This window comes from Natrinema salinisoli (genome assembly GCF_020405205.1).
GTDB classification, from domain to species: domain Archaea; phylum Halobacteriota; class Halobacteria; order Halobacteriales; family Natrialbaceae; genus Natrinema; species Natrinema salinisoli.
Genome location: NZ_CP084469.1, coordinates 283,313 through 340,328, shown reverse-complemented (window position 1 = coordinate 340,328; position 57,016 = coordinate 283,313). Strand labels below are relative to the sequence as shown.

Annotated in this window: 51 protein-coding genes and 1 tRNA gene (2 of these 52 cut by a window edge); 33 read left to right on the top strand and 19 right to left on the bottom strand. The window is 61.0% G+C overall.

All coding sequences use genetic code 11. The annotated features are described in order from the left end of the window. Nucleotides 1-577, top strand: partial view of an enoyl-CoA hydratase/isomerase family protein gene (locus LDB05_RS01735; RefSeq protein ID WP_226006208.1) — the 3' portion only. Its footprint begins 224 nt before the window's first position; only the last 577 of its 801 coding nucleotides appear in the window; its start codon lies off the left edge, out of view; it ends in the stop codon at nucleotides 575-577. Nucleotides 578-669: 92 nt separating this feature from the next. Continuing rightward, the gene (locus LDB05_RS01730) at nucleotides 670-882 is read left to right on the top strand and encodes a hypothetical protein (RefSeq protein ID WP_226006207.1); all 213 of its coding nucleotides are present in this window, start codon (nucleotides 670-672) and stop codon (nucleotides 880-882) included. A 21-nt stretch (nucleotides 883-903) separates the two neighbouring features. On the opposite strand, the gene LDB05_RS01725 is transcribed toward LDB05_RS01730, so the two are convergent. After that, nucleotides 904-1,359 (bottom strand): dCTP deaminase/dUTPase family protein, encoded by a 456-nt coding sequence (locus LDB05_RS01725; RefSeq protein ID WP_226006206.1) that lies wholly within the window; start codon nucleotides 1,357-1,359, stop codon nucleotides 904-906. 123 nt (nucleotides 1,360-1,482) lie between these two features. Here LDB05_RS01725 and LDB05_RS01720 point away from each other — a divergent pair, with 123 nt between their 5' ends. Together LDB05_RS01720 and LDB05_RS01715 are read left to right on the top strand one after the other, a co-directional pair. Continuing rightward, nucleotides 1,483-2,436 (top strand): mechanosensitive ion channel family protein, encoded by a 954-nt coding sequence (locus tag LDB05_RS01720; RefSeq protein ID WP_226006205.1) that lies wholly within the window; start codon nucleotides 1,483-1,485, stop codon nucleotides 2,434-2,436. A 70-nt stretch (nucleotides 2,437-2,506) separates the two neighbouring features. Next, a complete protein-coding gene (locus tag LDB05_RS01715) occupies nucleotides 2,507-3,175 on the top strand; it encodes an O-methyltransferase (RefSeq protein WP_226006204.1) in 669 nt (222 codons plus the stop codon). Here LDB05_RS01715 and LDB05_RS01710 read toward each other — a convergent pair. The 3 genes from LDB05_RS01710 to LDB05_RS01700 all read right to left on the bottom strand — a co-directional run bounded on the left by LDB05_RS01710 (nucleotide 3,160) and on the right by LDB05_RS01700 (nucleotide 7,819). Continuing rightward, the gene (locus LDB05_RS01710; protein ID WP_226006203.1) at nucleotides 3,160-3,615 is read right to left on the bottom strand and encodes a hypothetical protein; all 456 of its coding nucleotides are present in this window, start codon (nucleotides 3,613-3,615) and stop codon (nucleotides 3,160-3,162) included. The genes LDB05_RS01715 and LDB05_RS01710 overlap by 16 nt on opposite strands. Before the next feature lie 110 nt (nucleotides 3,616-3,725). Further along, nucleotides 3,726-7,229: a PAS domain S-box protein gene (locus LDB05_RS01705; RefSeq protein ID WP_226006202.1), complete on the bottom strand. Its 3,504-nt coding sequence runs from the start codon at nucleotides 7,227-7,229 to the stop codon at nucleotides 3,726-3,728. Nucleotides 7,230-7,366: 137 nt separating this feature from the next. Then, nucleotides 7,367-7,819, bottom strand: coding sequence for a hypothetical protein (locus LDB05_RS01700; protein ID WP_226006201.1), 453 nt, complete (start codon nucleotides 7,817-7,819; stop codon nucleotides 7,367-7,369). Nucleotides 7,820-7,957: 138 nt separating this feature from the next. Between LDB05_RS01700 and LDB05_RS01695 the strand changes: the two genes are divergently transcribed. Beyond that, nucleotides 7,958-8,491, top strand: a complete 534-nt coding sequence (locus tag LDB05_RS01695; RefSeq protein WP_226006200.1) for a hypothetical protein — start codon at nucleotides 7,958-7,960, stop codon at nucleotides 8,489-8,491. A gap of 49 nt (nucleotides 8,492-8,540) precedes the next feature. Here LDB05_RS01695 and LDB05_RS01690 read toward each other — a convergent pair whose 3' ends face one another. After that, on the bottom strand, nucleotides 8,541-9,353 hold the full coding sequence (locus LDB05_RS01690; protein WP_226006199.1) for a mechanosensitive ion channel family protein: 813 nt from the start codon (nucleotides 9,351-9,353) through the stop codon (nucleotides 8,541-8,543). A 741-nt stretch (nucleotides 9,354-10,094) separates the two neighbouring features. On the opposite strand from LDB05_RS01690, the gene LDB05_RS01685 reads away from it, so the two are divergent. The 6 genes from LDB05_RS01685 to LDB05_RS01660 all read left to right on the top strand — a co-directional run bounded on the left by LDB05_RS01685 (nucleotide 10,095) and on the right by LDB05_RS01660 (nucleotide 15,846). Continuing rightward, nucleotides 10,095-10,865, top strand: a complete 771-nt coding sequence (locus LDB05_RS01685; protein WP_226006198.1) for a creatininase family protein — start codon at nucleotides 10,095-10,097, stop codon at nucleotides 10,863-10,865. A 119-nt stretch (nucleotides 10,866-10,984) separates the two neighbouring features. Next, the gene (nikR, locus tag LDB05_RS01680) at nucleotides 10,985-11,410 is read left to right on the top strand and encodes a nickel-responsive transcriptional regulator NikR (RefSeq protein ID WP_226006197.1); all 426 of its coding nucleotides are present in this window, start codon (nucleotides 10,985-10,987) and stop codon (nucleotides 11,408-11,410) included. 67 nt (nucleotides 11,411-11,477) lie between these two features. After that, a complete protein-coding gene (locus LDB05_RS01675; RefSeq protein WP_226006196.1) occupies nucleotides 11,478-11,855 on the top strand; it encodes a cupin domain-containing protein in 378 nt (125 codons plus the stop codon). Between the two features lie 119 nt (nucleotides 11,856-11,974). Continuing rightward, the gene (locus LDB05_RS01670) at nucleotides 11,975-12,421 is read left to right on the top strand and encodes a hypothetical protein (RefSeq protein ID WP_425498587.1); all 447 of its coding nucleotides are present in this window, start codon (nucleotides 11,975-11,977) and stop codon (nucleotides 12,419-12,421) included. Between the two features lie 96 nt (nucleotides 12,422-12,517). Beyond that, a complete protein-coding gene (locus tag LDB05_RS01665) occupies nucleotides 12,518-13,669 on the top strand; it encodes an acyl-CoA dehydrogenase family protein (protein ID WP_226006195.1) in 1,152 nt (383 codons plus the stop codon). Nucleotides 13,670-13,869: 200 nt separating this feature from the next. Next, nucleotides 13,870-15,846 (top strand): sensor histidine kinase, encoded by a 1,977-nt coding sequence (locus tag LDB05_RS01660; RefSeq protein WP_226006194.1) that lies wholly within the window; start codon nucleotides 13,870-13,872, stop codon nucleotides 15,844-15,846. On the opposite strand, the gene LDB05_RS01655 is transcribed toward LDB05_RS01660, so the two are convergent. Together LDB05_RS01655 and LDB05_RS01650 are read right to left on the bottom strand one after the other, a co-directional pair. Next, nucleotides 15,843-16,415 carry a HalX domain-containing protein gene (locus tag LDB05_RS01655; RefSeq protein WP_226006193.1) on the bottom strand — a complete coding sequence of 191 codons (573 nt, stop codon included), beginning with the start codon at nucleotides 16,413-16,415 and terminating at the stop codon, nucleotides 15,843-15,845. The genes LDB05_RS01660 and LDB05_RS01655 overlap by 4 nt on opposite strands. 298 nt (nucleotides 16,416-16,713) lie before the next feature. After that, on the bottom strand, nucleotides 16,714-18,687 hold the full coding sequence (locus LDB05_RS01650) for a 3-hydroxyacyl-CoA dehydrogenase/enoyl-CoA hydratase family protein (protein WP_226006192.1): 1,974 nt from the start codon (nucleotides 18,685-18,687) through the stop codon (nucleotides 16,714-16,716). A gap of 115 nt (nucleotides 18,688-18,802) precedes the next feature. Here LDB05_RS01650 and LDB05_RS01645 point away from each other — a divergent pair, with 115 nt between their 5' ends. Continuing rightward, nucleotides 18,803-19,948, top strand: coding sequence for an acyl-CoA dehydrogenase family protein (locus tag LDB05_RS01645; RefSeq protein ID WP_226006191.1), 1,146 nt, complete (start codon nucleotides 18,803-18,805; stop codon nucleotides 19,946-19,948). A gap of 335 nt (nucleotides 19,949-20,283) precedes the next feature. Here the strand turns inward: LDB05_RS01645 and LDB05_RS01640 are convergent, their stop codons facing one another. Next, complete coding sequence (locus LDB05_RS01640) at nucleotides 20,284-20,448, bottom strand: hypothetical protein (RefSeq protein WP_226006190.1); 165 nt, start codon at nucleotides 20,446-20,448, stop codon at nucleotides 20,284-20,286. 334 nt (nucleotides 20,449-20,782) lie between these two features. Between LDB05_RS01640 and LDB05_RS01635 the strand changes: the two genes are divergently transcribed. The 5 genes from LDB05_RS01635 (at nucleotide 20,783) to LDB05_RS01615 (ending at nucleotide 28,573) form a co-directional block, all read left to right on the top strand. After that, nucleotides 20,783-21,529 (top strand): helix-turn-helix domain-containing protein, encoded by a 747-nt coding sequence (locus LDB05_RS01635; RefSeq protein WP_226006189.1) that lies wholly within the window; start codon nucleotides 20,783-20,785, stop codon nucleotides 21,527-21,529. 90 nt (nucleotides 21,530-21,619) lie between these two features. Next, a complete protein-coding gene (locus LDB05_RS01630; RefSeq protein WP_226006188.1) occupies nucleotides 21,620-24,187 on the top strand; it encodes a heavy metal translocating P-type ATPase in 2,568 nt (855 codons plus the stop codon). Nucleotides 24,188-24,488: 301 nt separating this feature from the next. Next, on the top strand, nucleotides 24,489-26,369 hold the full coding sequence (locus LDB05_RS01625; protein ID WP_226006187.1) for an L-aspartate oxidase: 1,881 nt from the start codon (nucleotides 24,489-24,491) through the stop codon (nucleotides 26,367-26,369). A gap of 79 nt (nucleotides 26,370-26,448) precedes the next feature. Next, on the top strand, nucleotides 26,449-27,039 hold the full coding sequence (locus LDB05_RS01620; RefSeq protein ID WP_226006186.1) for a DNA-3-methyladenine glycosylase family protein: 591 nt from the start codon (nucleotides 26,449-26,451) through the stop codon (nucleotides 27,037-27,039). Between the two features lie 259 nt (nucleotides 27,040-27,298). Continuing rightward, on the top strand, nucleotides 27,299-28,573 hold the full coding sequence (locus LDB05_RS01615; protein WP_226006185.1) for a hypothetical protein: 1,275 nt from the start codon (nucleotides 27,299-27,301) through the stop codon (nucleotides 28,571-28,573). 89 nt (nucleotides 28,574-28,662) lie between these two features. Here the strand turns inward: LDB05_RS01615 and katG are convergent, their stop codons facing one another. The 5 genes from katG to LDB05_RS01590 form a co-directional block, all read right to left on the bottom strand. Continuing rightward, nucleotides 28,663-30,810 (bottom strand): catalase/peroxidase HPI, encoded by a 2,148-nt coding sequence (gene katG / locus LDB05_RS01610; RefSeq protein ID WP_226006184.1) that lies wholly within the window; start codon nucleotides 30,808-30,810, stop codon nucleotides 28,663-28,665. A gap of 301 nt (nucleotides 30,811-31,111) precedes the next feature. Then, a complete protein-coding gene (locus LDB05_RS01605) occupies nucleotides 31,112-31,366 on the bottom strand; it encodes a PRC-barrel domain-containing protein (protein ID WP_226006183.1) in 255 nt (84 codons plus the stop codon). A 100-nt stretch (nucleotides 31,367-31,466) separates the two neighbouring features. Further along, complete coding sequence (locus tag LDB05_RS01600; RefSeq protein ID WP_226006182.1) at nucleotides 31,467-32,810, bottom strand: RimK family alpha-L-glutamate ligase; 1,344 nt, start codon at nucleotides 32,808-32,810, stop codon at nucleotides 31,467-31,469. Nucleotides 32,811-32,901: 91 nt separating this feature from the next. After that, a complete protein-coding gene (locus LDB05_RS01595; RefSeq protein ID WP_226006181.1) occupies nucleotides 32,902-34,371 on the bottom strand; it encodes a flippase in 1,470 nt (489 codons plus the stop codon). A 409-nt stretch (nucleotides 34,372-34,780) separates the two neighbouring features. Further along, complete coding sequence (locus LDB05_RS01590; protein WP_226006180.1) at nucleotides 34,781-35,533, bottom strand: GNAT family N-acetyltransferase; 753 nt, start codon at nucleotides 35,531-35,533, stop codon at nucleotides 34,781-34,783. A gap of 184 nt (nucleotides 35,534-35,717) precedes the next feature. On the opposite strand from LDB05_RS01590, the gene LDB05_RS01585 reads away from it, so the two are divergent. The 6 genes from LDB05_RS01585 to LDB05_RS01560 all read left to right on the top strand — a co-directional run bounded on the left by LDB05_RS01585 (nucleotide 35,718) and on the right by LDB05_RS01560 (nucleotide 40,721). Further along, nucleotides 35,718-36,800: a succinylglutamate desuccinylase/aspartoacylase family protein gene (locus LDB05_RS01585; protein WP_226006179.1), complete on the top strand. Its 1,083-nt coding sequence runs from the start codon at nucleotides 35,718-35,720 to the stop codon at nucleotides 36,798-36,800. Between the two features lie 163 nt (nucleotides 36,801-36,963). Beyond that, nucleotides 36,964-37,389 (top strand): succinate dehydrogenase, cytochrome b556 subunit, encoded by a 426-nt coding sequence (gene sdhC, locus LDB05_RS01580; protein ID WP_226006178.1) that lies wholly within the window; start codon nucleotides 36,964-36,966, stop codon nucleotides 37,387-37,389. Further along, entirely contained in the window at nucleotides 37,389-37,754 is a 366-nt protein-coding gene (locus LDB05_RS01575; RefSeq protein WP_226006177.1) for a succinate dehydrogenase hydrophobic membrane anchor subunit, read from the top strand. The genes sdhC and LDB05_RS01575 overlap by 1 nt, the downstream gene beginning before the upstream one ends. A 1-nt stretch (nucleotide 37,755) precedes the next feature. Further along, entirely contained in the window at nucleotides 37,756-38,628 is an 873-nt protein-coding gene (locus LDB05_RS01570; RefSeq protein ID WP_226006176.1) for a succinate dehydrogenase/fumarate reductase iron-sulfur subunit, read from the top strand. Nucleotides 38,629-38,631: 3 nt separating this feature from the next. Further along, nucleotides 38,632-40,470: an FAD-binding protein gene (locus tag LDB05_RS01565; protein ID WP_226006175.1), complete on the top strand. Its 1,839-nt coding sequence runs from the start codon at nucleotides 38,632-38,634 to the stop codon at nucleotides 40,468-40,470. A 92-nt stretch (nucleotides 40,471-40,562) separates the two neighbouring features. Continuing rightward, on the top strand, nucleotides 40,563-40,721 hold the full coding sequence (locus LDB05_RS01560) for a hypothetical protein (RefSeq protein WP_226006174.1): 159 nt from the start codon (nucleotides 40,563-40,565) through the stop codon (nucleotides 40,719-40,721). Between the two features lie 29 nt (nucleotides 40,722-40,750). On the opposite strand, the gene LDB05_RS01555 is transcribed toward LDB05_RS01560, so the two are convergent. Next, the gene (locus LDB05_RS01555) at nucleotides 40,751-40,945 is read right to left on the bottom strand and encodes a XapX domain-containing protein (protein WP_226006173.1); all 195 of its coding nucleotides are present in this window, start codon (nucleotides 40,943-40,945) and stop codon (nucleotides 40,751-40,753) included. A gap of 268 nt (nucleotides 40,946-41,213) precedes the next feature. On the opposite strand from LDB05_RS01555, the gene LDB05_RS01550 reads away from it, so the two are divergent. Continuing rightward, a complete protein-coding gene (locus tag LDB05_RS01550) occupies nucleotides 41,214-41,438 on the top strand; it encodes a helix-turn-helix domain-containing protein (protein WP_226006172.1) in 225 nt (74 codons plus the stop codon). 338 nt (nucleotides 41,439-41,776) lie between these two features. Here LDB05_RS01550 and LDB05_RS01545 read toward each other — a convergent pair whose 3' ends face one another. Both LDB05_RS01545 and LDB05_RS01540 read right to left on the bottom strand, forming a co-directional pair. Beyond that, the gene (locus tag LDB05_RS01545; RefSeq protein ID WP_226006171.1) at nucleotides 41,777-42,592 is read right to left on the bottom strand and encodes an HD domain-containing protein; all 816 of its coding nucleotides are present in this window, start codon (nucleotides 42,590-42,592) and stop codon (nucleotides 41,777-41,779) included. A gap of 67 nt (nucleotides 42,593-42,659) precedes the next feature. Continuing rightward, the gene (locus tag LDB05_RS01540; RefSeq protein ID WP_226006170.1) at nucleotides 42,660-43,139 is read right to left on the bottom strand and encodes a redoxin domain-containing protein; all 480 of its coding nucleotides are present in this window, start codon (nucleotides 43,137-43,139) and stop codon (nucleotides 42,660-42,662) included. Nucleotides 43,140-43,347: 208 nt separating this feature from the next. On the opposite strand from LDB05_RS01540, the gene LDB05_RS01535 reads away from it, so the two are divergent. Both LDB05_RS01535 and LDB05_RS01530 read left to right on the top strand, forming a co-directional pair. After that, nucleotides 43,348-43,662 (top strand): Sec-independent protein translocase subunit TatA/TatB, encoded by a 315-nt coding sequence (locus LDB05_RS01535; protein ID WP_226006169.1) that lies wholly within the window; start codon nucleotides 43,348-43,350, stop codon nucleotides 43,660-43,662. A 15-nt stretch (nucleotides 43,663-43,677) separates the two neighbouring features. Beyond that, nucleotides 43,678-43,750, top strand: a tRNA-Arg gene (locus LDB05_RS01530). A gap of 655 nt (nucleotides 43,751-44,405) precedes the next feature. Here LDB05_RS01530 and aglF read toward each other — a convergent pair. Then, complete coding sequence (gene aglF / locus LDB05_RS01525) at nucleotides 44,406-45,140, bottom strand: UTP--glucose-1-phosphate uridylyltransferase AglF (RefSeq protein WP_226006168.1); 735 nt, start codon at nucleotides 45,138-45,140, stop codon at nucleotides 44,406-44,408. A gap of 495 nt (nucleotides 45,141-45,635) precedes the next feature. Next, nucleotides 45,636-46,166, bottom strand: coding sequence for a hypothetical protein (locus LDB05_RS01520; protein WP_226006167.1), 531 nt, complete (start codon nucleotides 46,164-46,166; stop codon nucleotides 45,636-45,638). Between the two features lie 434 nt (nucleotides 46,167-46,600). Here LDB05_RS01520 and LDB05_RS01515 point away from each other — a divergent pair, with 434 nt between their 5' ends. The 7 genes from LDB05_RS01515 (at nucleotide 46,601) to LDB05_RS01485 (ending at nucleotide 55,896) form a co-directional block, all read left to right on the top strand. Then, nucleotides 46,601-47,635, top strand: coding sequence for a glycosyltransferase family 2 protein (locus LDB05_RS01515; protein ID WP_226006166.1), 1,035 nt, complete (start codon nucleotides 46,601-46,603; stop codon nucleotides 47,633-47,635). Continuing rightward, a complete protein-coding gene (locus tag LDB05_RS01510; protein WP_226006165.1) occupies nucleotides 47,616-48,743 on the top strand; it encodes a glycosyltransferase family 4 protein in 1,128 nt (375 codons plus the stop codon). The genes LDB05_RS01515 and LDB05_RS01510 overlap by 20 nt, the downstream gene beginning before the upstream one ends. Before the next feature lie 168 nt (nucleotides 48,744-48,911). Next, nucleotides 48,912-50,453, top strand: coding sequence for a flippase (locus tag LDB05_RS01505; protein WP_226006164.1), 1,542 nt, complete (start codon nucleotides 48,912-48,914; stop codon nucleotides 50,451-50,453). Nucleotides 50,454-50,611: 158 nt separating this feature from the next. Then, the gene (locus tag LDB05_RS01500; protein WP_226006163.1) at nucleotides 50,612-51,541 is read left to right on the top strand and encodes a glycosyltransferase family 2 protein; all 930 of its coding nucleotides are present in this window, start codon (nucleotides 50,612-50,614) and stop codon (nucleotides 51,539-51,541) included. Between the two features lie 238 nt (nucleotides 51,542-51,779). Further along, complete coding sequence (locus LDB05_RS01495) at nucleotides 51,780-52,430, top strand: FkbM family methyltransferase (RefSeq protein WP_226006162.1); 651 nt, start codon at nucleotides 51,780-51,782, stop codon at nucleotides 52,428-52,430. A 386-nt stretch (nucleotides 52,431-52,816) separates the two neighbouring features. Next, nucleotides 52,817-53,599 carry a LamG domain-containing protein gene (locus LDB05_RS01490; RefSeq protein ID WP_226006161.1) on the top strand — a complete coding sequence of 261 codons (783 nt, stop codon included), beginning with the start codon at nucleotides 52,817-52,819 and terminating at the stop codon, nucleotides 53,597-53,599. Next, on the top strand, nucleotides 53,596-55,896 hold the full coding sequence (locus LDB05_RS01485) for a glycosyltransferase family 39 protein (RefSeq protein ID WP_226006160.1): 2,301 nt from the start codon (nucleotides 53,596-53,598) through the stop codon (nucleotides 55,894-55,896). Before LDB05_RS01490 ends, LDB05_RS01485 begins: the two co-directional genes overlap by 4 nt. A 237-nt stretch (nucleotides 55,897-56,133) precedes the next feature. Here LDB05_RS01485 and LDB05_RS01480 read toward each other — a convergent pair whose 3' ends face one another. Further along, nucleotides 56,134-57,016: the final stretch of a glycosyltransferase family 39 protein gene (locus LDB05_RS01480; RefSeq protein ID WP_226006159.1), read on the bottom strand. Its footprint extends 905 nt past the window's final position; only the last 883 of its 1,788 coding nucleotides appear in the window; the start codon falls outside the window, past its right edge — the gene reads right to left on this strand; it ends in the stop codon at nucleotides 56,134-56,136.

Here is a 57,016-nt window from a genome sequence, read left to right as displayed (position 1 = left end):
CGAAAACGAGGTTCCCGCCGACGAACGGGTCCGCACGCTCGAGCGGTCGACCAACGAACTGATGCGGCGGCTCGTCGAGTTCCCGGTGCCGACGGTCGCGGCCATCGACGGCCCCGCCGTCGGTGCCGGCGCGAACCTGGCGCTGGCCTGTGACATGCAACTCGCCACCGAAGACGCCGTCTTCGGCTTCGTCTTCCGGCAGGTCGGGCTGAGCGTCGACGCGGGCACCTCCTATCTGCTCCCCCGCGTCGTCGGCGAGAACGTCGCGAAGGAACTCGTCCTCACGGGCGACATCATCGGCGCGGATCGAGCCCTCGGCCTCGGACTGGTCAACCACGTCTACGGGGCCGACGAGTTCGACGAGCAGCTCGACGAGTTCGTCGCGAAGATCGTCTCCGGCCCGCCGATCGCGCTGCGCCACGCCAACCGCCTCCTCGGCGAGGGCCTCGAGAAGTCGCTCGGACAGGCCCTGACCGACGAGGCGACGGCACAGGGAATCGTCTTCGAGACCGAGGATCACGAGGAGGGGGTCAACGCCTTCTTCGAGGACCGCGATCCCGAGTACGAAGGCCGATAGGCCGGCCACCGCCGGTTCCGATGTGGATCCAATTCGTTTTGTAACGTACTCTATCCGAAATTATTTTGAGTTTTCTGTTAGAAGGCTTTCCTATGTCGGCCTTCTCACTCCACGACCTGATTCGGTCGCCTGTCGGAATCGTACTCGTTCTTTGCTGGCTTGTGACAATCGGATATGGTTTCGTTAGCCCCAGTTCCGTCTTCGTCTTTTTCATCCTCCCGCTCGTCGTCGTTGGCATAGTCGTTCTCCTATTCCTGTTTTATCGGCTGGTGGTCGCCATCGAACACATCGCCTACGAATCGTAGTGGAATCCACTCGAGGCGAAGTTACTCGCTCGATGCTGACCCGTTCCCGATCGGTACGAGCGTCGATACCCGCGCGTTCTCCTTGATTTTGAGCCCGCCGTCGGCGACCGTCAGCGGAATCAGGGGCAGGTGATTCCGGACTTGCATCGAGGGATGCGAGCCGCCGCGAGCGAGCAGTTCGTTGCGCGGCTGGAGCTGTGCCGGCTCCGCGAGGTCGGTGAGGAACTCGTTGTGCTGGAGCACGTACTGGTCGCCCTCGAGGTGCCACCAGCCGAACTCGTCGTGGGGGTGTTCCATCTCCGTCGGGACGGGCTCGAGGTCGGCGTCCTCGAGTTCGTCGCCGCCGAAGTCGAGGCGGCCGGCGGCGGCGACCTCGTAGACGGCGCTGACCGTCAGGTCGACTCCGTGGTCGGTGACCTGTACCGGTTCGTACACCAGGTTGTCGACGGCCTCGGAGAGGGGGTGATCGGGGGACATGTCGAGTGGAATAACGATTCCGAGGGCAAAAAGGATACTGTCACCGATCGGGAACGGTCGCTGCGACGCCACGGAGACGTGTGCAACACAATCGTTTTCACTCGCGCATCGAAACCCGCTCGAGTGAACAGGCTCCTCGGGATTTCCTCGCTGATCGTTTCGGTCGTCGCCACGGTCGCTGCGAACGCAGCGCCGACGGTGGATCTGACGTGGCTGTCGACCGGAGGCGTCGCCGGCGGTGTCATCGCTCGGAAGACCCTGCTGGCAGTCGCCGTCGTCGCCGGAACGTACGGGGTCTATCAGCTGGTTCGACATCTGCTGATCCAGCGGATCGCGAGCAAGCGCCGCGCTCACGACGCGCGAAACGTGCTCCGCTTTGGCCTCGGTGCGGTCACCGTCATCGGCTTGCTCGGCGTCCTGACGGAGCAGTGGGTCGGCGTGCTCTTCTCGCTTGGCGTCGTCGGGTTCGCGATCACCTTCGCGCTGCAGCAACCGCTGTTCTCGCTGATGGGCTGGGTCTACATCATGGTCAAACGTCCCTATCAGGTCGGTGATCGCGTCCGGATCGGGGACGCCAAGGGCGACGTGATCGAGGTCGACTTCCTCGTGACCACCCTGTGGGAGATCAATGGCGAACTCGTCTCCTCGAATCAACCCTCGGGCCGGGTCGTAACCCTGCCGAACAGCACCGTTCTCTCGTCGGAAGTCTACAACTTTTCGTGGGAGCAGTTTCCGTACGTCTGGAACGAGATTTCGATTCAGCTCTCCTACGAGACCGACCTCGAGTTCGCCCGCCGGGAACTGACCGACGTTGCAGACGAGTACCTCGGCGAACGGATGGCCCAGAACATCGCCCGCTACCGCGAACTCCTGGCCGAGACGCCGGTCGAACTCGAGGTTCGGGACGGCCCGTCGGTCAACGTCGTCCAGCAGGAGTCGTGGGTCGAGCTCCGACTCCGATACCTCGTCCATCCGCGACGCGGCCAGCAGACGAAAAACGACCTCTACGAGCGGGTCCTCGAGCGGTTCAAGCAAAACCCGGACCGGATCTCGTTCCCGGTCAGTCGGAATCGGTAACGGACCCTTCGAGGCGAACGCCCCGACTGGACTCCCCGAACTCTATGGGCTGGCACCCGTAAGATGGCGTATGACTGACGTCCTCTCCGACGAGATCGCCCGCTTCGTACGCGCGGTCGGCCCGGATCCCGACGAGACCCTGATCGAGATGGACGAGTACGCCGCGGCCGAGGGCTTCCCCCACGTCGGCCCCGAGGTCGGCGCGTTCCTCCGGTTCGTCGCCCGGCTGAACGAGGCCGAGCGCATCTTCGAGTTCGGCTCGGGCTACGGCTACTCGGCCTACTGGTTCGCCGACGCGCTCCCCGACGACGGCGAGCTCGTCCTCACCGAGGTCGACGAGGCCGAACTCGAGCTCGCCCGGGAGTACATGGCCGCGGGCGGGTACGACGGACTCGCGACGTACGAACTCGGCGACGCGATGGAGACCGTCGACCGCTACGAGGGTCCGTTCGACGTCGTCCTGATCGACCACCAGAAGGATCGCTACGCGGACGCGTTCGAAGCCGTTCGATCGAAAATTCCCGCGGGCGGCGTCGTCGTCGCCGACAACGCGATCACGGCGAGCGTCGTCGACTTCGACGCGCTCCTCGAGTGGGCCGAGGGCGGTTCGCCGACGGCCGTCGACGAACACACGCGGGGAGTGATCGACTACCTCGAGACGGTCGGCGCCGATCCGGCCTTCGAGACGATCGTCGTTCCGCTCGGCGAAGGGATCGCGGTGAGTTATCGAGTCGAATAGTCGGACGTCTCGCCGTCGAACACCGCGTCGTCGGGGTCGTCGACGGGGACCGAGGAGCCGTACTCCCGAAAGCCGAGGAAGATCGTCGATCCGGCGGCGCCGAGCAACGTCGCCCACGTGGCCGCCGATACGGCGACGAACGTCACCGCTGTGGGCCCCGGCACGACCGCGCCGACCGTCTCGAAACCGATAGCGTGGATTCCGGCGACTCCCAGGAACGCGACCCACAGTCCCAGCGCCGTCTGGGCCAGCGCCCGTCGGGTCACGGAACCGGCATCGCGTGCGAGACAGTAAACGCCGCCGATGGCGACCCCGGTCGCACCGAGCGTGAGCCCGACCCCGTCGACGACGGTCGCAACGCCGGCGACGGCGAAACAGGTGAGTGCCGCGGCGAGCGGGAATCGGTCCGAACCGTCTCTCGTCGGAATCACGTCGGACACGGCTTTAGCGGGTTGAGTAGGTGGCCGGATATATAGCTGTTGGCTGGCCTCCTCGAGCTGCTCGCTCGAGTCGCGGTCGTGGCGTCGCCGGTCTCGGTACCCTGGGGTACTCAGTTCGCGGCCTCGTCGACAGCTGACAGGGTGATCGAGAACGTCGCCCCGTCCCCGGGTTCGGAGTCGACCCGAATCTCGCCGCCGTGGCGCTCGACGATCCGGTGACAGAGCGCGAGTCCGATCCCCGTTCCGTCGTGTGTTTCGTGACTGTGGAGGCGCTGGAAGACGCGGAAGATCCGGTCCTGATCCGACGGGTCGATGCCGATCCCCTCGTCGCGGACCGAGATTACCCAGTCGCTGCCGTCGCGGTCGGCGCTGACGTGGATCCGCGGCGGTTCGTCCCCGCTGTACTCGATCGCGTTCGAGAGCAGGTTTTGGAACACCTGTCGAAGCTGGCTCGCGTCGCCAGCGACGCGAGGGAGTGACTCCGCCGTGATTTCGGCGTCCGCTTCGTCAATACGGACCTGGAGGTCCTCGCGGACATCCGCGAAGACCGCATCGAGATCGACCGGCTCGAGAGGATCGCCCTGTGTTTCGACCCGGGAGTACGCCAGCAGGCCGTCGATCATCTCGCGCATCCGCTCGGCACCGTCGACGGCGTAGTCGATGAACTCCCGGCCGTCCTCGTCGAGTTCGTCCGCGTACCGCCCCTCGATCAACTGGAGATAGCTCGTGACCATCCGCAGGGGCTCCTGGAGGTCGTGCGAGGCGGCGTAGGCGAACTGTTCGAGTCGCTCGTTCGACTCCTCGAGCTTGCGCTGGTACTCGGTCCGCTCGGTGATGTCCTGAACGACGAGCATTCCACCGGTGACCTCGCCGCCGGTCCGGACGGGGAGGGTCGTGGCCCGGAGTTGGCGGTCGCGGTAGGCCAACTCGAAGGATCGCTCGTCGCCCTCGAGTGCGGCCCGAAAGTGCGGTTCGATCTCCGCGACCAGTTCGTCGGGGTAGCGTTCGTAGATCGACTGGCCGATTGCGGTTTCCCGATCGATGCCGATCTCACCGAGGAGCTGCCCGCCAGCGGCCGTGTACCGCAGTTCGTCGTCGAACAGGGCGACGATCCCGTTCGGGAAGTTTTCGGCGAGGGTTCGGTACCGCTGTTCGCTCGCCTCGAGTCGACGCTGTCGTTCCTTCCGTTCGGTGACGTTCCGAACGACGCCGATCCGTTCGCCGTCAGTACCGGTGGACGCGATCGACGTCACCGTCGCCTCTATCGGAACCCGATCGTCGGATTTCGTCTCGAGTTCCGTCTCTATCGTCGGCACACTGCTCGCATCGGCGGCGACCTCTCGGGCGAGTTCGATCACTCGCTCGTCGACGACGAGTGAGGCGTGGCGACCGATCAACTCCGCGCGATCGTACCCGGTGAGGGACTCGTAGGCCTCGTTGACCATCGTGAACCGACCGCCGTCGTCGAGGACGTAGATACCATCTTCGACGGTTTCGAAGATCCGTTCGTACTGTTCCAGTCGTCGCTCGCGTACCTTCCGATCGGTAATGTCCCGGAAGTAGACCGACAGCCCCGTTTCCGAGGGGTACGCCTGAATTTCCATCCAGATCTCGAGCGTCTCGGAGTAGCGCTCCCACGACACGGGGCGTTGGGTCTCCATCGCCTCCCGATAGCGGTCGGCGAGATCGGATCTCGTGCCGTTCGGGAACGTCTCCCAGATATTCCGGCCGACGAGTTCCGACTCCGAATAGCCGAGCAGCGTCGCCGCGCGATCGTTGACGTGCGTGAACCGCCACTCGTCGTCGAGCGCGTAGAACGCGTCCGAGACGCGCCCGAGGATCTCGCCCAGTTCGGTCTCGAGTTCTCGCTTGCGGCGCTCGAGGCGTCGCTCCTGTTCCTTGAGCGCGGTGATGTCTTCGCCGGCGGAAATGACTCGCTCGAGCGAACCGTCGGAGTCGAAATCGGGAACAGCGGTGATCGAGAACCACAGCTTCTCTCCCGACGCCCCTTCGATAACCAGCTCCTCGTCGCGGACCGGATCGCCGGTCTCCCTGACGCGTGCCGAGGGCCCCTGCTCGGAATCGATCCGCTTCCCATCGGCGTCGACGACGGTCCGCCGAGCGAGGAGTTCGGTCTCGCCGAGCGCCTCGCCGTCCTCGATCCCGAGCGCCATCTGTGCGTGTCGGTTCGCCAGCACCGTCTCGCCGTCGGCGTCTTCGACCGATATCGCGACCGGAGCGGTCCGGAGGAGTGCTTCGGTCTGCGAGCGCTCGCGCTCCAGCGTCCGTTCGTGACTGATCCGATCGAAGGTCATTTCCAGACTCGAGGCGACGATCTTCGCGAGCGAGAGATCAGCGTCGTCGAACGCGGTTCGCTCTTCGGAACCGATGATGACGACGCCGTGATCGCCGATCGGGAGACAGATTTCGCTCCGAATCGGCGTCTCCGGGTTGTAAACCTCCGAATCGGCTCTCACGTCGTCGTAGATAGCCGGCTCGCCCGACTCGAAGACGCGCCAGGCGATTCCTTCGCCTTCCGCGAACGTCGGGTGCTCGTCGATCAGCTCGCTGGCCGCGTCGGACCAGGCGACCGGCTCGAGTACCGCCGTTTCCGGGTCGTGGAGGAAGATGCCGTTGATGTCGAGGTCGAGAACGTCGACGAGGTGACGACAGGCTCGATCTGCGACCCCTTCGCGCGTGTCGGCCTCGAACCAGTCGCGAACGGTTTCGTTCAACCGGCGGAGCTGAGAGGCACGCTGGTGTCGGTCGGTGATATCGTAGTAGAGCTCGACTCGACCGCCCGCGTACGGTCCGGATTCGATCGGCTTGCTCCGGTGCTCGAGCCAGCGCTCCTCGCGGGTATCGCCTCCCGTGACGTGACATTCGAACCGCTCCGTATCGCTGTTGTCGTCGTAGGTCGACTCGAGAATCTCGACGAACCGATCCGAGTCGTCGATTCGCGTGCGGATCGTCTCGTCGACCAACTGCCGTTTGTTTCGGCCGACCACCGGCGTCGAGTCGAGACCGAAGTATCGTTCGGTCGCTTCGTTGATCCACGCGACGTCGAACTCCGGGTCGAGTACGAATACGCCGACGTCGGCCCCTTCGAATACTGTCGTAATCGCGTCGAACGACGGGGCTCCGTTCGCTCCGGCTTCTGAATCGGAGCCCGCCGCTCGAGGCTCGAGTTCTCGGACGAGGCCGACCGTTCCCCGGCGATCCTCGCCGGCCGGAACCGTTCCGAGTCGGAGTTCACAGCGAATCCGAGTCTCGGTCGCAGTTCGAATTCGACTCTCGACGACGGTCGAGGTGGGTTCGAGAGGATCGTCGCCATCGGCCGCCGCTTCGCCGGACCCTGCCGACGAGTCCTGCTCGAGGGCCTCGATTCCGGACTCGCCCAGCAGCAGCGAGACGTGCTCGCCGCGGATCGCCTCGCGGGTCCAGCCCGTCATCTCGAGGAGGGTGTCGTCGATCGCGACGATTCGATCCCCGTCGTCCAGCTGAAACACGCCGTCCGGAACGGTGTCGACGAGCGTCCGGTACCACTCGAACGCCGCCCGATCGCCGTCGTCGCTCCAGGGAACTGGATCCGTCTGTTCCACCCGTTCGGTCATTGGCCCACAGAGGCCGCTCGAACGGATAAGCTCAACGCCGAATACGCCACTATTCGAGTGTTTCAATACTTCTTACCACCGAATTCGACAGTTATACTCTCGGTGGAACGATCGACAGATCGGCCCGGCGAATCGTACTACTCGTCGCCGCCGTCCGTGAGGACCCGTTCCTCGGGCGTCGGTCGTCCGGGATGGATCCCGTACCAGGCGAAGGCGTATAGGACCGTCATCGCCACCGCACAGCAGACCATCGCGCCCGCGATGGACTCGAGGGCCAGGCCGACGATCGGGCCGGCGAACGCGTCACCGACGGCCGCTGCCGACTCGCTGTCGGGCGCCGTCGCGAGTGCGTAGGGGAGAAACGTCGCGAACGCGAGCAGCCACCATCGTTTCGCCCCGCGGCGGAGTTGTACCGTACTGGACTCTCGTGCTGTACTCGTGACGCCGGCGACGCCGAGCGCGATCAACAGAAGGGCTGGAACGGTTCGAGCCGAGGTGTCTAAGCCGGTATTAACCGCGACGCCGGTCGCGACGATCGCCACCGACCCGGCGAGGACCGGAATCGAAGGGTTTGGGCCTGAACGAGGCATTCTGAGGTCCGGTAGTAACCTATTGTACAAAACTCCCGCGGACCGGCGATCGTCCGGATCAAATGACTTTCAGTCGATCGACGACGTCGCGACAACAAAGGACGTATTACCGGTGCCCGCAACTCGAACGTGAGACCAATGAGGGAACGCGATGGAGCCGACCCCGCGACGGCTCTTCGACGGCGCGTGGCGGCTGCGACCGACCGGCTAACAAGCGTAGTGTCGCGAGTCCCGGGATCCGCGACTGCGCGGTCCGTGGGACGACTCTGGCAGCGACACGCTCGGGAGCGTCCTGATCAGTACCAGGCGTCGATCACCTTTCCGACCGCCCCGGACCAGCCGACGGTCGGCGAAATACACGACTGGATCGAGGCCCTCGAGCACGCGTTCGAGGGGCGCCTCGACGTCTACGCCCGACGGGGAAGCGTCGCGGTCGAGACGGATCGCGTCTCCGCCGAACTGTTCGACGAGGACCAGTTCGACGCGCTCTGTGAACGGATCGAAGACGGCTACGACGGCTCACACTCGGTAGCGCACCTGAAAAAGTGGCGACGGAACGGGGACCGGCTCGTGCGAGCACACGTGATCGTCCCGGTCAAACCGCTCTTTCCGCGCGAGGAGGGTGACGCTCCGGAACCGGATCGGCCAGCGACCGGGATCGAAGCCGACTGATCGTCGCGCAGTCGATATCGCCTGCGATGGGTCGGCGAACGGAGGCCGATCAGTCGTCGTCGCTCGGTCCGGGACCGGGCTCGGAGCCGCGCTCCCGATCGGCGCTCCGACTGCTGTCGGTTCGGTCACCGGTTCGGGACTGGCCCCCTGACGATCCGCCCTCGCTCGGTGCCATTTCGCTCGTCCGTCCCATCCAGCTGTCGATGTTCTGGGAGACGTAGTCCTTGCCGCCCCAGCCGAAGGCGATGCCCGCGCCGATGGCGACGGCCGCGCCGAGTCCCCACGCGAGCGCTCGTGCGAACACGTAGAGGATGCCGACGTCGATCCCCATCGTGTCGAGACCGATCACGATCGCCGTGAAGTAGAGGAACAGTCGAGCCCCGTTTGCGAACAAGCTGGTATAGGCCGTCTCCGTCGCTGCCTGGGTCCGCTCGATGGCGTCACCGATGAAATCGGCGATGACGAACCCGAAGGTGATGACGAGCAGGCCCGCGATGAACGCCGGGAAGTACGAGACCGCCGTCGAGATCCACTCCGACAGCGTCGCGATCGCAAGCGCGTTCGCGGCCGCGAGGATCGCGAGGCCGTAGACGAACCACTTCGCCAGCGATCCGAACGCACTCGAGACCGCCTGTTCAGTGCCGCCCAGTATCCGTCCGAGCGGCGTCTCGAGGACCATCCGATCGAGTTCGACGCCGTCGGCGATCCGTCGCACGGCGGCGGCGGCCAGTCGGCCGATGATCCAGCCGATGAAGAGGATCACCAGCGCGCCGATTATCCGCGGGAGGAACGTTACCAACTGTGCGATCGGGTCCTGTAACCAGTCCGGCACCTGTGCTTGTGCGGGGTACGGTGGAAACATGTACGACTCGCGAGTGGTCGCGTTCGTCCTTTGTAATTGAGTGCCTATCAATCAGTCATGAAACCAACCAATCACGGCCGATGTCGGTACCGCGATTGAAGTGTCCGTTACGGCGAATTGCGCGGCAATCGTACCGTGACGGATCGATAGGGATTCCCACCGAGGCGAGAAAGAGGGTCGCACTCGATTACGGAACGGACCTCGAGCAGTCGTGCGATAAACGCGTTTTGTGATCTCATTCGAAATCGGGGTCGCCACGGCGGGACGTGGGTCACGATCCACGCTCGTCCCCGGACGACCGAACCTGTCTAGTTTCACTCATGGAGAGCGTCCGGTGTTCCGTCGCGGATCGACTGCTGTTCGGTGAGTAGACGCCGATGCTGCCGGCACGGAACACGGCCGTCAAAGTCGCAGTTGCAAAATCCGGATTATGGCCTTTTCGAACGAAATAGTGGCCATAGACCTGATTCTGGGACTCTCCGTTCGAATATAGTTCCTGGTTTCGAACCAGAACAGAGATTCGTCGGAAAGGAAACGACAGCAATTCGTCGTCCACTCGGTGAGCGACCGAATTCTGGTAATACGAAATTACCCGTCCGCCCCGTCGTCGGCAATTTTCGCCGGAGAGATCCGAACCCCGATCGTCTCCGGGCGCGCTGCCGAGTCCGTGCATCGGAATCGGGGGAACTCGATCGCGCCTCGGACACTACGCTATTGGTGATCCGCGCACGAGGGACTACCATGTATCTCGCAGACGAAGCCTGGCCGGATCTGGAGACGTACTTCGAATCGGAGTCGCTCGCGCTCGTCCCGCTGGGGTCGACGGAACAGCACGGGCCGCATCTCCCGGAGGCGACCGACCACCTGATCGGTGAAGCGTTCGCGCGGGAGGTCGCCGACCGGACCGGCTACCTGTGTACCCCGACGATCAACGTCGGCGTGAGCGGTCACCACCGCCAGTTCCACGGGACGATGTGGGTCGAGCCGCCGGCGTTCAGACAGTACATGGAATCGCTGACGCGGAATCTCACCTCTCACGGCATCGATCGGGTGATCTACGTGAACGCCCACGGCGGGAACGTTCCGCACCTCCGGGAGGTCGGCGGCCGACTCCGCCAGGACGGGGTCGCCTACGCGATCGAGTGGATGTGGGACGAGTCGATCCCAGACCTCGTCGACGATCTGTTCGAACAGAACGGCCCCCACGGCGGGCCGAAGGAGACCTCGATGATCCAGTATCTCGAGCCCGACCTGGTCCACGACGAGCGCCTCGAGGAGGCCAGGGACACCGGCATTCCGAGCGTCGAGGCGGCCGGGACGGTCAAACACGGGTCGCGAACGTTCTACGACGCGGCGGACAACACCGAAAACGGCGTGCTGGGGGATCAGACTGATGCGTCGGCCGAAAAGGGACGGCAGCTCTTCGAGGCGGCGAGCGACCAGCTCGTCCAGCTCTGTGAGTGGCTCGCCGCCCAGCGGTTCGATGATTTGCTTCCGAAAGACCACGTCTAGTTCCGTCGTCCCCGACCGACATCTCGGGCGTCGTTTCGACGATCGATCGGAGGGCCGATCCATTATCCGCGACCGCATAATACGATAAGCCTTAATAGATGACCCGGCCGGGTTATTACATGGCAGTCGTCAGCGTCTCGATGCCCGACGAACTCCTGGAGCGGCTCGACCAGTTCGCCGAGGAGCACGGGTACACCGGTCGAAGCGAAGTCGTCAGAGAAGCCTCGCGGAACCTGCTCGGCGAGTTCGAAGACACCCGACTCGAGGAGCGAGACCTGATGGGGATCGTCACCGTCCTCTTCGATTACGAAACGACGAGCGTCGAGGAACGAATGATGCACCTCCGCCACGAACACGAGGACCTCGTCGCGTCGAACTTCCACAGCCACGTGGGCGATCACTACTGCATGGAACTGTTCGTCCTCGAGGGCGAACTCGAGGACATCTCGACGTTCGTCGGCAAGATTCGAGCGACCAAGGACGCGCTGACAGTCGACTACTCCGTCATCCCGGTCGACAGCTTCGATCCGCTCGCGCAGGGGTAGCTCCCGTCTTGCCCGATCGAGGACAGTAGACAGTATAGTTTTACTACCGTCTCTCGAAGAGGTCCGTATGACATACCGGAAGGTCAACTACGAGGAGGTCGAGCAGGTCTCGAGCGCGATGCACTTTCTCAGCGACCCGCTCGAGACCGAGCAGGTAGGGGTGACGGTGGCTCGCTGTGATCCCGGCTGGAACAGCAAGCCCCACGATCACACCGACAACGAACACGAGGAGATCTACGTCCTCATCGAGGGCGATGCGACGGTGGTCGTCGACGACGAACCGGTGACGATGGAGGCCGGTGACGCACTGTGGATTCCCCCATCGTCGACGCGTCAGATTCGGAACGGGGACGCAGAGAGCGCGTTCGTCCTCGTGAGCGCGCCGAGTATCGCGGACGACGACGGCGACGGCGACGAGTGGCTCCTTTCGGGGTTCGCCGGGTAGTCACAGATCGAGACGAACCCCCTCGATCTAGCGTCCCGAAGATCTGCGGGACGATTTAGTGACCTCGCGTGGGCGTCTTCGCCAGGTGAGTCCCGATTTACTCGAAACACCACGCAGTCGTGTCGGTTGTCATCGCCGCGATACTGGCCGTCCTGCTTCCCCCGATCTCCCTCTTCGGTGTTCCCGTTCCGGCCGTGATCATCGTCGCATACGGTACCGCCGTCGGCGTCTTCATCGATCTCGATCACTTCCTCATCGCCCGATTCAAGACCGGCTCCTGGGACGCCGTTCGCTTCTGCCTGTCGAACCCGCGTGCGGCGGTCGCCGACCAGTCGACGATCTTCGAACCCGGCGACGTCGGCGTCCTCTCGCGACTGCTGAGCCACGTGGTGATCGGCGGCATTACGGTCCCGTTGCTCGCACTCATCAACGTCCCGCTCGCGATCGTGACCGGCGTCGTCCTCTACGCGCACCTGCTGGCCGATCTCGTCTGGGACATCCGGCTGCTCGAGCGACACGCGGAGACGGCCGCCTCGACGGACGACCTCGTGAATATCATCGGCTGACGGTCTCCAGTCGCGGAAGAAGGGCGACTGCGGTGTGCAGTCGGGGATTGCAATATTCGACGCCGGGTATTTCCACCATGCGACCGTGTAAACGGTATGGAACTACTCGACGACAGCATCGTCCCGGAGCACGCACGCGACGTCAAAGCCGAGGCCCGCGAGTTCGCACGCGAACACATCCAACCGAACGCTCAGGAGTACTTCCAGTCGGGCGAGTATCCGGAGGAGATCCTCGAGGCGGGTCGGGACGCTAACCTCGTGGCGCAGGACATCCCGGAAGAGTGGGGCGGCCGGGGGCTCGATCTCGCGCAGTTGCTCGCGATGACGGAAGAGTTCTACCGGGCCGACGCGGGGATCGCGCTGACGCTCCAGCTGGCGAGTTTCGGCTGCGAGATCACGTACGAACACGGCACCGACGAGCAGTGTGAGGAGTATATCCGACCCGTGGCGGAGGGTAAGCAGCGGTCGGGACTCGCGGTGTCGGAACCGGACACGGGGAGCGACCTCGCGGGGATGCAGACCACGGCCGAGAAGGACGGCGACGAGTACGTCATCAACGGCGAGAAGTACTGGATCGGCAACGGCGTCGAGGCCGACTGGATAACGCTCTACGCTCGCACGGGCGACGACGATGACAACCGCTACGGGAATCACTCGATGTTCATCGTCCCGACCGATACCGACGGCTACGACGCCGAACACATCCCTGAAAAGATGGCGATGCGCGCCTCGAAGCAGGCACACATCGAGTTCGACGACTGCCGGATCCCCGAGGAGAACCTGATCGGCTCGGAGGGGGACGGCTTCATGCTGCTCGCGGACTTCTTCAATCACGGCCGTGTCGCCGTCGCCGGCCACGGACTGGGGATCGCCGCGGCCGCCATCGAAGAAGCCTGGGAGTTCACGCACGACCGCGAGGAGTTCGGGCGGACGATCAGCGACTTCCAGGCCGTCCAGCACGGCCTCGCGGACATGCTCGTCGAGTTCGAAAGTGCCCGAACGCTCGTCTGGCGCGCCCGCGAGAAAGTCGAAACCCAGGACAACGCCGGCTACTGGGCCGCGATGGCGAAGACCAAAGCGACGGAGACGGCCGTCGACGTCGCGGAGCAGGGCATGCAGTTCCACGGCGGGCGCTCGATCCTGGACGAGCGCCGAATCGCTCGCGTCTACCGCGACGCCCGAATCCCGGTCATCTACGAGGGAGCGAACGAGATCCAGCGCAACCTCATCTACGGACAGGCTCCCTGAGTGGCCACGCGAACCCGGCGCTAGCACGGTTTTTCCTCCGGCTTCGTCGCGCTGAATTGCCGTCGACGTCACCACCCGGTCCAGTCCGAACTGCCCGCCGAGACGACGTAGTCGAAAGAACAATCTCCCCCCACCGTCATCTATGTTGACAGGACTGGTACCGTCGTGATGGAGATGCACGCAGTCAGACTACAGTCGTCATGAGCCGGCCACGCGTGCTCTGCGTGAGCAGCAACCGCTCGACGCGAGCATCGATCACGCTGTCGCTCACCGACGCACCCGTCGACGTCGTCATCGCCCAGCGATCCGCCGAGGCGATCGACCGGCTCGAGCGGGAGCTGATCGACGCGGTCGTCATCGACGCGGGAACCGTCGCGAACGTGCCGGCGCTCGTCGACGCCGTCGACTCCCAGGCTCCCGGCACGCCGACGTTCGTCCACTGGGACGAAACCGCCGACGACGGTGCCGTACTGGGCGACATCATCGACCGGGCGGACGACACGACGTCGGCAACCCGGCTGGCGAACACGATCACCGACCGCATCGACGTCAGAGCCGGTGCCGAGAGACGGGCGGACATCAGCCCCGATGCCACCGCGGGCGATTCCGACACGGCCGGCGGGACCCCGTCGTCGATTCCTGATCTTCCCGACGACCTCGAGGCGCTCGTCAGTCGCGTTCGGTGCCGACTGGTCGACGCCACGTCGACGCTCACCGTCGAACGAGTGCTGCGCGAGGAGTTGACCGAGGGCGACCGGTTCACCTTCGCCTGGGTGGGCGAGTACGATCGCGGCGAACGCGCGATCATCCCGTGGCTCTCCGACCCTGACGCCATGGAGTGGCCGCTGCAACGAACGTTCAGCATCGGACCCGGCGACCACCCGCTGCTCGAGCGAGTGGTGCGGACCCGCAACCTCGAGTACCGACAGTGCGACGACGACAGTCGCGACGCGGTCCCGTTCGGCGACCGCGCATACGATCACGGGGTGCGGTCGGTCGCCGTCGCACCGCTCGCCGCGAACGGCGAGCTTTACGGCGTCACCGTCGTCTACGCGACCGAGCCGATTTCCACCCACGAACGGGCCGCGATCCGTTCGAGCGTTGCAGCCGCGTCGCACGTCCTCGAGACGATCGCCGTCCGCGGTCGACTCCAACAGCAAGAGCGGACCCTCCATCGCTACGAGCGACTCGTCGAAACGGCGGGTGACGGCATGTACGTCCTCGACGACGCGGGCCATTTCATGACGGTCAACGATGCGCTCGTCGAGATGACCGGCTACAGCCGCGAGGGACTACTGGGCGAACACGCGTCGATCCTGTTCGATCCCGACGACGTCGCGGCCGGCGAGGAAATCATTCGATCGCTGCTCGATACCGGGGCCAACACCGATACGCTCGAACTCGACCTCGAAACGAAAGCCGCAGAGACGATCCCCTGCGAAGCACAGATCGCCGTCCTCGTTCCCGGCGGTGACTTCCTCGGTTCGGTCGGCGTGCTCCGCGACGTAACCGAGCGGAAGCGAAGCGAACGAAAACTCCGGGAACGCAACGAGCGACTCGACGCCTTCGCGCGGATCGTCAGTCACGACCTCCGCAATCCCCTCGGCGTCGCCCAGGGCTACCTCGAACTGCTCGAGGACACGGGCGATTCCGAGTACGCCGACAAGATCCACGACGGACTCGACCGGATGGAGTCGATCATCGAGGACGTCCTCGCGATCGCGCGCGAGGGCGAGTGGGCGACGGACACCGACCCCGTCGACCTCGAGTCGATCGCCCGCGAGGCGTGGGATCACGTTTCGACCGAGGGGGTGACGCTGTCGGTACCGGCCACGATGACGCTCGAGGCCGATCGGTCGCGACTGTTGCGACTCCTCGAGAACTGTTTCCGCAACAGTATCGAACACGGCGAAACGACCGAAACCGTTCGCGTCGGTCTACTCGAGAGCGGTCAGGGAGACGAACGCGAGCGTGGATTCTACATCGAAGACGACGGCGAGGGGCTGCCCGACGAACTCCGGGAACGGATCTTCGATCCGTCCGTGTCGTCGTCGACGGAGGGGCTCGGCATCGGCCTCTGGATCGCCAGAGAGGTCGCTGCCGGACACGGATGGTCGGTCATCGCGACGGAAAGCGACGGGGGAGGGGCTCGATTCGAGTTCGAAACCACGGGCTAGTTTTCGGACTGCAGGTCCTGGAACGCACCGACGAAATCGTCGTGGGAAGACATACCGGACACCGTCTCGTCGACTCGATCCGCGAGCGTGTCGACGCGGTCACAGAGGTCCTGATACTCCTCGTTGTCGGCGAGTTCGCGGTCTGCTTTCTCGGACTCGAGCAGCGCTTTCTTCGAGACGAGCGCGTAATATTCCTGAATGTCGGACTCGTAATCCGAGCGGCCGGCGACGTCGTCGACCATATCGACGAGTTCGTCCTTCGAGACCGGCTTGACGAGGTAGTCGTCGAAGCCCATTTCGATGATGTCGAAGTCCGGATCCACCGCCGTCACCATGACGACGCGGGAATCGTATCCCCGATCGCGGATCTGCTCGAGGACCTCGTCACCGGAGAGTCCCGGCATCCGCCGGTCCAGCAGGACGACCTCGACGGAGTCGGCCATCTTCTCGAGCGCTTCCTCCCCGTCGTACGCCGTCTCGACGGCCCACTCGCCCTGCAGCCACGCGGCGAACAGATCCGCGAGACGAGCTTCGTCGTCGACGACGAGCACCTCGGGCCCGTCACTCATTGGGTAACCCCTCCGTTCTCTTCATCGATTACAGCCACGCGTCACCAATGGTACCTCTCTGTGATAAATCTCGCGACCAAATGTAAGTTTTCATAATTATATCTCCCTCAAATACACGCTACTATTCAGTGATTTATCCTATTCGGCGAGGAGGAGTGTCAGTCTATCGGTACGGCTCCGCGACGATCATGAGAGCGGTCCGCAAGAAAGACGGTAGAGTCGGAACGATCGGATCGGATCGAGACGCGATACGTCGACCGAACCTGCCCTTACCTCGCAGCGTCGATAGTCGCGGGAGTCACTTCCCTTCGAACTCCGGCTCGCCGTCCCCCATGAAGGCCGTAATACCCTCCATCAGGTCGTCCGTTGCCATCAGGTGGCCGAACGCCGAGGCCTCGTACTCGAGCCCGGCATCGGTATCGTCGCGACCGGCGAGCATCGCTCGTTTGGTGAACTTCTGAGCGATCGGCGGGCCGCCGGCGAGGTCGGTCGCCAGCTCGAGCGCGCGGTCCTCGAGCTCGTCGTTGTCGACGAGTTCGTTGACGAAGCCGTAGTCTTCCATCGTCTCGGCGTCGAAGCGCTCTGCGGTGAGGATGATCTCCTTCGCGCGGCCCTCGCCGACGATGTGTTTGAGACGCTGCGTGCCGCCCCAGCCGGGGATCAGTCCGAGATCGATCTCGGGCTGGCCGAACTCCGAGCGGTCGCTCGCGACGCGCAGGTCGGCACAGGTCGCTAGCTCCATCCCGCCGCCGAGACAGAATCCGTCGATTCCCGCGACGACAGGCATGTCACAGGCCTCGAGCTCGCCGAACGTCGACTGACCCAGCCGCGAGAGTTCCTGTCCCTCGAGCGGGTCGGCACCGTTGCCGGCCATGCTCTGGACGTCCGCACCCGCGGAGAACGCTTTCTCGCCCTCGCCGGTGACGAGGAGCGCGCGAACGTCGTCGTCCGCTTCCAATCGCTCGATCGCCGCCGACAGCTCCTCGAGCAGGTCGTCGCTGATCGTGTTCATCCGGTGGGGCCGGTCGATGACGATGTGGCCGACCATGTCGCCGGGGTACTCGACGCGGATCGTCTCGAACTCGAGCTCGTCCGAGTCCTCGTCGGCATCGTAGAACCCGCCTTCCGCGGCTCGCTCCGCGAGGTACTCCGCGGGCGCGTACCGCTCGTGTCCGGTCTCTTCGTAGGCCTCCTCGAGCGTCTCGTGGAGGGTCGTGAGACCGTATTCGTCGACGAGCTTGACCGGGCCGTCGGGGAAGCCGGCCCCGAGCTGGACGGCCTCGTCGATCGACTCCGGCGGGGCGACGTCGCCGCCGATCAGCTTGGCGGCCTCGTTGGCCATCGTCGCGAGGAGTCGCTCCTCGACGAATTCGGACTGCTGATCGGACGGGATCTGCACGCCCTCGCCGTTTTCGTAGTCGTAGAAGCCCTTGCCCGTCTTCTTTCCGAGCTCCTCGTTCTCGACTTTCTCCACCAGCAGCGGGGCCGGTTCGTAGGCCTCGCCCAGCACCTCGTTCATGTACTCGAGGACGTGGTAGCTGACGTCGTTGCCGACCTGATCGCCGAGTTCGAAGCTGCCCATCGGCAGGCCCATGCCGTACTTGGTCGTCGAGTCGACCTCGGCGACGGTCGACTCGTCGTTGCTGACGAGCCAGGACGCCTCGTTCATCAGCGGCACGAGGATCCGGTTCACGATGAAGCCGGGCGAGTCCTTGTGGACTCTGACCGGTGCCTTGTCGAGGTCCTCGGCGAGTTCCTCGGTGACGTCGAGCGTTTCGTCGGCGCTTTCGGCACCCGAAATCACTTCGACGAGGGGCATCCGAACCGGCGGGTTGAAGAAGTGCATCCCACAGAACTGTTCGGGACGCTCGGTGAACTCCGCGAGATCCGTAATCGAGAGGCTCGAGGTGTTTGTCGCGAAGATGGCGCGATCCGGCGCGGCGTCCTCGAGTTCGGTGTAGACGTCCTCCTTGATCTCCATCTGCTCGGGGACCGCCTCGATGACGAAGTCAGCGTCGCTGACCGCTTCTTCCATGTCGACCAGCGGGGTCACGCGGTCGAGGGCGGCGTCGGCCTCCTCCTGCGTGAGCTGGTCGTTTTCGGCGAGCTTGTTCAGCGACCACTCGATCTGGTCGTAGCCGTTCTGAACGAACTCGTCTTTGATGTCGCGCATGTTCACGTCGTAGCCCGCCATCGCGGCGACCTCCGCGATACCGTGACCCATGTTTCCCGCACCCAGAACTGCGATGGTGTTGATATCCTCAAGGTCCATGGTCAAATATCCAATTCGGACCCGTTTCAACGTTTCCCTCTCACCGAATAGAAACTATACTTCTGTTTACTACTGGTTACAAAGGTCTTTATCGTTCGGATAATAACGACTATTCATGGAATTCGGACTCAACGAAGAACAACAGCAGATTCGCGAAGAGGTCCGCCGATTCGCGGAGAACGAGATCGAGCCCCACGCCGAAGAGTACGACACCGAAGAGAAGTTCCCCCACGAAGTCGTCGACAAGGCCGCCGAGATGGGGCTGGTCGGTTCCTCGATCCCCATCGAGTACGGCGGTGCCGGCTACTCGACGCTCGAGTCGGTCATCATCGCCGAGGAACTGTTCTCGGTCGATCCCGGCATCGCGCTCTCGATCATGGCCTGTTCGTTCGGGACCGAGGCCATCCGCGAATTCGGGACCGAAGACCAGAAGGAACGCTTCCTCGAGCCCGTCGCGAAAGGCGAGAAGATCTCCGGCGCGGCGATCTCCGAGCCCGACACCGGTTCGGACGTCTCCTCCGTCTCGACACGTGCCGAGAAGGACGGCGACGAGTGGGTGATCAACGGCAACAAGATGTGGATCACCAACGGCAGCGTCGGTGACTTCTTCGTCGCGCTCTGTAAGACCGACCCCGACGCCGAGAGCCGCTACGACGGCTTCAGCCAGATCGTCATCGAATCCGACCGCGACGGTTTCAGCGCGGACAAGATCACGGGCAAACTCGGCATCCGCGCCTCCGACACCGCCGAACTCATCTTCGACGACGTCCGCGTCCCCGAGGAGAACCTCATCGGCGACCGCGACGCCGCGTTCCTCCAGCAGATGCAGTTCTTCGACGCCACCCGTACCGGCGTCGCCGCACAGGGACTGGGCATCGCCAAGGGCGCCCTCGAGGCCGCCCTCGAGTACGCCGAGGACCGCGAGCAGTTCGGCCAGTCCATCTCGGAGTTCCAGGCCATCCAGCACAAGCTCGCGGAGATGGCCACCGAAACCGAGGCCGCGCGCAACCTGACCTACAAGGCCGCCTGGAACGTCGATCAGGGCAACGACATCACCAAACTCGCATCGATGGCCAAGGAGTACGCCTCCCGCGTCGCCGTCGAAGTCTCCAACGAGGCCGTCCAGATCCACGGCGGTGCCGGCTACGTCAACGACTTCCCCGTCGAGCGCTTCTACCGCGACTCGAAGATCACCCAGATCTACGAGGGGACCACCGAGATCCAGAAGAACGTCATCGCGCGGGAACTGCTGGACGACTAACGAACGAAATTTTGCTCTGCGGGCCGCCTTCGGCGGCCCTCGGCAAAATTTCGATTAAAAGCACTCCTCCTTCCGTTCCGTGACGCTTCGCGTCACTCCACGTCGGTCGTCGGCCCGCTCGCTCGTTTCACTCGCTCGCGGTGGGTATCGGGTGAGTGCCTGCCCTCCCCCGAGTCGCGCGCTCCTCGCGTTGCTCGGAGCCCGCTCCCGGCCATTTTCGCTACGTGATTACGATACCGAACACTCGGGACCAGCTTCGGCAGTCCGATCGACGAGCGACTCGAGGGATGGTGGTGGTCCCGACCAACCGCCGGGCTCGATACAGAGCCCCGAAACTAGTCGTTCTCGCACTCGATCAGCCCGGGCGGGACCGAACAGCCGCAGGGACTGGCGGTGCCGGTCTGGGGTCCGACGGCGGTGACGAACGTGACGGGATCGCCACAGCGCGGGCATACGGGGTTCGAGGACTCGACTTCGGACGCCGATCGATCACGCCCCATTGCGACCACGGTCCACGAGCCGTCTCGATCGGGAAATCGGTACCGAGGATGGCTGTTTCGGGCGATTCGACTGTCGTGTGGGACGTTTATGTCCCGATGGAATGTATTGCGTCATGCTTCCTGAACACTCGCGGGTTTGGAAGCCAGTCTCGGGTGTGCCATCACCCGGGGCGTTCGTTCCTCCACTGCCCCCACCTCTGGAGACGCGGCCTCCGTTTTGATTTCGTTCGGTCACAGTATTATATCTAATGGTAATGTACATTGGTTGAGTCGTGTTTGGTAGCGAGTCGGGCGAGCGGGAAACCATTTGTCACGTCGGCCCCATGTACTCACTATGAGAGAGTTCGTCTTCGCCCTCGAGTACGACCCCGGAACGAATCCGGTCGCGGACGCGCTCGAGGCCCACCCGGACACGACGGTTCGGTCGCTGTCGTGTCACGTGACGTCGGAGAGTCTCTGGCGCGTGGATCACGCGACCGGCTCCGCGGAGGGAGTCGAAGCCCTCGAGGCGGCCTATCGGGAGCCCTCCTACTGTGCGGACTGTCTGGTTCGAGACGACTGCGGCGCCGACTGCGAGACGCAGGTCCTCGATCGCTCGAGCGACGAGCTCGTCGTCTACACCTACTGGGACCGCACCGACGTCTGTACGTCGGTTCCTCACCTCGCGCTCGAGTACCTCGGCGAGGGGCTACTGTTCGAGACCTACCGGGAGGGCCGGCGGTACCGGTGGCGGATCGTCCTCGGGAGCGACGCGCCGATCCACGACTTCTTCGACGCGCTCGGCGACGAAGTCGGCGAGTGTGCGGGCATGGAGATGCTGCGGCTGACCGATCTCGATCCTGACCGGAACCGCCCCGAGTCGGAGGATTCGCTTCCGCCCGAACAACGGGATGCATTACGAGCAGCCGTCGAACACGGGTATTACGAGACGCCCCGACGGATCGATCTCTCGGAGCTCGCGGACGAACTCAACGTGCCGCGATCGACGCTCTCGTACCGCCTCCGACGGGCCGAAGCGAGCCTCGCGACGACGTTCGTGACGGAAGACGACTCGCTCGAGACGCTCGCGGCGGGTCACTGACGGGGTCCCGACCGACCCCGTCGCACGAGCGGAATCGAGTTGGCGCACGCCAAATAACCGGTATAGGTGACGAGTGTGTAGAGGCAAGTAATGAGCGACTCTCACCCACCGACGCCGCCGGATTCGGAGACGGATCCCGAGAGCTCGAGTCGGACTCTCGAGCTCCGGATACCCGACATGGACTGCCCCTCCTGTGCCGGGAAGGTGACAAAGAGCGTCGAGCGTCTCGAGGGGATCGACGACCTCGACCCGCGAGTGACGAGCGGCCGGCTCGTCGTCGAGTACGACCCGACGCGGACGAGCGAGGACGCGGTTCGCGATCGGGTCCGTGCGGCGGGGTACGCGATCGAGTCGGCGGGGACCGAGCTGTCGGTGTCCGTCCCCGACATGGACTGTGCCTCGTGTGCGAGCAAGGTCGAGAACGCGCTCGAGGGCGTCGACGGCGTTACCGAGATCGAGACCCGTCCCACGTCGGGGCGCGTGACGGTGACGGTCGATGCTGCTACCGATCCCGAGACGGTCGTCGACGCGATCGGGTCGGCGGGCTACGACGCGACACCGATTAGCGACGGGGGCGATCCGATGGACGCCGACGAGTCGGTCTGGCAAAGTCGGCGCGCAGTCGTCACGGGCGCTGGTGCCGTCGTCGTCGTCCTCGGGATGGCGCTCGAGTTCGTCGTTCCCGCTCTCGATCCGACCCTGTTTTCGGTCTTCGGTCGGAGCTACGACCTCGCGGCTTTGCTGTTCATCGCCACTGCAGCCGTCGCCGGCGCGCCGATCTTCCGGAACGGCTACTACTCCGCGCGCAATCGGAGCCTCGACATCGACTTCCTGATGAGCGTCGGCATCGTCGCCGCGGTCGCGGCCCACCACCCCTTCGAAGGGGCGATGCTCGCCGTCCTCTTCAGCATCGCCGAGCTGCTCGAGCGGTTCTCGATGGACCGGGCGCGCGATTCCCTGCGAGAGCTGATGGACCTCTCGCCGGACACGGCCACGGTCAAGCGAGCCGACGGCTCGGAGGAGACGATCCCGGCCGAGGAGCTCGCGATCGGCGACCGCGTCGTCGTTCGGCCGGGTGAGAAGATCCCCGCCGACGGTACCGTCGTCGACGGGGAGAGCGCGGTCGATCAGTCGCCGATCACGGGCGAGAGCGTGCCCGCGGACAAGACCGAGGGTGACGAAGTCTTCGCCGGGACGATCGCGGAGTCCGGCTATCTCGAGATTACGGTCGAGAGCGAGGCCGGCGACTCGACGATCGATCGGATCGTTCGACTCGTCGAGGACGCCGAGCGCGAGCAGACCAAACGCGAGCAGTTCGTCGACCGGTTCGCGAGCGTCTACACGCCGATCGTCGTCGTACTCGCGATCGCGGTCGCCGCCGGCCCGCCGCTACTGGTCGACGCGTCCTGGAACACGTGGTTCCTGCGCGGGCTGACCCTGCTGGTCATCGCCTGTCCCTGCGCGTTCGTCATCTCGACCCCGGTCAGCGTCGTCTCGGGCATCACCAGCGCCGCGCGCAACGGCGTCCTCATCAAGGGCGGTCGTCATCTCGAGGCGGTCGCCGAGAGCGACACGCTCGCGGTCGACAAGACCGGGACCCTCACGACAGGCGATCTGTCGGTGACCGACGTCGTTCCGCTCGAGGGGGCCGACGAGGACGACGTCCTCCGACGAGCGAGCGCGGCCGAGCGCCGGAGCGAACACCCGATCGGCCGAGCGATCGTCGGCTACGCAGCGGAACGGGGGCTCGACGCGGACGACGCCGACGTCTCGGGGTTCGATGCGCTCACCGGCAAGGGCGTCCGCGCCGATATCGACGGCGAGACCCACTACGTCGGGAAACCCGCCCTCTTCGAGGGGCTGGCGGACCTCGAGCACGTCCACGCAACGACCGACGGCGGGACGGTCCTCGAATCGGCGGACACCGACTCCCGGCCCGACTGCGAACGCGACGGGTGTCTCGACGTACTGAGCGAAGTCATCCCGACGCTCGAGGCCGAGGGGAAGACCGTCGTGGTCGTCGGCACCGAGGACGGTCCGCTTGGCGTCATCGGCGTCGCGGATCGCGTCCGCCCCGAAGCGAAGTGGGCAGTCTCCAGCCTCCAGGACGCGGGCGTCCGCGTCGTGATGCTCACCGGCGACAACGAGGGGACCGCCCGCGCGATCGCCGAACAGGTCGGAATCGACGAGTACCACGCCGAGTTGCTCCCCGACGAGAAACTCGAGTGGATCAAGCGACTCGAAGGAGAGGGCGACGAGGACGACAACGGCGGTCACGTCGCCATGATCGGCGACGGGATCAACGACGCCCCTGCCCTCGCGACCGCCAGCGTCGGGATCGCCATGGGCGCGGCGGGAACCGATACGGCGCTCGAGACGGCCGACGTCGCGCTGATGGGCGACGACTTGACGCGACTGCCGTACCTCTATCGGCTCTCGAACACGGCGAACGGCGTCATTCGACAGAACATCTGGGCGAGCTTGGCGGTCAAGGCGATCCTCGCGATCGGCACGCCGTTCGGTTACGTGACGATCATTCACGCAGTCGTCGTCGGCGACATGGGGATGAGTCTCGGCGTGACGGGCAACGCCATGCGTCTCGCGAACATCGAACCGGAGACGCCCGGGGAACTCGAGGAAGGCACCGACGAATTGTAACTCTCGGGCTGCATCGAGCCGCCGTGTGAGTGGAATTCCGGTATCGATCGTCGACGAATCGGAGCGTCGCTGGATCACGGCGACGGACGACTCTCGGCGGGTGTGAATCGACTGATCGGACGCGTTAGTGGTGACAGTCAGAGCGCCGTGAAGACTGAGTTGATTCTGACAGTAGAAGTACGTCTTTCTGACTCCCCTCCTCCCCCAAATATTGCGTTATAGGGCGATTTCAGCCCTTGTAGCGCGCATTCTGCATCGTTCGGGACGACACCTAAACGCGCTCGTCGCTAATATCCACTCGATGACAAAAACACCGTCCGACAACCGAGAAACGGCAACTGACGACCACCGAGCGCCGAGTCACCCGCGAGCAACCGCCGGCGTCGAGAACCGCATCGAGACCGAGGGCGATCCCGCGTCGGACGACGAACTCGAGTACGAGGTGGTGACGACGCCCGTGCTCGTCGTCGGGGCGGGTGCGGCGGGCGCTCGCGTGGCCATCGCACTCGCCGAATCGGGCGTCGAACCGCTCGTGATCGGCAAGCGCGACCACGGCGACGCGCACACGACGTGGGCGGCCGGCGGCGTCAACGCCGCGCTCGGCTCGCTCGATCCCGAGGACGACTGGACGATCCACGCGGCGGACACCCTCAACGAGGGGCACCAGCTGAACGACCCCGTCGCCGTCGAGCTGACCGCACGGGAGATGCCCGATCGCATCCGCGAACTCGTCGAGTGGGGGATGTCCTTCGATCGAACGGCCGAGGGCGACATCAACCAGCGGTACTTCGGCGCGCAGTCCTACCGCCGCACCTGTTTCGTCGGCGACCGGACCGGCGAGGCCATGCTCGAGACACTGATCGGTCGCGCTCGCGACCTCGAGATCCCCTACCGCGAGAACGTGATGATCACCCGGCTGCTCGCCGACGGCGAGCGCGTCGACGGGGCCGTCGGCTTCGACATGGAGACCGGCGAGGGCCTGCTGTTCCGGACGAACCACGTCGTGCTCGCGGCGGGCGGGTTCTCCGCGCTCTATCACCGCCACTCCTCGCGGGACGACGAGAACAACGGTGACGGACAGGCGCTGGCGCTCGAGGCCGGTGCGCGCTTGCTGGACCTCGAGTTCGTCCAGTTCCACCCGACGGGGATGGTCGGCGAACGCTACGGCGAGGAGTGGGACGGCCGGCTGGTCACCGAGGCGGTCCGCGGCGAGGGCGGTCGGCTCTACAATTCGGAGGGTGAGCGGTTCATGGAGCGGTACTCGCCCGACCAGATGGAACTCGACGCGCGCGACGTCGTCGCGCGAGCCATCGCGCAGGAAGTCCGCGAGGGTCGAGGCACCGACGATGGCGGCGTCTATCTCGACGTTTCCCATCGGGATGCCGAGTACGTCCGCGAGCGGTTGCCGTCGATGGTCGAACGCTTCGAGTCCCTCGGAGTCGACATCACCGAGGAACCGATGGTAGTCGCGCCGACGGCCCACTACACGATGGGCGGTGTCGATATCGACTTCCGAACGGGCGAAACCGGCGTCGATGGGCTCTACGGAGTCGGTGAGACGGTTGCAGGCGTCCACGGCGCGAACCGCCTCGGCGGGAACTCGCTGGCCGAAACCGTCGCGATCGGGAAACTCGTCGGCGACCACGTCGCGGATGCGGTGACCGCCGGCGACGAGGATCCCACGGTTACCGACAGTCAGCGTGCGCTAGCCGAACGGGAGTTTCGGTCCCTCGGCGAACTCGCCACATCTGACGGGGCCGTCACGCCGACGGAACTCCTCGAGGACCTCGGCGACCTGCTGTGGGACCACGCCGGTATCCTCCGCGACGAGGCGGGACTCCGGGAGGGGCTCGCAGCGCTCGAGCAGCTTCGGGGCCGAACGGCCGACCTCCGCGTGGAGGGCGGGCTCACCTCGAAGCCCCTCGAGTACGCCGTGGACCTCTCGGCGAGCCTCACCGTCGCCGAGGCGATGCTCCGGGCGGCCCTCGAGCGTACCGAATCCCGCGGCGCTCACTACCGGACGGACTACCCCGAGACCGAGTCCGACTGGCGAGTCAACCTCGTCCACGCGGCCGGCACGAGCGGGCTCTCGATCAGCCGGCGCGGCGTCGCCGAACCCAGTCCGGCCGTTCGCGAGGCGCTCGAGGAAGGATACGAACTCGACTACCACCACCTCGAGTGAGCGGTCCCGGTCCGACCGGGTGCCGCTACCGAGACGCATATGCGTTCTCGGCCCCCTACTCCCGTATCCACCCCTTTACATGAGAGAAGAGGCACACTCCGTTCTCCGAGAGGATCCCGTTATGGCGGGTCTCGTCGACCGACACGATCCCTACGCCGAACGCGACTGGAACGAGTACGAGCGACTCTGCATTACGATCATCAACCAGCAGTTGTCGACGGCGAGCGCGGCTGCCGTCCGAGAGCGCGTCTTCGACGTCCTCGAGGGCGACGTGACGCCGGCCTCCGTCCTCGCCGCGGACGAGGCGGCGCTCCGAGATGCGGGGCTCTCCCGAAGCAAGGTCGAGTACATCCGGAACGCCGCGGACGCGTTTCGGGAGAACGATTACACGAAGAGCGGACTGGCCTCGTACTCCGACGACGAGGTCGTCGATCTCCTCACCGACATCAAGGGGATCGGCGCGTGGACCGCCCGCATGTACCTCATGTTCGTCCTCGAGCGACCGGACGTGCTTCCCCTCGGCGACCTCGCCGTTCGTCGCGGTATCGAGCAACTGTACGCGGACGGCGACGAACTGACTCGCGCGGAGATGCGCGAGATCGCCGAACCCTGGCGACCCTATCGGAGCGTCGCGACGCGGTACATCTGGGCCGAGTACGAGTCGGAGTGACCACAACCGCCGTCGATCGTCGCCGCTCGTGGCGCGGCGGTGCAGAGTGACCGGCTATTGACCGACTCGCTGAACTACTTTCTGTGGTAACAGTCGACTACAGGCTACTCGATCCGTGAAACAGTCACCACCCGAGAGGGAAACAACGGATTACGGGCCGGCCCGTGCCGGCCGACAGAGGGGTCCCGAGAAATGAGACACTGTTCCGACGGAATGACCCTATCGACTGAAGTACGGCTCGGTCCCAATACCTGGCGAGATGGCAAACGATACACCCTCGAACGACGCGGACGCGCCCGATCAGCGACGGATGACTACCGATCCCGAGCGAATCCGAGAGTGGGCCGATTCTCGCGACGCCGTTCCGGTCAGAGTCCAAGACAGCGAGGACCACGGTCACTCCTTCGCTCGCCGCGACGAGATGGGCGAGCACCACGAGGAGTACACCTGGGACGAGTTCGAGCAGCGGTTCGAAGACGACGACCTCGTCTTCGTCTATCACGAGGAGGAACCCGCCGGCGATGAAATGGGCTTCTTCGAGATCGTCGAGCGCGAGCACGCGTTCGAACGGGCCGACCTCGGTCGGGACGAAATGGAGCAACAACTCCGTCAGGGCGAGACGGTGACGACCGAAATCGTCGAGACGCAGGTCGTCGAGACCGAGGTCGTCGAGCGGGACACGATCGAGAGCGAGGTAGTCGACACGGACCTGGTCGAACGCGAGATCGTCGATTCCGAGCTCCTGTCCCGCGAGGTCGTCGAGACGGAATTCATCTCCGACGATATGATCGAGGTGACCGTCGACGAAACCCGCCTCGACACGATCGAAGAGATCGAACGCTACATCGTCGAGAGCCGCGTCGTAGACGTAGACATCGAGCAAGACCAGGAGATGGAAAGCGACGTCGTCCAGACGGACATCGAACTCGAGAGCGTCCAGCGATCGATCCTCGAGAGCGACGTCGTCCGATCGGACGTGACCACCGACGAGGTGCTCGAGCGGGAAGTCATCCAGAGCCAGCGCACCGAAGGCGACGCCGTCGAGAGCGAACTCATCGAGCGGCGGACGGTCGAAGAGGAGCTCGACGAACGGCTGGAAATGCGATACGTCCTCGAGGAGTCCGAACTGGTCGAGTCGGAGGTGGTCCGCAGCGAGATGATCGAGGGCGAAATCATCGACGCGGAGGAGTACGAAACCATGGAAATAGGCGAGATGGAAACCGGAGCGACGGGTGACGAGTCGATGGCGAGCACCGAGTCCGGCATGGGAACGTCCGACGAGATGGCGGACGCGTCGAGGGTCGAGCTCTCGCACCACGATCAGGGGAAAGACGTCGTCGACGAGTCGGGCCAGCAGATCGGCATGATCGCCGAAGTCGAGGGCCAGACGGCGTACGTCGATCCGGAGCCGGGGCTGACGGACCGACTCAAAGCGCGCATGGACTGGGGTGGCCACGGCGACGATGACTATCCGGTCGAGTCCTCGCAGATAATGGAGATCACGGACGACGAAGTCGTGATCAGAAGCGAGTAATCGCCCGGGAACCGTTCCGATCGGGCGGGGATCGGCCGGCGAAAGCGATCAGTGACTGCTGTGCGATCCGCGTCGGTACGCACACTCGATTACTCGAGGTCGAATCGGTCGAGCTGCATTACCTTGCTCCACGCGTCCACGAAGTCACGCACGAAGTCCTCTTCGGCGTCGTCGGAGCCGTAGAACTCCGCGATGGCTCGAAGGCGGGAGTTCGAACCGAAGATGAGGTCGATGCGTGTCCCCTCCCATTCGAGTTCGCCCGTGTCACGATCGCGTCCTTCGTACACGTTCTCGGCGTCGGAGGCCGGCTCCCACTCCGTGTCCATGTCGAGGAGGTTGACGAAGAAGTCGTTGGTCAGCGTCCCCGGCCGGTCGGTGAAGACGCCGAGGTCTGAACCCTGGTAGTTCGCGTCCAGCGCGCGCATGCCGCCGACCAGCACCGTCATCTCGGTCGCCGTCAGGTCCAGGAGATCGGCCTCGTCCACCAGCAACTCCTCGGCCGGCTGGTCGAGCCCGCTCTCGATGTAGTTCCGGAACCCGTCGACTTTCGGTTTGAGCGCCTCGAACGATTCGACGTCGGTCTGTTCCTCGGAGGCGTCCGTCCGTCCCGGTTCGAACGGAACGTCCACGTCGTAGCCGGCGTCGGCTGCCGCCTGCTCGACGGCCGCGGAACCGCCCAGCACGATGAGGTCGGCGAGCGAGACCTGGACGTCGTCGGATCGGGAACCGTTGAATTCCTCCTGGATTCCCTCGAGGGTCTCGAGCACGGTCTCGAGTTCGGAGGGCTCGTTTACTTCCCAGCTCCGCTGGGGCTCGAGACGGATGCGGGCGCCGTTCGCGCCGCCGCGCTTGTCGCTGTCGCGGTACGTCGACGCCGACGCCCAGGCGGTCTTGACAAGCTGGGGGACGGACAGGTCCGAAGCGAGGATCTCCGTTTTGAGCTCGGCGATCTCCTCGTCCCCGATCAGGTCGTAGTCCGCGTCGGGGAGGGGATCCTGCCACAGCATCTCCTCGTCGGGAACCTCCGGTCCGAGGAACCGCTCGGGCGGGCCCATGTCGCGGTGGGTCAGCTTGTACCAGGCCTTCGCGAAGTTCATCCCGAACGACATCGGGTTCTCCTGGAACTCCTCCATGATCTCACGGTAGTCCGGATCGCGCTTCAGCGCGATGTCCGTCGTGAGCATCATGGGCGTGACCGATTCGTCGGGGTCGTGGGCGTCCGGCGCGGAGTCTTCCAGTTCCTCGTCGAGCGGTATCCACTGCCAGGCGCCGCCGGGCCCCTTCTGGGCCGCCCACTCGTACTCGAGCAGGTTGTCGATGTAGCCCATGTCCCACTCGGTCGGCGATTGGGTCCAGGGACCCTCGATGCCGCTGGTAATCGTGTCGCCGCCTTTGCCGGAGCCGTGATCGTTCTTCCAGCCGAAGCCCTGCTGCTCGATCGGTGCCGCTTCCGGTTCGGGGCCGACGTTCTCTTCGGGGTCGTCGGCGCCGTGGACTTTCCCGAACGTGTGTCCGCCGGCGATGAGCGCGGCCGTCTCCTTGTCGTTCATCGCCATGCGGTCGAACGTCTGGCGGATGTTCTTGGCCGACAGCTCCGGGTCGGGGTTTCCGTCCGGCCCCTCCGGGTTCACGTAGATGAGCCCCATTACGGACGCGCCGAGCCCCTCCTCGATTCCGCCGGGCTCGTCGAAGCGCTCGTTCGCTTCCCACTCGTCTTCGGGGCCCCAGTAGACTGACTCGTCGGGCTCGAACGCGTCCTCGCGGCCGCCGGCGAAGCCGAACGTCTTGAACCCCATCGACTCGATGGCGACGTTCCCCGCGAGAATCATCAGGTCGGCCCACGAGATCTTGCGGCCGTACTTCTGCTTGATCGGCAGGAGCAGCCGGCGCGCCTTGTCGAGGTTCGCGTTGTCGGGCCAGCTGTTGATCGGCGCGAAGCGCTGTCGTCCGCCGGCCGCACCGCCCCGACCGTCGGCGGTGCGGTACGTGCCGGCGCTGTGCCACGCCATTCGAATGAAAAGCGGCCCGTAGTGACCGTAGTCGGCCGGCCACCAGTCGTGGGACGTCGTCATCAGCTCTTCGAGATCCGCCTTTACCTCCTCGAGGTCGAGTTTCTGGAACTCTTCGGCGTAATCGAAGTCCTCGTCCAACGGACCGACGTCGCGAGCGTTCTGGTCGAGAATCTCCAGGTTCAACTGATTTGGCCACCAGTCGTGATTCGATTTACTTCCTGACATTACAGTATCGTACGGTTATAAAATAGGATCAGGGAATAATAGATCTTCCGATCAGAACTTCTGTTTCGTGTTTTGCACACTAAATTTCCGGTAGCAGAAAATGCGGTGGCAACCACGTGTCCCTCCATACCGGCTCGGACTCGATACGACGCGATGTCGACTGTGCGAAAACGCCGAACGACGTGCTCCCGATCGGCTGAATCGAAACCGATACACGGATCTCGTCGAGCTCGAGCGAAGCGGACGTCGGACGGAACGATGCGGGAGGCGGCCAGGTTGCGGAGCACAGCCTCCGTCCCAATCACCCCGAGTCGCGCTTCGTCAGATCGACGACCAGGTAATCGTCGAGGTCGCTCATACAGCGGGCCGGGACGACGATTTTCCCGTCGTCGTTCGTGCCGACCGCTCGGAGATCGTCCGTCGTCGGCGTGACGAGCAACCGTTCGAGCTCACCCGTTTCGACGTTCATCGTAATGGTGTGAACCGTGCCGAGTTCCACCCCATCGGATCTCATCACTGGCGTCTCGGAGAGCGTGGAGGCGAGGACCGTCGTCATGCGAGTCGGTGTTCGCGAGACGAGTCAATAAAATAACCGGTACCGATGGCGATACGTAACGAACCACCGTCTCGAGAGCTACCCCGAATCGCCCGGTCGATTACTCCTCCTCTTCGGGCGTATCACTGGCGTCGCTATCAATGCGGCGGCTCACGTCGACCTGGTAGTTCCCCAGAATGTCGCGGCCGAGCAAGACGGGGTAATCCATGTGACTCCGGTCCTCGACGCTGGCAGTGACGGTGTGCTGGTTGCCGCCGACGCCGACGACGACGTCGACGACCGGCCGGCTCTTCGACTGTTTGCTGCTGCCGGATCGGATGCGCGTGATGGACTTGATCGGCCCGGCACCGATGTCGGCGGCGAGGCTGGTGTCGATGCTCGTCCGCGTCGCGCCGGTGTCGGACTTCGCGAGCACCGACTTCGAGCCGCTCGTTCCGGAGAGGACGACCTCCTCGGTGTAGCCGATCACGGCCGGTTCCGTATCGCTCGTGATCGCCTCTGGGGGCTGGGCCGCCGGTCGGGAGTCGTCGAGGACGTTGGAAGTATCTCGGACGCGGTCCTCGTCCACCTCGCCGCCCGCGCGTTCGATCGCCAGTTTGGCGATGTACGGTGCCGGGCTCACCTGCGTCGCCTCGTAGAGTCCCTTGAACCCCGCCGTCGGGTTGACTTCGAGGACGAACCAGCCCTCGTCGCCCTCGACGAGGTCGACGCCGGCGTAGTCGAGGCCGACGACGTCGGCCGCGCGACGGGCCATCTCGGCGGCTTCCTCGGGGAGGTCGTCGGTCGCGTCCTCGACGGAGCCGCCGAGCGCGACGTTGGTTCGCCAGTCGTTGTCCGGCGCGTAGCGGTACATCGCTGCGACGACCTCGCCGCCGACGACGTAGACGCGGAGGTCGCGGTGGCGGACGTCCTCCTGATCGACGAGTTCCTGCAGGAAGGCGTAGCGGTTGCCCACCTTCGCGTTGATCGGATCGTCGGGGCCGACTTTCCAGGTCCCGCCCCCGTGCGTTCCGATCGCGGTCTTGTACACCGCTTCTTCACCGTACCGATCCCGTGCGGCCCGCAATCGGTCGCCGCTGAGCGCGAGCGTGACGTCGGGCGTCCGGATGTCGTTCCCCGCCAGCGCGGACGCCGTCGAAAGCTTGTGGATCGCCGTCAACACTGCGCTTGGCTCGTTGAGCGTCGGCACGAGCTGGGAGAACGTGTTCGCGAGTCCGAGCTCTTCCGCGGGCTGTTCGGTGTTCGAGAGCAGCATTCGGTTCGCGATCACGTCGACGTCGGGCTCGAGGACGGGACTGCCGTCCGCGACGCTGATCGACGTGTTCTCCGCTCGAAGCCACTCGGAATCGTGTCCGAGATCCTCGACGGCGTTGAGAATCGCCTTGGTTTCCTTGCTCGTATGAAGACTCAATACCCCGACAGTCACGGGATCGGCACCGACCATACGGACTAGACACTGAGCCGTCGGATAAGTATTGGCAGTTCCTTCGATTTCGGTTGAGTGAACGATAGGAATACGGCAGGAGCGAATCGGTTCAGCCGATGACGGACCGTACCTGCCCCGGGTCGACCAGCCCGCTCATCACCGCCAGTACGCCCCAGGTGATCGTCCCGACGGCGATCGCGCCGACCAGCATGAACAGGCTCGAGACCAGCGGCGTCACCAGCAACACGGCCACCGCCATCACGCCGGTGATCCCGCAGACGAGTCCCGTCGTGCGGGCGATCCGACGCACGTTCAACTCGAGTTCGGTGTGGACGATGTAGAGGTTCACCGCGACGTACACCGAGTGGGTCGCCACCGTCGCGATCGCAGCGCCGACCACGCCGATGGTCGGAATCAGGAGGATGTTCAGCCCGAAATTGGCGACGGCCGTTCCGCCCTTCGCGACGGCGCGCGCTCGAGCGCGCCCGAGATAGTCCAGACTGTCGCTGGTCAGGTTCGTGATCGCCTGCAACACGACGAACCCGGCGAGTACCTGTAGCACGGGCACGGCTGCCGCGTAGTCGCTTCCGAACACCAGCGTCAGGAACGGACCGGCGACGATGGCGAGCCCGACGGCCGCCGGGATGTACAGCAACAGGACGTTCGTCAACGACGTCTCGTAGATCCGTCTGGCCTCCTCGAGTTGGTCGGCGGCCTTTTGTTCGCCGAAGTTCGGCGAGATGGTGAACCCGAGCGACTCCGCGGGGGCGAGCACGAAGTCCGAAATCTGCTTTGCGAGGGTGTAGAAGGCGACGGCGGCGGGGTTGAGAAAGACTCCGACCAGCACGATGTCGATCTGCTTGTCGATAACGTTCGCGCTCCGGGTGGCCGTCAGCGGGACGCTGTACTCGATGAGCCGCCGGGAGAGGCCCTCCTCGTACTCGTCGGCCCTCTCGTGTTTCCGGACGAAGCCGTAGTAGAGGATGCCGATGCCGAGGGTAGCGGAGATAGCGTAGCCGACGATGTACCCGAAGAATGCGCCGAGCGCACCGAGGCCGGCGAGCACGAAGGCGACGGCGAAGAGGAACCGACCGGTCCCGCTGACCGCCTGAACGAGCGCGCTGTAGCCGAGGTGATTGAACCCCTGAAACGCCACCTGCGCGAAGGTGCTGAGCGAGAAGACGACGAGATAAATCACGCCCGCGGCGAGAAACGGTGCCGCTCCCGGATCGCCGAGCGCGGTCGCGATCTGCTCGTGAAAGAGCAACAGGACGTACCCGACGACGGTGAGGAGGACGATCTTGGCCGTAATCACGGACCTGATCAGATACGGAACCTGACCAGGGTCCGTCTCGCGGTACTCCGAGATGTACCGCGCGACGGACTTGCTGAGTCCCAGATCGGCAAATAACTGGATAATGGTCAACACCCCGATCGCCCAGTACAGCGCACCGTACCCGCCCGGTTCGAGCAGGTACCGTGCCAGAACGAACATCAACAACGCACTCGAGATCATGTAGATCCCGCGCGCGAGGAGCGTTGCCTTGAAGCCGTCGACGATGTGATCCGCTCTGTTCATACTCGGTGTGGGGGATGAGACACTCGTGACCGACTGCCGCCAGGGGCGAGCGCGACCAACGTAGATGGAGACTCGAGCGAGCGAAGGATTGTAATGGGGAGACAACAGCCCGAAACCGGCCCCAACAGAACTGCCAGTGGGGTTCTTCTCGATACGCGATCCCGACGAACCGGACCGGCAGAGCCGGGCGACCGATGATTCTCCTGTATCGCCGTTCAAATCCTCGAAATCAGCCCGTACAGATAGTCAATACTGATACTCAGTGACGAGAGATAGAGACGCAAGCTTCGATAACTACAGTTGCCGACCGGTTGCTGGCGATCGCTCGATTCGAGGGGAAGCGTCGACCGAAACCGTCACTCGCTATCCGCGGCCGGACGCAGGGACCGAGGACGATGGTTTCGTGCGTCTAGAGATACGACGCGTCCCAGCGGGTCGCTTTCCGTCGGTTGCCACACTTGTTACACTCGATCCGACCCATCGCATCCATCGCGTTGTCGACGGAGTCGCAGTTCCCGCAGAACCACGCGTATATGTCGTTCCGATCCGGGCTCTCGTAGGCCGTGTAAAACGGCGACTGCGTGCCGCGGGTCGCCTCACCGTAGCTCACGTAGATCGTCTCGCCGTCGGCCGCGACTTCGTCGACCGCACCCCACTCCCCGCCGTCCTCGAGGTCGCCTTCGACGTAGATGTTCTCGGTAAACGTCTCCGATCCGATCTCGACCTCGCGCTGGTCGGCCTGGTTGAAGCCGTGGGCCCGGTAGAACTCGTTACCGCCCTCGTTGTCCGCGAGGACGAAGCACCGAATCCCGTCCGCACCCTCCTCGAGTAACGTTTCGCGAGTGTGGACGAGCAATCGCACGCCGGTCGCGTCGCCGCGGTGATCGGGGTGGACGTGTAACCAGAGGAGGTGGCCGGTACTTGGGTGCTGGCCGACTAGCTCGCTCTGGGAGAACCCGGCAATCTCGCCGTCGCGTTCGACGATCAAGAAGAGGGTGTGGTCGTCCGCCAGCTCGTCGGTGAGCGAGTCGCCGTACCATTGCTCGATCGCCTCGTCGATGGTCTCCTCCTCGAGGAAGTCCGTGTACGTCGAGTTGAGCGAATCGTGGGCGATCGAGCGAATCGCGTCGGCGTCCGAGTCGGTTGCGTGGCGAATCTCCATGGGTGTCCATAGCACAGCCAGATACAAAACGTATGCCCACAGTCCCGGATATTGATCGACGGTGTCGGGGGAAAACCGGTTTTCTCCGCGAAAAGTAGCGTAGAATGGCTCGGGGCTACGCGCTGGAACGTCCTCGAGAAACTGAAGGGAGAACATTCACGGTGGTGCCGCCGGAGAACGTCGTATGAGCGACGACGAAGCGACACGGCCACCCGACCAGTCGGGCGAGTCCGCCGCGTTCACGTACAACGGCGGTCGGGTCGATCCCGGCGAGTCGGCGAACATTCGATACGGTATCAGCGAGACGTATCTCGGGGACCCGGTCAGAATCCCCGTGACGGTGATCAACGGCGAACATCCGGGACCGACGGTCTTCCTCTCGGCGGCGGCCCACGGCGACGAACTCAACGGGATCGAGGTCGTCCGCGAGGTCGCCCACGACTGGGATCACTCGGTGCTTCACGGGACGCTCGTCTGCCTGCCGGTAATGAACGTCCCCGGTTTCCTCGCACAGGAGCGGTACCTTCCGATCTACGATCGGGACCTGAACCGGTCGTTCCCCGGTCGCGAGGGGTCGACCAGCGCCAGACGGATGGCCCATCAGATATACACGAACTTCATCGAGCCCTGCGATCTCGGGATCGACTTCCACACGTCGACGCGCGGGCGAACGAACATGCTCCACGTCCGGGCGAACATAGAGGAACCGGGCGTCGAAAGACTCGCCAAGGCGTTCAGTTCCAACGTCATCATCGCGGGCGAGGGGCCCTCGGGAACGCTCCGTCGGGAGGCGACCGAAGACGGGATCCCGACGATCACCGTCGAGATGGGCGAAGCCCACCGGTTCCAGCGGCGGCTGATCGACCGCGCGCTCACGGGCGTCGCGAGCGTGCTCGCCGAGTTCGGGTGCCACCACGAGTCATCCGTCCACTGGCCCGGCTGGCGGACCGTCATCGACGACGACGACGAGAAGACGTGGCTCCGCGCGGACGCCGGCGGCATAGTCGACATGAAACGCGGCCGCGGCGCGCTCGTCGAGGAGGGCGAAGTCATCTGTACCATCACGAACCCGTTCAAGGAAGAGGACGACATCGTCACCGTCGAGGCTCCCTTCACCGGCCTCATCGTCGGCGTTCTCGAGAATCCCGTCGTCTACCCGGGAAACCCGCTCTGTCACCTCGTCGGGCTCTCGCCGGACACGCTCACGGCGCTCGAGCGCGAGCGTACCACCGAGCGGTCGCGGTCGGACCTCCGGCAAGACGACTGACCCGACCCGGTCGTCGACCGATCGGACGACCACTCCCGAACCAATTCGGGAGTTTGCAGCGCGAACTGGTTGTTTTCCGTCTCTATTCGACCGCACCGAAGGCCTGCTAGGAGAGATAAAAGTAACTTCTATACCGCCACGGTCAAACGGTCCATATGAGAGTATGAGTCAGTCTTACAATCGCGGCCTCATCGAGGACTTCGGTCGCTGGAAGGAGTTCTCGGCCGGCATGTGGGCGTGGATCTTCCACAAGTTCACCGGGTGGATGCTGATCGGCTACCTGTTCACCCACATCGCCGTGCTGAGTACGTCTATCGGCGCAGCGGGGAACGAAGCTGCAATTATGGCAGAGTCGGACGTGTACACCACGACGCTGCAGGGGCTCGAGGGTCTGTTCCTCATCCGACTGCTCGAGGTCGGCCTGCTCGCGGTGGCCGTCTTCCACATCCTGAACGGCCTCCGCCTGCTGATGGTCGACCTCGGGGTCGGACTCGAGGCACAGGACAAGAGTTTCTACGCCTCGCTCGTGTTGACGGGTGCGATCACCGTCGCGAGCGTTCCGACCTTCCTGACCGGGGTGTCCCTCTAATGGCAGAACAGTACTCCTCCTTTACGCCCGGCGGCACGCGCTGGTTCCTCCAGCGGGTCACCGCGGCGTTTCTGGTGGTCGTTCTCGCCTTCCACTTCTTCCTCCTGCACTTCGTCAACCACGCGTACGAGGTAACGTTCTTGGGTACTCAGGCCAGAATGGAGAACGTTGGATACCTGTTGACGATGGTCCTGTTCCTGATCACCGCCACGTTCCACGGCGTCAACGGCGTCTACAACGCGCTGGTCAATCAGGGGTTAGAGGGCACCCAGAAGAAGGCAGTGCTGGCAGTGTTGGCCCTTGCCAGTGTCGGACTCATCGCCCAGGGAACCTACGTCGCACTGACGATGTCGGGGATGATCTAATATGAGCACACAACAAGCCGAACCCGAAAGTCAAGAAGCACCGGAAGACCCGGAGATGAAAGGCGCCGAGTCGCCGGCGGCCGAGGAGCAGAAAGGCGGCGGCATGGTCGAGGAACACGCCGAAAAGGAGGCCGAACTCGAGGGGGAGACGGTCCACATCAAGGTGTTCCGCTACGACCCCGAAGTGGCGGACAAGCAGGAACCCCGCTTCGACGACTTCCACGTCCCGTTCACGAAGGGGATGACGGTGCTCGACTCCGTCATGTACGCCCGCGACGAGTACGACTCCTCGCTCACCTTCCGTCACTCCTGTCGGCAGGCCGTCTGCGGCTCCGACGCCTTCTTCGTCAACGGCAAGCAGCGACTGGGCTGCAAGACGCAGATCTCGGACCTCGAGCAGCCGGTCCGCATCGAGCCGCTGCCCCATCAGGAAGTCGTCAAGGACCTGGTCGTCGACATGGACCACTTCTACGACCAGATGCACGCGGTCGAGCCGTACTTCCAGGACGAGGACACGCCCGAGACGGACGCGCTCGAAGAGCAACGCCAGAGCCCCGAGAATCGCGAGAAGATCAAGATGTCCTCGCGGTGTATCTGGTGTGGTGCGTGTATGTCCTCCTGTAACATCGCGGCCGGCGACAACGAGTATCTGGGCCCCGCGGCGATCAACAAGGCTTACAAGTTCGCGATGGACGACCGCGAGGGCGAGGAAATCAAAGAGCACCGACTCCGCATTCTCGAGCAGGAACACGGCGTCTGGCGGTGCCAGACGCAGTTCTCCTGTACCGAGGTGTGTCCGAAAGACATTCCGCTCACCGAGCACATTCAGGAGCTCAAGCGGGAAGCAGTCAAGAAAAACCTGAAATTCTGGTAATTCATGTACGAACACGACGTTATCGTGGTCGGCGCCGGCGGCGCCGGCCTCCGGGCCGCGATCGCAGCGCACGAAGCGGGAGCCGACGTGGCGATGGTCACGAAGCTCCACCCCGTCCGCAGCCACACCGGCGCGGCCGAGGGTGGCATCAACGCCGCACTCCAGGAGGGCGACGACTGGGAACTCCACGCCTACGACACGATGAAGGGGTCGGACTACCTCGGCGACGCGCCGGCGGTCGAGACCCTCGCTCAGGACGCCCCCGAAGAGACGATCAACCTCGAGCACTGGGGGATGCCGTTCTCCCGCGAGGAGGACGGCCGCGTCTCCCAGCGCCCGTTCGGCGGGCTCTCGTACCCGCGGACCACGTACGCCGGCGCCGAAACCGGCCACCACCTGCTGCACACGATGTACGAGCAGGTCGTCAAACGGGGCATTCAGGTCTACGACGAGTGGTACGTGATGAACCTCGCGACGACCGACGAGGCGGACCCCAACGACCGCGAGTGCCACGGCGTCGTCGCGTACGACGTTCAGTCCGGCACCATCGAGGGCTTCAAAGCGAACCAGGGAGTCGTCCTCGCGACCGGCGGCCCCGGACAGGCCTTCGATCACACTACCAACGCCGTCTCCTGTACCGGCGACGGCCACGCGATGGCCTATCGCGCGGGCGCGCCGCTCGAGGACATGGAGTTCATCCAGTTCCACCCGACCTCGCTGCCCTCGACGGGCGTCCTCATTTCCGAGGGTGTCCGCGGGGAAGGCGGTATCCTCTACAACAGCGAGGGCGAGCGGTTCATGTTCGAGCACGGCTACGCGAACAACTCGGGCGAACTCGCCTCGCGCGACGTCGTCGCACGCGCCGAACTCACCGAAGTCGACGAGGGACGCGGCGTCGAGGACGAGTACGTCCACCTCGACATGCGCCACCTCGGTGAGGACCGCATCATGGACCGCCTCGAGAACATCCTCCACCTCGCGGAGGACTTCGAGGGCGTCGACGGCCTCGTCGAGCCGATGCCGGTCAAGCCCGGCCAGCACTACGCGATGGGCGGCATCGAGGTCGACGAGAACGGCCAGACCTGTGTCGACGGCCTCTACGCCGCCGGTGAGTGTGCCTGCGTCTCCGTCCACGGCGGCAACCGCCTCGGCGGGAACGCCCTGCCGGAACTGATCGTCTTCGGGAAGCGCGCCGGCCGCCACGCCGCCGGCGACGACCTCGGCGAGCCGAAGATCCGGACCGGCTACGGCGACGACGTCGAGGACGAGACCGAGACCGAGCTTCCGGTCGCACCGGGCGAAGCGGGACTCGACGCGACCGGCGGCGTCGCCGCGGACGGCGGCGTCACTGCCGACCCCGAGGGTATCCTCGAACGAACCGTCGAAACCGCACGCGAGCGCGTCGACCGTCTGATGGACAAGGAAGACGGCGTCCAGCACGCCGAAATCCGCGCGAAGCTCCAGAAAGCGATGACCGACTACGTCAACGTCTTCCGCACGGAAGAGGGCGTCAAGAAGGCGCTCGAGATCATCCGCGAGTGCCGCCAGGAGTACCAGGACGTCTACGTGGACGACCCCTCGCGGACGTTCAACACGGACCTCCAGCAGACGATCGAGACGCGGAACCTGATCGACGTCGCGGAGTCCATCGCGCTCGGCGCACTCGTGCGCGACGAGTTCCGCGGCGCCCACTGGCGCAAGGAACACCAGGAGCGCAAGGACGAGGAGTGGCTCAAGCACACCCTCATCTCCTGGGACGACGGCGAACCCTCGATCTTCTACCGCCCGGTTATCCTCGAGGGCCAGAACAAGACCTACGAGCCGAAAGAGCGCAGTTACTGACGACGGCGCAGTCGTTTTCGTTTTCCCAGTACTCCAACCGGAGCTCGCTGCGAGTAGAATCGCTTAAACCGTTCCCGCCTCTTGCGATCCGTATGGGTACCGTTTCACTGCTCGTCGTCGCGTCTTTCCTGGGCAACTCCGTTCTGGCCGGCCCGCTGCTGTTCCTCGCGGTAGTGTTCTCGCCGGCGGCGGTCCTGCTGACGCTCTGGATGTTCATGCAATTCTTCTTCAGTAGCGAGTCGGAAACCTGAGGACACGGCCAGCGGACACCGCTCGGTCGCTACAGTCCGAGTACCTCGAGCAGATCCACGCCGACGTCGAAATACTCGATCAATTTGTATCCGACGTAGATCCCGACGATTCCCATGATCCCTGGGAGTTCGGGCGGTGCTGGAATCGGAATATTGAGAAACCGAAACAGTGCGCCGGTCAATAACCCAGTTAGTAGCGCGAGAACGGTGATTTGCGTCGACATTGCGTGTTCTACCATTCTCGGGTGGGTCTACAAAAGCGGTCCGTCTGCTCCACCCCTCGCAGCGCGTTCGCTACCTGCTAGCACGAATCGCCGGTCACGACGATTGCCTATCTCCCAGAACGGCAACTCGAGCGGCTCAGATGCAGTTTTAACGGACATTCGACGATCGAGGCATTTCGTATCGACAACGAGCGAAGCCGTCTCCCCGGCATACTTTCGACGATCGTTGTAGATGAGTTTTATTATCGTCGAAATACAGGCGTGAAGTATGAATCAAACAGCGACGACGAACCTCGACGTATCGATTCCAGCCGACCTCGAATCCGGGCGAGCGAAATTGGTGTACCTGTATCTGGCCGCCGGCGACGGCGCGACCCCCGACGATCTCTGTGACGATCTGGCGGTTACGAAGGGAACCGTCCTCTCGATCACCGGCACGCTTCGGGATCGTGGCTATCTCGAGCGGCGAAACGGGCGGTACGAGATCGCTTGAGAGGAAATCAACGACGCCGAAGGGCCGGGAGCGAGTTCCGAGCATCGCGAGGAACTCGCGACTCGGGGGAGGGCAGGCCGTTCACCGGTACTCGCCGCGAGCGAACGGAGTGAGCGAGCGGGCCGACGACTGACCCGAAACGAGAGCGCGGCGCTTTGCGCCGCGATGAAGCGAGCGGCGCAGCCGCGAGCCGAGTGGAGGGGAAGGAGGAGTGCTTTTGATCGAAATTTTACCGAGGGAGCGGCGAAGCCGCGACCGTGGTTCGAAAGACGCCGAAGGTGTCTTTCGTCATCACGAGAGAGCTCCGCTCTCTCGAACGACAGCGTAAAATTTCGTTGTTAGAGCTCGATCCGTTCCACCAACTGCTCGCGGTTCTCGTTCGTGTTGAGCGCGACGATTCGGATCTGGTCTTCGAGACCGGAGTCTTTGAGCTTGGCCTTGAGCAGGTTGTCGACCTGGTAGACGCCGGCGGCGTTGGTCATCGCGATTTCGACCATGACCGGCGTGGTGTCGCCCTGCTGGAGCGACACGCGACTGATCGCCTGACTCGAGAGGGTATTGATACCCCGACCGCCGGATTCGTAGGGGATCCGCGAGCGGCCTCGTTCCATGTCGAGGGCGTCGGCGACGCGGATGACGCCCGCCTCGGTGGTCAGCGGCGTCTCGGCCGTGTGGTGACAGAGGATCGCATGGAGAACCTCGCCTCGCATCCGGACGGTATCGGCGACGTCGTAGAACTCGGGGAGGACCCGGTCGAGGATGTCCGCGGCCAGCGGGATCGAGTAGTAGGCGTGGCTGTCGCGGTGGACGACGTGACCCACGTCGTGGAGGGTCGCTGCGAGCGCGATGATGACGGCTTCGTCCTCCTCCTCGAGTCCCTGTTGACGCGCACCGTTGAAATCGACGTCGCCGGCCTTGAGCAGGTCGTACAAACAGAGCGCTCGATTGCGGACGATCTCGATGTGTTTCGAGCCGTGATCGTTGTACCGCATCCGATCGACCGCGTTGACGTTCTGGGCCTCGAGGTAGGTCGTGATCTCCTCGTCGGTGTCGACGAACTCGAGGACGGCGTTGAGTTTCGCGTCGGGAAAGTTGTGGTCGGCGTCGGGGGTGTAGACGCGGCGGGAATCGTCGTCGGCGGCGGGGTCGCTCATGGGTGAACGTCGAGTGCGGACTAAAAAAGACCTGCGACGGTCGCGTCGCAATCGTCGCTCGACCGATTCAGGCGAGCTCCTCGACGGCTGCCTCGACCTCGTCGTAGTCGGGTTCGACGCCGGGATCGTCACTGACCCACGAGTAGGTGATTTCGCCGTCGGCGTCGATGACGAACACCGATCGCTTGGAGACGCCGTAGACGCCCAGATCGGCGAAGTCCATCGAAATGCCGTACGCCTCGGTGATCTCCTGATTGTAGTCGCTGAGCAGGCCGAACTCGAGGTCGTTTTGCTCGCGGAACTCGTTGAGCGTGAACGGCGAGTCGCGGCTGACGCCGTAGACGGTGGCGTCGAGGTCGTTGAAGGCGGCCAGTCGGTCCTGGAACGCACACATCTCGGTCGTACAGACGCTGGTGAACGCGCCCGGGAAGAACGCGAGGACGATCGGCGCGTCGGTTTCGAGCTCGTCGGAAAGGGTGAACTCCTCGATGTCGCCGTTTGCGAGCGGTGCGGTGAAGTCGGGTGTAGCGTCTCCGGTTGTTACCATCGCCTCGTTATTGCGTGTTAGCCGGAAAGACAGTTTCGTTTGCGGAGCGTTTCGGGGATCGACACTGTCAAAGTACAACTAGCTCCTAACATGTAGCGTATCGTATGGCTTCTGGCGAATATCGTTCACAAACGGACTTTCGCGGGGGCTTGCTTATCTCAGTGGTCCAAAAAGGTTATAATTGCCAGCGGGTAAGCAACGTATAGAGATGGTAGCCGAAATTGCACCGCTGTTCATTCCCGGCGGCATGGGGCCTCCGGAACTCGCCATCATTCTCGTCATCGCGGTCTTGCTCTTCGGGGCGAACAAGATCCCGAAGCTGGCACGATCGACCGGTGAGGCGATGGGCGAGTTCCAGAAGGGGCGCGAGAAAGTCGAAACGGAACTCGAAGAAATGCGCGAAGGTGGCTCCGTCAGCGAGACGGACTCCGACGACGAGGAGTTCGTCGACACGGAGCCCGTCACCTCCGACGAGGAGACGACGACCGAGACCGGAACCGAAACCGAGACGGAAACCAACTGAGTTCTTTTTCCGCCGGGGCGTGTGGCCTAGCGGATAGGGCAGGAGGTTCCTAACCTTCTGATCGTGGGTTCGAATCCCGCCACGCCCGTTTTATAAGGTGTAGATTGAGAGACCAGCAGACGACGGTGGCCTCTCCGCCATCCCTTTTATGGCCCTCTCAGCGCTCGTTCCCTCCGGGAACGATCCACATCCGACAGACGGCGGTAACCTGATTTAAACCACCGTCCCACATCTACCGTGATTTCGTTCCGTCCCGGAACGTGGGTTGATCTCGTCGTGCAAATCCGTGTATCTAAAACCAAGGGCAAGCATCAAAAGGGCGAGGACTGGCATACCTGGCGACAAAAACAGTGTTAAATTGGGTTCCGAGCGCTGCTTTCCGAAGTTTGAAGGTGGTAGGGACTGCTTCAGAGCCCCATAGAGTATAACAAATATGACATCTAATATATTGTCGCGCGCCAGATGCCTACCTCTGACACCCCATCAAAACCATTTTTTATCCCGATCAGGTATACTTCAATTAATTGGATCCCACCACTCACCATGGTCCCTGCCTTCTAGAAAATCATACCACCCCTACTAGCCAGCGGTGGACTCCCTGTTGAAACATCGGTGGTTAGGCGACAGTGCGTGTTGACAACGATCTGTCCTTCACCATTGGTCTACCTCGCGGCCAAAAACTTGGTCTGAGAGACGATATTAGAGCGATCGTCGGCACCCTCTGGGCTTTATCGGTAGGGCATTCAATCCTCGTACATGGGTTTAGGTTTGCCTGTAAGAAACTCTTCAGCTTTCTCCCGATCCTCGGGATAGCCGATATCAATCCGCCAGCCATTCATCCGAATTGCATCGATAGTGTGCCCAGATTGAAGAAGGAGGTCGATTGCGTCTGGAAGTTCGTACTCTCCACGATTCGATGGCCGAACTGACTGACATGCACGGAAGATCGCCGGTGTGAACGTATAGACCCCCGTCATAACAAGGTTTGACGGCGGATCGTCCGGCTTCTCCATCACCTTCACGATTTCCCCATACTCGTTTGTATCTAGGACACCGTATCTGGACGCTTCTTCGTACGGGACCTGCTCGACAAGGAACGCTGCATCGGAACGCTCCTCACGCTGGCGGTTAACAACGTCTCCAAGATTCGCACGGAAGATGTTATCTCCGAGTATTAGGATAAAATCATTATCTATATATGGTTGGGCCTGAAGAATTGCGTGGGCCAACCCAAGCTGCTCTCGCTGATGGGCGTAAGTAATAGGAATTCCCTGATACGTCTCGCCGTATCGGTCAATTATATTATCTTTTAGATATCCGACGACAACGATGAACTCTGTAGCACCGATCTCGAGAAGATTCTCAAAGATATCCTCAATAATTGGCTTCTCATTTACCTCAACAAGCGCTTTGGGTTTCTCTTCGGTAAGTGGCCGAAGCCGTGTCCCTTTCCCTGCAGCGAGAACGACTGCTTGCATACCCCCGGCTAAGTCTCGGACAGCATAAATAGAGGCACGGGCGTTGCAGGCTATAATTCTTCACTGTCACTATGGCTGTTCGCTCTCAGGTTTAATTACTGCATTTTTACTACTGAGTCCTCCACTGCGCACAAACAAAGAGTGGCCGTCAACGCTGATTTTATCAAAGGCGGGAAAACGAAAACGATCGATTACTGCACAAGCGTCACCGACACTAGATAACAAGGCACAGGTATAGGAAAACAATATTTACTCGGCTACCCAGTGTCTATGATACTTCAACACCACGTCCATCCTGCCGTAGAGTAGAGTACGCTGGAGGAAGCGAGCACGAAACTAAACTCTTCCTCGGGACTGCTTGCGGTGTGAACACCCTGCCGTCACGCCAACGGAGTAATGGAAACTAAGTTCGACCACTGGCAGAAACTGGCCGAACAGTGGTGGCCCACTCCACCAGTCAGAGATGCGGTGGACGCACGAGAATAGCCGTCCGCTCTAACTACCACTCTTCTGCTCCGTAAATGTAGGATGCACTGTTCGATCGGACGGTTTGTCCGACTTAGCCACCTGATCTGAGGTGGTGATTTCGAATGTGTGATTATTTGAAGCGTACGCTGTTCCGAGATCATCAGACGGCCACGTATCCACTGGTGGAGTGTAGCTCTCGTTGACTTGATCTGTGATGAGCGCGACCTGGGCGTCGTACTCGTTGGTATCGAATGCCGTCGCGTTCAGCGTGATCGTGTACGTAATTGTTTGTGACGTCTCCCTGTCTGCTAGGCTACCGACTTCGTAGCCTGCAGCACCGACTTCATAGCCAGCACCGGCAGTCTGTTGGGGAGTAGTTTCGTCCCCAATCTCGAGTGTTGGATCGAGTTTTTGCTCGTCTATCTCCGTTGAATTTGAGACATTCGTAACCGGCGTCCCGTCGAACGTAAATACCTGCTCTAATCGATTACCGCTTTGGTCGGTGATCGTCAGTAGGTGCCCTTCTGCGTCAGGCTCCGTGTCGTGTTCAATCGTCACATTGAGGGTAACAGTCCCATCTCGCTCAACCTCTTCGTCACCGGTGAGCGTGGTTACAACGCCACTGCCAGACGTACTAGCGACCGTGAGCCCAACAATGACAACTGTGGTAATCGCTAAGGACAGCCCTTTCGTCTGGGCACTTTCACTAATAGGAATGATCGAACGTGCTGTTCTCCGCACTTGCGCTCTCAGATTTAGTCTCATCGTACACCTGTGCGAAGCGGACCAGAGTATTGAAAAGGAGGAAATGTATCACCAAGTAAACGACCACTGTCGTTACGTGGTTGCCCATCAGCGTCTGAATCAATTTTCTGTTTCCTTCTCCTGCTGGTCGGTTCCGTTGACAATACTGGCTTAGATCTTTAGTTTCACTGTTAACCAACGAAACGATCGCGGACTTATCTGTAGTCACTGACCGAGGTATTGGCAATATGGTGGTATCTGTAGTGCTACCCGCCTACAATGAACGAGAGAATCTCCGGCGTATCTACGAAGAGACGCGAGATGTGTTGACCGGGATAAACCGTCAGTGGGAACTGATCTTTGTCGATGACGGCTCAACTGATGGGAGCTATGATGTCCTCCGGTCAATTCACGAGAGCGATGACCGTGTCGTGGTGGTGAAATTTGGCGGGAATTTCGGCCAAAGTGCTGCACTTGACGCGGGCCTACGCTACGCCCGTGGGGACATAATCGTCACTCTGGACGCTGATGGCCAGAACGATCCTACGGACATTCCGCGACTTATCGACGCATTAGAGCATGAGAACCTTGATTGTGTTGTCGGCTGGCGGCGTGACAGAGAAGATCCATGGGGAAAGACGATTTCCTCAGCGGTGGCACGCATGCTGCGTCAGGCCCTGCTCGGCACGGATCTCCACGATTTCGGGTGTACCCTAAAAGCGTTCCGTCGGGAGGCGGCCACAGCTATCCGACTCACCGGCGAGATGCATCGATATATCCCACCTCTCCTCACTTGGCGAGGATTCAGCGTCGGTGAACTGGAAGTCACCCACCGCGAGCGTGAGAATGGCAAGACCAAATACGGCTGGCGACGCCTTCCGAAGGGATTTCTTGATATGCTGAATGTCTGGTTCTGGCAGAAGTACTCTGCACGACCACTACATATCTTCGGGGGAATCGGCATCCTTACCGGGAGCATCGGTATCCTGAGTGGATTGTATTCGGTGTATCTGAAGATACTTCACACCGTGAGCCTCTCCGACACTGCATTACCACTGTTTGCTGTCTTCATGTGCCTACTCGGCATCCAGTTCTTTATTTCAGGAATCCTAGCTGACATCGGTATTAAGAATTACTTCACAGTCCAGCAGGAGGACGCCTACCGCGTAACAGCAGTACTCACCGGCGATGAAGTTGCTGAGCCGGTTGAAGCAGAACCACCAGTGACGATGCCGGACCAGTTCCCGAGGGAGAGGGGAGAAAATGCGCATTCTGACGCTTAATTACGAGTTCCCACCACTCGGTGGTGGAGCAGCACCGGTCACTGAATCACTCGCTTCGACTCTCGTCGAACACGGTCATGTGGTAGATGTTGTCACAATGAAGTATGGTGAACTGCCGAGAAAGGAGCGGAAACACGGTATCGATGTCTACCGGGTCCCTGCGCTTCGTCAGTCACAATCGATGTCACGGCCTCACGAAATGTTGAGCTATCTTCCGTCCGGGTTCGTGAAAGCACGCCAATTGCTGGCCGAGCACACCTATGATGCTATCCACGCACATTTTATTATTCCAACTGGAATCCTTGCATACTCACTAAGCAGCTTCTACGATATACCGTACTTTATCACTGCACACGGTTCTGACGTTCCAGGGTACAACCCGGATCGATTTAGCCGGCTTCATCAGGTTCTGGGACCAATTTGGCGGCGCGTCGCCACAGAGGCAGACTGTATCGTCTCACCCTCACGCTATCTCGCTGACCGAGTCCAGTCGGCAGGTACAGACCTCTCTATCGAGATTATTCCAAACGGCTTCGACTACGGGGCATACGATGCAAATAGAGCGACCGAAGAACGCATTCTTCTCACTAGCCGCCTCTTTGAACGGAAAGGAGTCCAACACTTCCTTGAGACGCTCACCACCGTTGATACCGACTGGGAAGTTGTCATCACTGGCGAAGGTCCCTATAAGGACACCCTGGAGCAACTAGCTAATCGGCTTGACCTCACCGTTGCCTTTCCTGGCTGGGTCGAACGGGAGACACTTATGACTCTGCTCGAAACATCTGCGATATACGTATTCCCGTCAAGTCACGAGAACTGTCCGGTAGCGTTACAAGAGGCGATGGCGGCAGGAACTGCAATCATTGCGTCGAAGTACAGCGGGACTGCGGAAGTCATTGGGAATGCAGGACTGACCGTCGATCCAGAGAATATTCCCGCTTTTAGAAATGCACTCAATCAGCTACTCCGTGATCCTGACATGCGAACCCGGTTGCAACACCAAGCACGGAATCGAGTCGAAGAGAAGTACGATTGGGACTGGGTCGGCGGTCAGTATGAACAGCTATTGAGCGACAGCCAGCGACACACGTTAGGCACGTTATGATAAGGACTACCAATTACAAAAATGAGGTACATAATTCCTCCATTCTCTATCGAACTGTACAGTGAAGAGACAGAGGCCTTCGCAGCGTGGCGTATAGCCCTCTTCAACACATTTTTGAGCGGAACATTGTCGGATGTGAGTTCGACTGAGAGCAGGACCATATAAGAGATGACCGGTAAAAACAATAATCCAAACACAGTCACCGACGCGCTCGAGACCGTTAGTGCGGGGGGATTACTCGTATTCGGCGGGAAAGTGATCGCGCTTGGCTTTGGGTTTCTCACGCAACTGGTGATGGCTCGATGGCTTCTGCCGCCCGCGTATGGAAGCGTGATTCTTACACTCGCAGTGGTCTCGGTCGCAACGATGCTTGCGACGCTCGGACTTGACGAAGGGATGACACGAAAGGTTCCCGAGTATGAGGAGGAAGACGCCAAAGTCTACGGCGTCGTCCGAGCAGGACTTCGGATCGGAGTGATATCAGGGCTTGTGATCGCCACGGGTATCGTCATCGTCTCCGAACCAGTGGCTGTTCGACTCTTTCAGAATCCATCGCTCACCCGCTTACTTCGGATTGGCGCGGTTAGCATTCCGTTTCTGGTCGTTGGAAAGATCGCTCTTAACGTCGCACGAGGGTTGCGATCCGCCCGCCCGTATGCCTATATCTACGAGATCCTCCGTCCGACTGCTCGCTTTGTATTTATTAGTGGACTCGTACTTGCCGGGTTCGGCGCCGTCGGCGCGGTGACCGGACAAATCATTGCGCTCACGGTGACCGGAATCGGTGGGATTGTGTTTACTTATCGTATGCTCCCATCGTGGGAGGAGGTTACGCCGGACAGAATGGCCCGGCCGTTACTAGCGTTTTCTCTTCCATTGGTCGCCATGGAAGGAATGAACTACCTCATCATTCACACGGATACCTTCATGATCGGATATTATCTCTCCTCTGAACAAGTCGGTATCTACAATATCGCATTTCAGCTCCGGATGGCACTCATCACTGTCATCGTCGCAAGCGGATTCCTGTTATCACCAGTGATAGCCCATCTGGATGTCTCTGGAAAGCGGACAGAGCTTCAGATCGTCTATCGAGTCATCACGAAGTGGGCAGTCTTTGTCACGCTCCCACCATTTTTCGTTCTCTTCGTCTTTCCCGAACCAGTTCTTGGAACTCTGTTTGGCGACGGATACATCGACGGTGCAATCTCGCTCCGGGTCTTGGTCCTTGGAGCGGTTCTCTCCGTCGCGATGGGGGCGACCTCCCAATCGTTGATTGGCTTAGAAAAAAATCGCACCGTGCTGTATACGACCGGATCGGCGGCAATAGTCAATCTCGTTTTGAACGCGCTCTTAATCCCCGTGTTCGGCCTGCTGGGTGCAGCGATTGCATCAACATCGGCTATCGTGCTGAAGAACGCAGCCAACTTGGCGGTTCTCTACCAGAATTTCCGAATTATTCCCCTTTCACAGGGCGGGATGAGAGCAAGTTTAATGGGATTTCTAACTGGGAGCGCCGGGTATCTCCTGATCGACTTAGGGGATGTCTCGGGCGCGCTTGTTTCGATCGTCTGGGTCATGTTGTATCCTATGCTGATTCTTTGCTTCCACGGTATTGGACCTGAAGACGTGCGATTCCTCGCTCGAGTCGAGGAACGGACCGGGCGGACATTTCCGTTACTTCATCGTTACATAGACTCCTCCGAGTAATTCTTAGGGATAAGCGCTGAGTGGAACTGCTGTCGGTGTCGAGCGGAGATACTATCCTGGTTCCCCAATTTAGAATTGGTGATAAGATACTGTTACCCTGATCCGGCGATAGAAACGATACGCCTGTTTTTCCTTAAGAATAGCCGTCCACTAGGTGGATGCACTCCGATTCCGGAATCACAATCGGCCTGAAGACCTTCCTCCGGCCGGACAAGTTGCGAACGTGTTTGGCCTCGATCCGTGACCTGCCTGTCCCCCCGGAGGATATCATCATTGCGGATGATAGTCCTCAAAAGGAATACAACCGAGATATCTACGCTCAGTTCAAGTCTGATCTTCCCTTGACGATCGTGGATCTCAAACCCGACGCTGGACTTGCCACTGGACGAAATCGGATTCTCGACCAGACGGAGACCGACTATTTACTACTGATTGATGACGACCATTACCTCTCTGAGAATATTTTCCGTCTAAAAAATGTCCTTGAAAATGACCCATCGCTTGGCGGTGTTGCGGCCTCATGGCTCGAAAACGGAACTCACGTGGTCGGTGCTGCCGACATCCGTATCGTGGATGACTGGGTCATTGTCGACGTGTTTGACAAAAAGCAGGCCATCACCGACGAAGCAGGAGTGACGTATTTCAAATACGATTTTATACCGAACAGTACGCTGTTTCGAACGGAAGTGTTCGACGCATATTGCTGGGACGAAGCCTACGTTATCGACGGTGAACACGTGGATTTCTTTCTCGGGCATGCATTGCAGACTGACTGGGAGTTTGCCATCTCTCCGGAGATCCAAGTGACGCACGATCCAGGGCCGGGAGTCATGCGGGAATACGCAGAGCACCGGATGAGCGACCAGAAGCGGCGGCAAAGCCGGGAGTACTTCGCAAAGAAGTGGGATGTCCAGGGGTATCTGATCCGGGAATACCATAGCACCGAGTACGGCAACAGGGTCACCGAACTCGCTGCACGTACACTGTACAAGCTTCCGCCAAGCATACACTGGGAACTCAAACAACGCGGGCATCTTGATCGCGCGAAAACAGTCCTCGAAACGGTCACCAGTTTCTCCGTGAACTGAATGCGATATTCAGGAGTCCCTATGGTTCAGAATACAGAGCCAACGTCTTCAATTAGTAGCACTGGGATGGACAATGACTGAAAGATCCGTATTTGATCGGACGAAAGAGGTATATCGACGGAGGGGATTGCGTGGACTTGGTGGTCAAGCGTGGGATCGACTTCTTCGAACGGCCCCAGCCGCCTCTGGACTCCAAATACTGACTACCATTTTGCCCAATGTCCTAACCCACCGTGATGTGAAAATAGATTTACAGAACGCAGAGATATCCCCACTGATACAACTCGAGATTGCGCGTGGGCGCTATGAAGCGGACGAGGCAGACGCGATCGATGCCTATATTACACCGGAGCAGGACGTGATTGAACTCGGTGGCTGTGTCGGCTTCACAGCGTGTTATACGAATCAGAAACTGGCACCTGACTCGACACATATCGTGGTAGAACCGAACAAGCACCTCATCCCGATCTTAGAACGTAATCGGGACCTGAATAACTGTGATTTTCAAGTCATTCATGCCGCCTATTCACCTACGCGCGAACCGGTCTCGCTTACGGTTCCCGACGAAGAGTGGAGTGGCAGCCTTCACCAGACCGAAGGAAGTACCCAGACTGTGGATTCGCTGTCATTTAGTTCGCTTATAAGTGAATTTGACTTATCAAACGTTATGCTGCTTGTAGACATTGAAGGTAGCGAATACGACTTGATTTCTCAGGAATTAGCTGCTCTTGAGGCTCACTGTGATGTGCTTCTCATCGAGTTTCACGATCAGAGGCGGGAATTCAAGGATCTTGCCGATAAAATTCGCTCGGCACGGAACACGCTTGCCTCATCATCGTTTATGTGCGTTGAAGAAATGTCGGATGTCGCAGTCTACCGAGGGAATTAACTTCCAGAGTTGTCAAATTACCAATCATCTTCTTGTTCTCACCCCAAGAAAAAGTGTGAGAGTGAGGAAATCACTTATTGAACTGAAATAGGCCTGACATCCTCTTTAGAAACAGACATCTATAGTACAGAGTCACTTATTTCCTTATTTGGAATACATATCTTCTGGTAGTGTAGGAGACTGTATCGTTGTCAACTCTAACTTGCGATTTTTGGATCGCCATTAACCGGCGAAACAATCTTAGGTATATCTGTACTCTGTGATGCCCTGTGGAAGTATGACTGCGTGGATAGTATTAGCGGGCGATCGGCTCTTGAAGGAGGGACAATCCGTAACACACATTTCAGCGCCAAGACTGACTGGAAGTCACTCAAAAGTCGTTCCACATGAGCGTAATTAAATCGGCATCGTTGATCTTTCTCATATTATCTACGGCGATATTTCTTGTTGGATTCACTCACTATTCGAATACTGTGGACCTCAGCGAAGACCTCGTACTCCATTACGAATTTACTGGGTCGTACGAAGACGGTGATCGAATCGAGGATCTGAGCCCGGCAGCAAGCAATGCTACGTTCGTAGGGGAAAAACCAAATCAGACAAACCGTTCTCCTGGCTCTCTTTCCTTTTCCGAAGAGTCGGGCTACATCCACGTCCAATTAGATAACGAATTGAGCGGTGATTTTACGCTCACGACCACAGTTCAGAATAAGTATCACAAATACTATGCAGGGATCATCGCCGGTAAATCATGGCAACTTGTCGCCCCCTATGGAAAGTACGAATTCAGTGCTGGGGATACAACACTTCAGTACGACGTGGACAACCACGGTGCGTGGCACCACTTAGCTGTCGTCCATCGGGATGGCACCACCAGACTCTACGTCGATGGGGAATTAGTAGAGTCCAAGTCGGGGGGCAGTATTCCGACGGAGGACACGCTCTTTATTGGACAACGGCCTGGAGGATATCCCTATCAGGGGCAAATTGGTGAGATAACACTTCATGAGAGAGCACTCACTACTGAAGAAATCCGAGGAATGTACACTGACCAACAAACAATCAGGCCCATCATTTATTCTGACGCATTTCGGACGGGAACCGTTCTCGTCTTACTGAGTTTGGTAGTCTTTCTAGCCCAGTTAGAGAGTCGGATTCGATCACCATGAGCAAAAATCAGCAACAGTTGAAGCTAGACGCACTCATCGTCACTACGGCACGTATGCTCGTGGCCAGCTACCTTGCTATTGGTGTACTGAAATGGGTAGGTGGAATACAACCAAAAATCTATCTCAACATACGGTTATTCTTCTTAGTAACGTTTATCGCTGGTCTTGCAGGCGTGTTCATCCACTACTACTCATCGCTACAAATCTTGTGGAAGGAAAGAGAGCGTCTCCTCCTAGGAGCGTTGCCGATAGCAAACACTGACATACTCACATATATTGCACGCAATTTACTTATATTATTAATTATATCGTATTTATTATCATTAAAATACTCAATTTTGTTCTACATAAATATACCGCTCCTCTACGGTGTAACAGTACTATCAGTCGCAGTAACGTTGGCTCTACGGGGCGACCGTACCGCAAAACGTGTAACGAAAGGTGGTGGGCTTGTGCTAGGGACCCTTCTCTTACTCAATCCGTTATTCGATAGCCTCACGTTCGTTGCCCAGCCAGGGATTGCTGTGCTGGCGGTGGTATTTGTTGGATTGAATATTTGGGACCGTCAATATTACTCAGAGCGGTCGAATCTCACCGAGCAGCAGAACCAGCAGACGTGGCATTTTGTCTGCCTCTCTCTGCTCACTGGGCTGGCAGCGGCGGTCTTTTTTTACCGACTTGGGAAAATCTCGTTTATCGGTGATGAATTCCAGACGATTTCTGCTGCCGCTGGCTACTATCACACTGGTGAATTCTATCTCTGGGATTGGATCGCTTCCGAACCGACTCCTGTCCTCTATGATCGCGCGTGGCCCCACACCGTCTTCATCGCTGGATCGTACGTCGTCTTCGGGATCTCTGAATGGGCAGCGCGAGTTCCATCCGCGATCGCCGGTGTGTTCTCTGTTCTATTAACCTACTATGTTGTCGCCTACTTCACTGAACGGCAGTGGATCGCTCTTCTCACCAGTGCCTCGCTTTTCCTCTATCCATCCGTGACCTTTTACTTCCGCTGGGCCAGAATGTATTCATTGGTGATTCCTCTCTTTCTCTTGCTAATTTATCTCAGCCATCGAATAATGACTGGGGAAAACACGATAGATTTCCGCAAGAAGCCAATCAATGACTTTGTGAACACTTGGCTCAATTTCGATATCAAACTAGCTGTTCTAACACTTCCAGTCCTCTATTTGGGATACAGTGTCCACATAAATACATTATTTGTTCTCCCAGCTGCATATCTGTTCGTTCTATACAAGACCATAACGACTCAAGAGAGAAAGTATCTCCTTGCAGCCTCCGGAGGGATGCTCGGTCTCTGTGTAGTATCACTGATAGTTACGTTTACAGATCGTCTGGCCTTTCTTCCCTATTACCTCTCCTATTTCGGCCGGGAGAATATCATCTATTTCAACTATCTGCTTCGATTCCCGTTTGGGCGCTCTCTCGGGGTTGTCTTCGTCCTCTTCGGCTTGTTTTCTATTCACGTAACGCGGGACGAGCCTGTACGGTCGAAACTCATGTATTTGTACATTACGTGCAGCTTTTCATTGATTTTCCTCATGTATGTCGCTGATAGATACGCGAGTTTTGCGTACATTGTTCACATCGTACCTCTAGCCCTGATCCTACTGATATTTGGCACTCATGAATTCATCTCCATCTTTGACTCACCGCTCATCAGATACGTGTTAGTTGGGTTGTTGGTTCTTAATCTCGCGTCACCCCTTGCTCCCGGACCAGAGAGCGACACACTGTGGGACCTGTACACCGATGATGACGAGGAATACTCGGCTGCCTATGAGACAATAGAGACAAACTATGATGCGAGCGAGGAGGCCATATTCGGTCAATATTTACGAGGATATTATCTTCAAGATGTAAATGACAACGCCACCGTAGTCGATATGGAAAGTCATCAACAATATTCCCCGACGCAATTTTATCGCGATCTCCTCCAGTATGGGTCTGGTTGGATAACCTGGGAAACACGAAAGAGCTACCACATTGATCCCGCGATCCGAAATTATATCTCCAGACACTTTGAAAAATATCATGGCGAAGGTATTGATGAGACATCTGTAGAAGTTTATTACTTTAATCAGAGTATGATAAATAAAACAGAACTAAACACAAGGAGATCCATTTCTCCGCTAGTTGCTCCTGACTCCATAGATGTTCACACAGCCTACACGGATTACTCAGTTGAGGAACTGGATGCCGTTTCCAACTTTGGTCATGGACGACTCTCTTGCGAAGGCGCAATCCGCAATCAATGTCTCCAAGCCAGTCTATAGAGGTGGGCGCTCAAATCTAAATATGGCTGGTTGGGCTCTTGCAGCGTGTACGAGACACCGTCGCGCGGAAGTTGCCAATTGAGAGCCGAGGTTCGCCCTCTCAGCCACGTTCCCGTAGCTCAAAACGGGATCGGAGGTTCCCCGGTGCCATTTAGTACAACTCTAATTCACAGGATATAATAATAATTCGGAGCATATGTTCGTCCAGTGCTGGCATTAGGGCGGACGAGCAGAGGATTATGATCGGACGGTGAAAGGCGCAGTATCGTCTCTCTCTCGGGACTCAGAGAAATTCCACTGATAGACATCGACTGATCCAGAATGCTTTTGGGGGAGGTTTTGGATCATCGCCTGCGTGTCTGGGGACAGTCGCGCAAAGGCGATCTCGTCAATGATGATCCATCCACGTTCGTGGTTCTCCATCACGGTCTGTAAGTCGTCTGCTGATGTCACCGGCTCAGCCCCCGCATACCGTTCCTCACCGTTCACGGTCCACCGATTCCCGTTTCCGAGTAGGTCGTGTGCCAGCCAGTAGTCGACACCCCCACTATAGTACAGCCCTGGCGCAGTCCATCCAGCAGCGATGACATCGCTAGGTGTGTGGTGCTCGTTCACGTACCCGTATGCCTCCGCAAACTCCGGCTGTGGCGCGTTGGGACCAAGGTCATACGTCGCCTGTGGCATGACAGTGACGCCACCACCGCTGGCCAGCACTGTCAGGAGCCCAAGTGCAACGACGAGCGTCACTTCGCCTCTGCTCTGACCCGACGTAATCCTGTGTCCGCAGCCACTACTTGGTCGTACGCGCCGATCGACTACTGCAATTCCCTCGAGTACCAGGGTGGCAACGTACTCGACCGTCACGGCCGCCCACACGAACCAGATCGGGACGCCGAAGTAGAGATACCGAGTTGCGTAGAGCTCAGTGTGAAAACTCAGCACCCACAGAGGGGGCCCAACCGCGAGTACGAGTACGGTTCCAGCGCGATACCACCCGCGGTAGAACGTCAGTGCGGTACCGAGCAGTCCGAGATAGAAGATCCCTTGGAGGTTGGCAGCCAGCCACTCAGCATAGGCCAGCGCGTAGTTCCCGTCTATCGTCGCGATGGTCGCAGTGGAA

What these genes read in the sequence shown, in the direction of transcription:
- LDB05_RS01730 (WP_226006207.1), top strand. Translation starts at nt 670, where the DNA reads ATGTCGGCCTTCTCACTCCACGACCTGATTCGGTCGCCTGTCGGAATC.
- LDB05_RS01725 (WP_226006206.1), bottom strand. Translation starts at nt 1,359, where the DNA reads ATGTCCCCCGATCACCCCCTCTCCGAGGCCGTCGACAACCTGGTGTAC.
- LDB05_RS01715 (WP_226006204.1), top strand. Translation starts at nt 2,507, where the DNA reads ATGACTGACGTCCTCTCCGACGAGATCGCCCGCTTCGTACGCGCGGTC.
- LDB05_RS01705 (WP_226006202.1), bottom strand. Translation starts at nt 7,229, where the DNA reads ATGACCGAACGGGTGGAACAGACGGATCCAGTTCCCTGGAGCGACGAC.
- LDB05_RS01700 (WP_226006201.1), bottom strand. Translation starts at nt 7,819, where the DNA reads ATGCCTCGTTCAGGCCCAAACCCTTCGATTCCGGTCCTCGCCGGGTCG.
- LDB05_RS01695 (WP_226006200.1), top strand. Translation starts at nt 7,958, where the DNA reads ATGAGGGAACGCGATGGAGCCGACCCCGCGACGGCTCTTCGACGGCGC.
- LDB05_RS01690 (WP_226006199.1), bottom strand. Translation starts at nt 9,353, where the DNA reads ATGTTTCCACCGTACCCCGCACAAGCACAGGTGCCGGACTGGTTACAG.
- LDB05_RS01685 (WP_226006198.1), top strand. Translation starts at nt 10,095, where the DNA reads ATGTATCTCGCAGACGAAGCCTGGCCGGATCTGGAGACGTACTTCGAA.
- nikR (WP_226006197.1), top strand. Translation starts at nt 10,985, where the DNA reads ATGGCAGTCGTCAGCGTCTCGATGCCCGACGAACTCCTGGAGCGGCTC.
- LDB05_RS01675 (WP_226006196.1), top strand. Translation starts at nt 11,478, where the DNA reads ATGACATACCGGAAGGTCAACTACGAGGAGGTCGAGCAGGTCTCGAGC.
- LDB05_RS01665 (WP_226006195.1), top strand. Translation starts at nt 12,518, where the DNA reads ATGGAACTACTCGACGACAGCATCGTCCCGGAGCACGCACGCGACGTC.
- LDB05_RS01660 (WP_226006194.1), top strand. Translation starts at nt 13,870, where the DNA reads ATGAGCCGGCCACGCGTGCTCTGCGTGAGCAGCAACCGCTCGACGCGA.
- LDB05_RS01655 (WP_226006193.1), bottom strand. Translation starts at nt 16,415, where the DNA reads ATGAGTGACGGGCCCGAGGTGCTCGTCGTCGACGACGAAGCTCGTCTC.
- LDB05_RS01650 (WP_226006192.1), bottom strand. Translation starts at nt 18,687, where the DNA reads ATGGACCTTGAGGATATCAACACCATCGCAGTTCTGGGTGCGGGAAAC.
- LDB05_RS01645 (WP_226006191.1), top strand. Translation starts at nt 18,803, where the DNA reads ATGGAATTCGGACTCAACGAAGAACAACAGCAGATTCGCGAAGAGGTC.
- LDB05_RS01640 (WP_226006190.1), bottom strand. Translation starts at nt 20,448, where the DNA reads ATGGGGCGTGATCGATCGGCGTCCGAAGTCGAGTCCTCGAACCCCGTA.
- LDB05_RS01635 (WP_226006189.1), top strand. Translation starts at nt 20,783, where the DNA reads ATGAGAGAGTTCGTCTTCGCCCTCGAGTACGACCCCGGAACGAATCCG.
- LDB05_RS01630 (WP_226006188.1), top strand. Translation starts at nt 21,620, where the DNA reads ATGAGCGACTCTCACCCACCGACGCCGCCGGATTCGGAGACGGATCCC.
- LDB05_RS01625 (WP_226006187.1), top strand. Translation starts at nt 24,489, where the DNA reads ATGACAAAAACACCGTCCGACAACCGAGAAACGGCAACTGACGACCAC.
- LDB05_RS01620 (WP_226006186.1), top strand. Translation starts at nt 26,449, where the DNA reads ATGAGAGAAGAGGCACACTCCGTTCTCCGAGAGGATCCCGTTATGGCG.
- LDB05_RS01615 (WP_226006185.1), top strand. Translation starts at nt 27,299, where the DNA reads ATGGCAAACGATACACCCTCGAACGACGCGGACGCGCCCGATCAGCGA.
- katG (WP_226006184.1), bottom strand. Translation starts at nt 30,810, where the DNA reads ATGTCAGGAAGTAAATCGAATCACGACTGGTGGCCAAATCAGTTGAAC.
- LDB05_RS01605 (WP_226006183.1), bottom strand. Translation starts at nt 31,366, where the DNA reads ATGACGACGGTCCTCGCCTCCACGCTCTCCGAGACGCCAGTGATGAGA.
- LDB05_RS01600 (WP_226006182.1), bottom strand. Translation starts at nt 32,810, where the DNA reads ATGGTCGGTGCCGATCCCGTGACTGTCGGGGTATTGAGTCTTCATACG.
- LDB05_RS01595 (WP_226006181.1), bottom strand. Translation starts at nt 34,371, where the DNA reads ATGAACAGAGCGGATCACATCGTCGACGGCTTCAAGGCAACGCTCCTC.
- LDB05_RS01590 (WP_226006180.1), bottom strand. Translation starts at nt 35,533, where the DNA reads ATGGAGATTCGCCACGCAACCGACTCGGACGCCGACGCGATTCGCTCG.
- LDB05_RS01585 (WP_226006179.1), top strand. Translation starts at nt 35,718, where the DNA reads ATGAGCGACGACGAAGCGACACGGCCACCCGACCAGTCGGGCGAGTCC.
- sdhC (WP_226006178.1), top strand. Translation starts at nt 36,964, where the DNA reads ATGAGTCAGTCTTACAATCGCGGCCTCATCGAGGACTTCGGTCGCTGG.
- LDB05_RS01575 (WP_226006177.1), top strand. Translation starts at nt 37,389, where the DNA reads ATGGCAGAACAGTACTCCTCCTTTACGCCCGGCGGCACGCGCTGGTTC.
- LDB05_RS01570 (WP_226006176.1), top strand. Translation starts at nt 37,756, where the DNA reads ATGAGCACACAACAAGCCGAACCCGAAAGTCAAGAAGCACCGGAAGAC.
- LDB05_RS01565 (WP_226006175.1), top strand. Translation starts at nt 38,632, where the DNA reads ATGTACGAACACGACGTTATCGTGGTCGGCGCCGGCGGCGCCGGCCTC.
- LDB05_RS01560 (WP_226006174.1), top strand. Translation starts at nt 40,563, where the DNA reads ATGGGTACCGTTTCACTGCTCGTCGTCGCGTCTTTCCTGGGCAACTCC.
- LDB05_RS01555 (WP_226006173.1), bottom strand. Translation starts at nt 40,945, where the DNA reads ATGTCGACGCAAATCACCGTTCTCGCGCTACTAACTGGGTTATTGACC.
- LDB05_RS01550 (WP_226006172.1), top strand. Translation starts at nt 41,214, where the DNA reads ATGAATCAAACAGCGACGACGAACCTCGACGTATCGATTCCAGCCGAC.
- LDB05_RS01545 (WP_226006171.1), bottom strand. Translation starts at nt 42,592, where the DNA reads ATGAGCGACCCCGCCGCCGACGACGATTCCCGCCGCGTCTACACCCCC.
- LDB05_RS01540 (WP_226006170.1), bottom strand. Translation starts at nt 43,139, where the DNA reads ATGGTAACAACCGGAGACGCTACACCCGACTTCACCGCACCGCTCGCA.
- LDB05_RS01535 (WP_226006169.1), top strand. Translation starts at nt 43,348, where the DNA reads ATGGTAGCCGAAATTGCACCGCTGTTCATTCCCGGCGGCATGGGGCCT.
- aglF (WP_226006168.1), bottom strand. Translation starts at nt 45,140, where the DNA reads ATGCAAGCAGTCGTTCTCGCTGCAGGGAAAGGGACACGGCTTCGGCCA.
- LDB05_RS01515 (WP_226006166.1), top strand. Translation starts at nt 46,601, where the DNA reads ATGGTGGTATCTGTAGTGCTACCCGCCTACAATGAACGAGAGAATCTC.
- LDB05_RS01510 (WP_226006165.1), top strand. Translation starts at nt 47,616, where the DNA reads ATGCGCATTCTGACGCTTAATTACGAGTTCCCACCACTCGGTGGTGGA.
- LDB05_RS01505 (WP_226006164.1), top strand. Translation starts at nt 48,912, where the DNA reads ATGACCGGTAAAAACAATAATCCAAACACAGTCACCGACGCGCTCGAG.
- LDB05_RS01500 (WP_226006163.1), top strand. Translation starts at nt 50,612, where the DNA reads ATGCACTCCGATTCCGGAATCACAATCGGCCTGAAGACCTTCCTCCGG.
- LDB05_RS01490 (WP_226006161.1), top strand. Translation starts at nt 52,817, where the DNA reads ATGAGCGTAATTAAATCGGCATCGTTGATCTTTCTCATATTATCTACG.
- LDB05_RS01485 (WP_226006160.1), top strand. Translation starts at nt 53,596, where the DNA reads ATGAGCAAAAATCAGCAACAGTTGAAGCTAGACGCACTCATCGTCACT.